Origin of the sequence: Mycolicibacterium fallax (genome assembly GCF_010726955.1) — a bacterium.
Lineage (GTDB): Bacteria > Actinomycetota > Actinomycetes > Mycobacteriales > Mycobacteriaceae > Mycobacterium > Mycobacterium fallax.
In genome coordinates, this window is record NZ_AP022603.1 from 740,924 (window position 1) to 798,280 (window position 57,357).

General features: G+C 71.3%; 53 protein-coding genes and 2 pseudogenes (2 of these 55 only partly in view). 37 read left to right on the plus strand and 18 right to left on the minus strand.

Features of this window, described 5'->3' with window-relative positions; translation table 11 throughout:
• On the plus strand, positions 1-466 hold the 3' portion of the coding sequence (locus G6N10_RS03480; RefSeq protein ID WP_085098402.1) for an amino acid ABC transporter ATP-binding protein. 302 nt of this gene lie to the left of the window's left edge; the window shows 466 of its 768 coding nt (coding positions 303-768); its start codon lies off the left edge, out of view; the stop codon is at positions 464-466.
• 65 nt (positions 467-531) lie between these two features.
• Positions 532-1,164, plus strand: coding sequence for a DUF2567 domain-containing protein (locus G6N10_RS03485; RefSeq protein WP_234810619.1), 633 nt, complete (start codon positions 532-534; stop codon positions 1,162-1,164).
• Here the strand turns inward: G6N10_RS03485 and G6N10_RS03490 are convergent, their stop codons facing one another.
• A complete protein-coding gene (locus tag G6N10_RS03490; RefSeq protein WP_085098399.1) occupies positions 1,165-2,514 on the minus strand; it encodes a lipase family protein in 1,350 nt (449 codons plus the stop codon). It abuts the gene before it with no gap.
• 70 nt (positions 2,515-2,584) lie between these two features.
• Positions 2,585-3,277, minus strand: coding sequence for an NUDIX hydrolase (locus tag G6N10_RS03495; RefSeq protein WP_085098396.1), 693 nt, complete (start codon positions 3,275-3,277; stop codon positions 2,585-2,587).
• Between the two features lie 46 nt (positions 3,278-3,323).
• Between G6N10_RS03495 and nadA the strand changes: the two genes are divergently transcribed.
• From nadA to G6N10_RS03555, 12 genes are all read left to right on the plus strand, one after another.
• On the plus strand, positions 3,324-4,370 hold the full coding sequence (gene nadA, locus G6N10_RS03500; RefSeq protein ID WP_085098393.1) for a quinolinate synthase NadA: 1,047 nt from the start codon (positions 3,324-3,326) through the stop codon (positions 4,368-4,370).
• The gene (locus G6N10_RS03505) at positions 4,367-5,896 is read left to right on the plus strand and encodes an L-aspartate oxidase (protein WP_085098390.1); all 1,530 of its coding nucleotides are present in this window, start codon (positions 4,367-4,369) and stop codon (positions 5,894-5,896) included. The genes nadA and G6N10_RS03505 overlap by 4 nt, the downstream gene beginning before the upstream one ends.
• Positions 5,893-6,750, plus strand: a complete 858-nt coding sequence (gene nadC / locus G6N10_RS03510) for a carboxylating nicotinate-nucleotide diphosphorylase (RefSeq protein WP_109750571.1) — start codon at positions 5,893-5,895, stop codon at positions 6,748-6,750. Before G6N10_RS03505 ends, nadC begins: the two co-directional genes overlap by 4 nt.
• 45 nt (positions 6,751-6,795) lie before the next feature.
• The gene (gene hisD, locus G6N10_RS03515; RefSeq protein WP_085098384.1) at positions 6,796-8,124 is read left to right on the plus strand and encodes a histidinol dehydrogenase; all 1,329 of its coding nucleotides are present in this window, start codon (positions 6,796-6,798) and stop codon (positions 8,122-8,124) included.
• Positions 8,121-9,254: a histidinol-phosphate transaminase gene (locus G6N10_RS03520; RefSeq protein ID WP_085098381.1), complete on the plus strand. Its 1,134-nt coding sequence runs from the start codon at positions 8,121-8,123 to the stop codon at positions 9,252-9,254. Before hisD ends, G6N10_RS03520 begins: the two co-directional genes overlap by 4 nt.
• Positions 9,251-9,862, plus strand: coding sequence for an imidazoleglycerol-phosphate dehydratase HisB (hisB, locus tag G6N10_RS03525; RefSeq protein WP_085098378.1), 612 nt, complete (start codon positions 9,251-9,253; stop codon positions 9,860-9,862). The genes G6N10_RS03520 and hisB overlap by 4 nt, the downstream gene beginning before the upstream one ends.
• Complete coding sequence (hisH, locus tag G6N10_RS03530) at positions 9,859-10,476, plus strand: imidazole glycerol phosphate synthase subunit HisH (RefSeq protein WP_085098375.1); 618 nt, start codon at positions 9,859-9,861, stop codon at positions 10,474-10,476. Before hisB ends, hisH begins: the two co-directional genes overlap by 4 nt.
• Before the next feature lie 4 nt (positions 10,477-10,480).
• Positions 10,481-11,215 (plus strand): bifunctional 1-(5-phosphoribosyl)-5-((5-phosphoribosylamino)methylideneamino)imidazole-4-carboxamide isomerase/phosphoribosylanthranilate isomerase PriA, encoded by a 735-nt coding sequence (gene priA, locus G6N10_RS03535; protein WP_085098372.1) that lies wholly within the window; start codon positions 10,481-10,483, stop codon positions 11,213-11,215.
• Positions 11,216-11,218: 3 nt separating this feature from the next.
• The gene (locus tag G6N10_RS03540) at positions 11,219-12,028 is read left to right on the plus strand and encodes an inositol monophosphatase family protein (protein ID WP_085098368.1); all 810 of its coding nucleotides are present in this window, start codon (positions 11,219-11,221) and stop codon (positions 12,026-12,028) included.
• Positions 12,025-12,804: an imidazole glycerol phosphate synthase subunit HisF gene (hisF, locus tag G6N10_RS03545; RefSeq protein ID WP_085098365.1), complete on the plus strand. Its 780-nt coding sequence runs from the start codon at positions 12,025-12,027 to the stop codon at positions 12,802-12,804. Before G6N10_RS03540 ends, hisF begins: the two co-directional genes overlap by 4 nt.
• 44 nt (positions 12,805-12,848) lie before the next feature.
• On the plus strand, positions 12,849-13,199 hold the full coding sequence (gene hisI / locus G6N10_RS03550; RefSeq protein ID WP_085098568.1) for a phosphoribosyl-AMP cyclohydrolase: 351 nt from the start codon (positions 12,849-12,851) through the stop codon (positions 13,197-13,199).
• A 257-nt stretch (positions 13,200-13,456) separates the two neighbouring features.
• Positions 13,457-15,283, plus strand: coding sequence for an HNH endonuclease signature motif containing protein (locus tag G6N10_RS03555; RefSeq protein WP_163742189.1), 1,827 nt, complete (start codon positions 13,457-13,459; stop codon positions 15,281-15,283).
• Here the strand turns inward: G6N10_RS03555 and G6N10_RS03560 are convergent.
• Positions 15,280-15,783, minus strand: coding sequence for a DinB family protein (locus G6N10_RS03560; protein WP_085098359.1), 504 nt, complete (start codon positions 15,781-15,783; stop codon positions 15,280-15,282). The genes G6N10_RS03555 and G6N10_RS03560 overlap by 4 nt on opposite strands.
• 127 nt (positions 15,784-15,910) lie before the next feature.
• On the minus strand, positions 15,911-16,366 hold the full coding sequence (locus G6N10_RS03565; protein ID WP_085098357.1) for a peroxiredoxin: 456 nt from the start codon (positions 16,364-16,366) through the stop codon (positions 15,911-15,913).
• Positions 16,367-16,409: 43 nt separating this feature from the next.
• Here G6N10_RS03565 and G6N10_RS03570 point away from each other — a divergent pair, with 43 nt between their 5' ends.
• The 9 genes from G6N10_RS03570 (at position 16,410) to G6N10_RS03610 (ending at position 25,952) form a co-directional block, all read left to right on the plus strand.
• Positions 16,410-17,963: an anthranilate synthase component I gene (locus G6N10_RS03570; RefSeq protein WP_109750570.1), complete on the plus strand. Its 1,554-nt coding sequence runs from the start codon at positions 16,410-16,412 to the stop codon at positions 17,961-17,963.
• The gene (locus G6N10_RS03575; protein ID WP_234810618.1) at positions 17,956-18,570 is read left to right on the plus strand and encodes a TIGR02234 family membrane protein; all 615 of its coding nucleotides are present in this window, start codon (positions 17,956-17,958) and stop codon (positions 18,568-18,570) included. The genes G6N10_RS03570 and G6N10_RS03575 overlap by 8 nt, the downstream gene beginning before the upstream one ends.
• 77 nt (positions 18,571-18,647) lie before the next feature.
• Positions 18,648-19,466: an indole-3-glycerol phosphate synthase TrpC gene (trpC, locus tag G6N10_RS03580; protein WP_085098354.1), complete on the plus strand. Its 819-nt coding sequence runs from the start codon at positions 18,648-18,650 to the stop codon at positions 19,464-19,466.
• Between the two features lie 5 nt (positions 19,467-19,471).
• Positions 19,472-20,731 (plus strand): tryptophan synthase subunit beta, encoded by a 1,260-nt coding sequence (gene trpB / locus G6N10_RS03585; protein ID WP_085098351.1) that lies wholly within the window; start codon positions 19,472-19,474, stop codon positions 20,729-20,731.
• Complete coding sequence (gene trpA, locus G6N10_RS03590; RefSeq protein WP_085098348.1) at positions 20,728-21,528, plus strand: tryptophan synthase subunit alpha; 801 nt, start codon at positions 20,728-20,730, stop codon at positions 21,526-21,528. Before trpB ends, trpA begins: the two co-directional genes overlap by 4 nt.
• 8 nt (positions 21,529-21,536) lie before the next feature.
• Entirely contained in the window at positions 21,537-23,189 is a 1,653-nt protein-coding gene (gene lgt, locus G6N10_RS03595) for a prolipoprotein diacylglyceryl transferase (protein ID WP_085098345.1), read from the plus strand.
• A gap of 26 nt (positions 23,190-23,215) precedes the next feature.
• Complete coding sequence (locus tag G6N10_RS03600; RefSeq protein WP_085098342.1) at positions 23,216-23,611, plus strand: DUF2752 domain-containing protein; 396 nt, start codon at positions 23,216-23,218, stop codon at positions 23,609-23,611.
• A gap of 35 nt (positions 23,612-23,646) precedes the next feature.
• The gene (gene pyk / locus G6N10_RS03605) at positions 23,647-25,065 is read left to right on the plus strand and encodes a pyruvate kinase (RefSeq protein ID WP_085098339.1); all 1,419 of its coding nucleotides are present in this window, start codon (positions 23,647-23,649) and stop codon (positions 25,063-25,065) included.
• A gap of 23 nt (positions 25,066-25,088) precedes the next feature.
• Entirely contained in the window at positions 25,089-25,952 is an 864-nt protein-coding gene (locus G6N10_RS03610; protein ID WP_085098336.1) for an acyl-CoA thioesterase II, read from the plus strand.
• Here the strand turns inward: G6N10_RS03610 and G6N10_RS03615 are convergent.
• The 6 genes from G6N10_RS03615 to G6N10_RS03640 all read right to left on the minus strand — a co-directional run bounded on the left by G6N10_RS03615 (position 25,949) and on the right by G6N10_RS03640 (position 32,899).
• A complete protein-coding gene (locus G6N10_RS03615) occupies positions 25,949-26,407 on the minus strand; it encodes a DUF4190 domain-containing protein (RefSeq protein ID WP_085098333.1) in 459 nt (152 codons plus the stop codon). The two genes, G6N10_RS03610 and G6N10_RS03615, sit on opposite strands and share 4 nt — an antisense overlap.
• Positions 26,404-28,035, minus strand: coding sequence for a thiol reductant ABC exporter subunit CydC (gene cydC / locus G6N10_RS03620; RefSeq protein WP_085098331.1), 1,632 nt, complete (start codon positions 28,033-28,035; stop codon positions 26,404-26,406). Before cydC ends, G6N10_RS03615 begins: the two co-directional genes overlap by 4 nt.
• Entirely contained in the window at positions 28,022-29,599 is a 1,578-nt protein-coding gene (gene cydD / locus G6N10_RS03625; RefSeq protein ID WP_234810622.1) for a thiol reductant ABC exporter subunit CydD, read from the minus strand. The genes cydC and cydD overlap by 14 nt, the downstream gene beginning before the upstream one ends.
• Before the next feature lie 79 nt (positions 29,600-29,678).
• On the minus strand, positions 29,679-30,722 hold the full coding sequence (cydB, locus tag G6N10_RS03630; RefSeq protein WP_085098325.1) for a cytochrome d ubiquinol oxidase subunit II: 1,044 nt from the start codon (positions 30,720-30,722) through the stop codon (positions 29,679-29,681).
• 38 nt (positions 30,723-30,760) lie between these two features.
• Positions 30,761-32,230, minus strand: coding sequence for a cytochrome ubiquinol oxidase subunit I (locus G6N10_RS03635; protein WP_085098322.1), 1,470 nt, complete (start codon positions 32,228-32,230; stop codon positions 30,761-30,763).
• 135 nt (positions 32,231-32,365) lie between these two features.
• Complete coding sequence (locus G6N10_RS03640) at positions 32,366-32,899, minus strand: HdeD family acid-resistance protein (protein WP_085098319.1); 534 nt, start codon at positions 32,897-32,899, stop codon at positions 32,366-32,368.
• Between the two features lie 143 nt (positions 32,900-33,042).
• On the opposite strand from G6N10_RS03640, the gene macS reads away from it, so the two are divergent.
• From macS to egtE, 10 genes are read left to right on the plus strand one after another with little or no spacing between them, the layout of a single operon-like run.
• Entirely contained in the window at positions 33,043-34,182 is a 1,140-nt protein-coding gene (gene macS / locus G6N10_RS03645) for a MacS family sensor histidine kinase (protein WP_085098316.1), read from the plus strand.
• The gene (locus G6N10_RS03650) at positions 34,146-34,820 is read left to right on the plus strand and encodes a response regulator (RefSeq protein WP_085098312.1); all 675 of its coding nucleotides are present in this window, start codon (positions 34,146-34,148) and stop codon (positions 34,818-34,820) included. The genes macS and G6N10_RS03650 overlap by 37 nt, the downstream gene beginning before the upstream one ends.
• Before the next feature lie 34 nt (positions 34,821-34,854).
• Entirely contained in the window at positions 34,855-36,621 is a 1,767-nt protein-coding gene (locus G6N10_RS03655; RefSeq protein WP_085098309.1) for a DUF2339 domain-containing protein, read from the plus strand.
• Positions 36,622-36,634: 13 nt separating this feature from the next.
• Complete coding sequence (locus G6N10_RS03660) at positions 36,635-37,168, plus strand: hypothetical protein (protein ID WP_109750575.1); 534 nt, start codon at positions 36,635-36,637, stop codon at positions 37,166-37,168.
• Positions 37,165-37,521, plus strand: a complete 357-nt coding sequence (locus tag G6N10_RS03665; protein ID WP_085098305.1) for a hypothetical protein — start codon at positions 37,165-37,167, stop codon at positions 37,519-37,521. The genes G6N10_RS03660 and G6N10_RS03665 overlap by 4 nt, the downstream gene beginning before the upstream one ends.
• A gap of 57 nt (positions 37,522-37,578) precedes the next feature.
• Positions 37,579-38,835: an ergothioneine biosynthesis glutamate--cysteine ligase EgtA gene (egtA, locus tag G6N10_RS03670; RefSeq protein ID WP_085098302.1), complete on the plus strand. Its 1,257-nt coding sequence runs from the start codon at positions 37,579-37,581 to the stop codon at positions 38,833-38,835.
• Positions 38,832-40,106: an ergothioneine biosynthesis protein EgtB gene (gene egtB, locus G6N10_RS03675; RefSeq protein ID WP_085098299.1), complete on the plus strand. Its 1,275-nt coding sequence runs from the start codon at positions 38,832-38,834 to the stop codon at positions 40,104-40,106. Before egtA ends, egtB begins: the two co-directional genes overlap by 4 nt.
• Complete coding sequence (gene egtC / locus G6N10_RS03680) at positions 40,106-40,798, plus strand: ergothioneine biosynthesis protein EgtC (protein WP_085098296.1); 693 nt, start codon at positions 40,106-40,108, stop codon at positions 40,796-40,798. The genes egtB and egtC overlap by 1 nt, the downstream gene beginning before the upstream one ends.
• Complete coding sequence (gene egtD, locus G6N10_RS03685) at positions 40,795-41,757, plus strand: L-histidine N(alpha)-methyltransferase (protein WP_085098293.1); 963 nt, start codon at positions 40,795-40,797, stop codon at positions 41,755-41,757. The genes egtC and egtD overlap by 4 nt, the downstream gene beginning before the upstream one ends.
• Positions 41,706-42,839 (plus strand): ergothioneine biosynthesis PLP-dependent enzyme EgtE, encoded by a 1,134-nt coding sequence (egtE, locus tag G6N10_RS03690; RefSeq protein WP_085098556.1) that lies wholly within the window; start codon positions 41,706-41,708, stop codon positions 42,837-42,839. Before egtD ends, egtE begins: the two co-directional genes overlap by 52 nt.
• On the opposite strand, the gene G6N10_RS03695 is transcribed toward egtE, so the two are convergent.
• Positions 42,831-44,318 (minus strand): glutamate-cysteine ligase family protein, encoded by a 1,488-nt coding sequence (locus tag G6N10_RS03695; RefSeq protein WP_085098291.1) that lies wholly within the window; start codon positions 44,316-44,318, stop codon positions 42,831-42,833. The genes egtE and G6N10_RS03695 overlap by 9 nt on opposite strands.
• A gap of 267 nt (positions 44,319-44,585) precedes the next feature.
• Here G6N10_RS03695 and G6N10_RS03700 point away from each other — a divergent pair, with 267 nt between their 5' ends.
• Together G6N10_RS03700 and fadD12 are read left to right on the plus strand one after the other, a co-directional pair.
• Positions 44,586-45,326, plus strand: coding sequence for a 1-acyl-sn-glycerol-3-phosphate acyltransferase (locus G6N10_RS03700; protein ID WP_085098553.1), 741 nt, complete (start codon positions 44,586-44,588; stop codon positions 45,324-45,326).
• Between the two features lie 2 nt (positions 45,327-45,328).
• Positions 45,329-46,942, plus strand: coding sequence for an acyl-CoA ligase FadD12 (fadD12, locus tag G6N10_RS03705; RefSeq protein WP_085098288.1), 1,614 nt, complete (start codon positions 45,329-45,331; stop codon positions 46,940-46,942).
• Here the strand turns inward: fadD12 and G6N10_RS03710 are convergent.
• The gene (locus G6N10_RS03710; protein WP_085098286.1) at positions 46,939-48,363 is read right to left on the minus strand and encodes a WS/DGAT/MGAT family O-acyltransferase; all 1,425 of its coding nucleotides are present in this window, start codon (positions 48,361-48,363) and stop codon (positions 46,939-46,941) included. The genes fadD12 and G6N10_RS03710 overlap by 4 nt on opposite strands.
• Positions 48,364-48,371: 8 nt before the next feature.
• The gene (locus G6N10_RS03715) at positions 48,372-49,598 is read right to left on the minus strand and encodes an alpha/beta hydrolase (RefSeq protein ID WP_085098283.1); all 1,227 of its coding nucleotides are present in this window, start codon (positions 49,596-49,598) and stop codon (positions 48,372-48,374) included.
• Positions 49,599-49,657: 59 nt separating this feature from the next.
• On the opposite strand from G6N10_RS03715, the gene G6N10_RS03720 reads away from it, so the two are divergent.
• Entirely contained in the window at positions 49,658-50,065 is a 408-nt protein-coding gene (locus tag G6N10_RS03720; RefSeq protein WP_133055173.1) for a hypothetical protein, read from the plus strand.
• 68 nt (positions 50,066-50,133) lie between these two features.
• Here G6N10_RS03720 and G6N10_RS03725 read toward each other — a convergent pair whose 3' ends face one another.
• The 5 genes and pseudogenes from G6N10_RS03725 to G6N10_RS03745 form a co-directional block, all read right to left on the minus strand.
• Complete coding sequence (locus G6N10_RS03725; RefSeq protein ID WP_085098281.1) at positions 50,134-50,910, minus strand: TatD family hydrolase; 777 nt, start codon at positions 50,908-50,910, stop codon at positions 50,134-50,136.
• The gene (locus G6N10_RS03730) at positions 50,907-52,109 is read right to left on the minus strand and encodes a hypothetical protein (protein ID WP_179962811.1); all 1,203 of its coding nucleotides are present in this window, start codon (positions 52,107-52,109) and stop codon (positions 50,907-50,909) included. Before G6N10_RS03730 ends, G6N10_RS03725 begins: the two co-directional genes overlap by 4 nt.
• A gap of 20 nt (positions 52,110-52,129) precedes the next feature.
• Positions 52,130-53,449: an IS256 family transposase gene (locus G6N10_RS03735; RefSeq protein WP_085100861.1), complete on the minus strand. Its 1,320-nt coding sequence runs from the start codon at positions 53,447-53,449 to the stop codon at positions 52,130-52,132.
• Positions 53,450-53,692: 243 nt separating this feature from the next.
• A complete protein-coding gene (locus G6N10_RS20255) occupies positions 53,693-54,103 on the minus strand; it encodes a hypothetical protein (protein WP_244960447.1) in 411 nt (136 codons plus the stop codon).
• Between the two features lie 701 nt (positions 54,104-54,804).
• Positions 54,805-56,073, minus strand: a pseudogene (locus G6N10_RS03745) (IS3 family transposase).
• A gap of 235 nt (positions 56,074-56,308) precedes the next feature.
• Here G6N10_RS03745 and G6N10_RS03750 point away from each other — a divergent pair.
• A pseudogene (locus G6N10_RS03750) lies at positions 56,309-57,357 on the plus strand (IS3 family transposase); it runs 89 nt beyond the window's last position.

Sequence of the window (57,357 nt, forward strand, 5' to 3'; positions counted from 1 at the left end):
CAACCTGTTCCCGCACCTGAGCGTGCTCGACAATGTCACGCTCGCGCCCCGGCTGACCAAGAAGATGGATCGGGCCGGTGCCGAGGCGCGGGCGATGGAGTTGCTCGGCCAGGTCGGGTTGGCGCAGAAGGCTCAGGTGAAGCCGGGGACGCTGTCGGGCGGGCAGAAGCAGCGGGTGGCGATCGCCCGGGCGCTGGCGATGAGCCCGTCGGTGATGCTGTTTGACGAGGCCACCAGCGCGCTGGACCCGGAGATGGTCGGCGACGTGCTGGAGGTGCTGAGGACCCTGGCCGACGGCGGCATGACGATGGTGGTGGTCACCCACGAGATGGGCTTCGCCCGGGAGGTCGCCACCCGGGTGATCTTCATGGCGGACGGACACATCGTCGAACAGGGCCCGCCGCAGGACATCTTCGAGCGCCCCCAGCACCCGCGACTGCGGGAGTTTCTCTCGAAGGTGCTCTGAGCCAGGACACGAACACCCCGGGCCATACCGGTGAGTATCTCCGGGTCACCGGTAGGCTCCTGACGGTGATTCATCCCCCCGTCGACCACGTCCCGCCGGCTCCCCGGTACCCGCTGTCCCGCGCGGTGCTGCTGGTGATCGGCGTGCAGGCTCTCGTTGGGGCGCTGATCGGCGCCAAGTGGGCGTGGCTGGCCCCGCCGATCCACGGGGTGATCGCGTTGACCAAGAGCGGGGAGCGGGTGCATGTGCCGCTGGGCACCGAGGGCGATCACTTCTTCGTCGCCGCGGTGCTGATGCTCGGCATGGTCACGGTGTCGGCGGTGGTCGCCGCCGCGGCGGCCTGGCAGTGGCGGGCGCACCGCGGACCGCAGATGGTGGTGGCGCTGACCCTCGGGTCGGTCGCCGCCGCAGGGGCGGCCGCCGGCGTCGGTGCCGCGCTGGTGCGGTTGCGCTACGGAGTCCTGGACATCGCCGGTGCTCCGGTCAGCCCGGAGCACAAGCTGCACTATGTGACGCAGGCGCCCGCGGTGTTCTTCGGGCACTCCCCGGCCCAGATCGCCGCCACCATCCTGCTGCCGTCGGCGGCCGCGGCGCTGGTGTACGCGGTGTGCGCGGCGGCCTGCGTGCGCGAGGACCTCGGCGGCTACCCGCCCCAGCAGCGGGAATTGGCGCCGCTGCTGCCGACCGTCGGGGGCTGACTACAGCGGGTTGCGCTTGACGATCTGCCCGCCGACCATCCGCGCCAGCACCCCGCCCAGGCGCCACATGCCCGCGTAGGTCATCGGGTTGAGCAGCGTCGGCCAGGCGGTGCGGACCATGTTGTCGGTGACCGGGCGATCGTCGAACCGGTCGATCAGCCAGCGCAGCGCCATCGGCGCGGCCAGCGGATGCAGCAGCAGGTGTTCGCAGAGCTGATCGCGGTGATAGGCGATCTGCGCACCGCCCGCGCTGTAGGTGGCGGTCAGGGTGTCGATGCCCTCGACGGCGATGATCTGGTCGTGCACGGCCTGAATCACCAGCAGCGGCATGGTCGGGATGTTGTGGCCGAGCCGGATGTCGTCGAAGATCTGCGTCATCACCGGGGTGTCGAGCATCTCCTCGAGCGGGCAGTCGACCAGATCGTCCATGTCCTTGCGGAACATTGAGAGCACGGCCTGCACGGTGGACAGCTTCTCGATTCCGGCCAGCATCGCCTTGCCTGCGGCGTTGGCGTGGGTGTCGATCAGTGCCCGCAGCTCGGGGTAGACGTGGGTCAGCGCGGCGACGACGGTCGCGGGCAGCCCGGAGAACATGGTGCCGTTGAGCCGGCGGAACGTCATGCCCAGGTCGCCGACCGGGGAACCCAGCGCCGCGCCGACGATGTTGAGCTCGGGGGCGTAGTAGCCGGCCAGCTCGGCGGCCCAGCCGCTGGCCAGCCCGCCCCCGGAGTAGCCCCACAAGCCGATGGGGGCGTCCGGCGGCACCGCGGTGCGCTCGATCGCCAGGGTGGCGCGCAGCCCGTCGAGGACCCGGTAGCCGGGCTCGTTGGGGGCGCCCCAGCGGCCCTCGGAGCCCTCGTGGTCGGGCACCGAGATGATCCAGCCCTCGGCCAGGGCGGCGGCGATCATCAGGAAGTCGATGTGCACGACCGAGCCGAGCGAGGTGGCGTCACGGCGCAGCGCGGAGCCCTGCCGCAGCGCGTAGGACGGGAAACAGCGGTCGGCGACGGCGTCGATGGCGCATTGATAGGACAGCACCGGGGTGGGGTAGCGGGGGGCGCGCTGGGCGGGGATCAGCACGGTGGTCACCGCGGCCTCCGGCGCGCCGTGGCAGTCCTGGGTGCGGTACAGCAGCTGCACGGCGGTGATGGCCTGCGGAATCATCCCGAACAGCCCCAACCCGACGTCGCGGAACCGCAGCACGGTGCCGGGGGAGGCCAGGTCCAGGCCCTCCGGGGCCAGATAGAACGGGTCCTCCGACGGCAGCAGGGGCTTTCCGGTCGGGCGATCCCAGTGTTCGGCAGCACCGAGCCAGGCCGGGCATGGAACAAATTCGGCGACCGTCGTCATGGGGCTCCCTCCGAGTTCCGTTCATCGTTCCTTAAGAATCCCTTAAACACAAGTATCCTTATGTCCCGTGTCAGGCCGGCGGGCGCAGCGCCGCGGCCTCGTCGGTGACCCGCAGCCGGTCGTCGGTGAACCGGAACAGCGCGGCCGGGCGGCCCCCGGCGCGGCCGGGGGCGGCGGTGGTGCCGGTCCGGCTGATCACCCCGCGGCGGGTCAGCACGCGTTGCAGGTTGGTGGCGTCCACCTGGTAGCCCAGCGCGGCCTCGTACACCTCGCGCAGCGTCGACACCGCGAATTCCTTTGGCGCCAAGGCGAACCCGATGTTGGTGTAGGACAGCTTCGCGATCAGCCGGGCGTGCGCGTGCAGCACCATCGGATGGTGGTCAAAGGCCATCGGGGGCAGCTGGTCGACCGGCTGCCAGTGGGTGTCCGGCGGCAGTTCGGGCTGGGCCGGGGCGGGCACCAGGCCCAGGTAGGTCGAGGCGATGGTGCGCACGCCGGGCACTCGATGCGGGTCGGAGAAGATCGCCAGCTGCTCCAAGTGGGCAACCTCACGCAGGTCGACCTTCTCGGCCAGCTGCCGGCGCGCCGAGCTGGTGAGATCCTCGTTGTCGCGCAGACGGCCGCCGGGCAGCGCCCACGCGCCCCGTTCGGGGTCGAGGGCTCGTTCCCACAGCAGGACGCTGAGCTGCGGATTTTCCGATTCCAGGCCGCGAACCTGAAACACCACGGTGAGTACCTCGTGGGCGGTGCTAAACTGAACCATGTTTTCGATTGTAAGTCGAAAACCGCCATCGCCGAAAGGAACGGCCATGACCGTCACCGACAACGTCGACATCGACAGCCCGTTGGCCGGCGCCATCACCGAGACTGCGAGCGGGTACGGCGGCGTCGTGGGCGACGCCGCCTGGGCCGCCGAGATCCGTCGACTGGCCGACCTGCGCGGTGCCACCCTGCTGGCGCACAACTACCAGCTGCCGGCCATCCAGGACGTCGCCGACCACGTCGGGGACTCGCTGGCGCTGTCCCGAATCGCCGCCGAGGCACCCGAGGACACCATCGTGTTCTGCGGCGTGCACTTCATGGCCGAGACCGCCAAGATCCTGTCCCCGGACAAGACCGTGCTGATCCCGGACCAGCGGGCCGGCTGCTCGCTGGCCGACTCGATCACCGCCGAACAGCTGCGGGACTGGAAGGCCGAGTTCCCCGACGCCGCGGTGGTGTCCTACGTGAACACCACCGCCGCGGTGAAGGCGCTCACCGACATCTGCTGCACCTCCTCCAACGCCGTCGACGTGGTGGCCTCCATCGACCCCGACCGTGAGGTGCTGTTCTGCCCCGACCAGTTCCTCGGCGCGCACGTGCGCCGGATCACCGGCCGGACCAACATGCAGATCTGGGCCGGGGAGTGCCACGTGCACGCCGGCATCAACGGTGACGAGCTGGCCGACCAGGCCCGCAGCCACCCCGGCGCCGACCTGTTCGTGCACCCCGAATGCGGCTGCGCGACCTCCGCGCTGTACCTGGCCGGGGAGGGCGCGGTGCCCGCCGAGCAGGTCAAGATCCTGTCCACCGGCGGCATGCTGGACGCCGCCCGGGAAACCGGGGCGCGCCAGGTGCTGGTCGCCACCGAGGTCGGGATGCTGCACCAGCTGCGCCGCGCCGCCCCCGAGGTGGAGTTCCTGGCCGTCAACGACCGGGCGTCCTGTCCGTACATGAAGATGATCACCCCCGCCGCGCTGCTGCGCTGCCTGATCGAGGGCGCCGACGAGGTGGACGTCGACCCGGACACCGCCGCCCGGGCGCGGGCCAGCGTCACCCGGATGATCGGCATCGGGCAGCCCGGCGGCGGGGAATGACCGCGACCCCGGCCTGCGGGGGCATCGGGCGCTGGCAGCAGCGCGCCGACGTGGTGGTGATCGGGGTGGGGGTGGCCGGGCTGACCGCCGGGCTGGCCGCGCACCGGGCCGGCCGCAAGGTCGTGGTGCTGGCCAAGACCCGGCACGCCCCCGGGACCACCGCCACCCACTACGCCCAGGGCGGCATCGCGGTGGTGCTGCCCGGCACCGAGGACAGCGTGGCCGCGCACGTCGCCGACACCGTCGCCGCGGGCGCGGGCCTGTGCGACGAGGCCGCGGTGACCTCGATCGTCGCCGACGGCTACCGCGCGGTGGCCGACCTGGTGGGCGCCGGGGCGCACTTCGACACCGGCGCCGACGGCCACTGGTCGCTGACCCGGGAGGGCGGCCACCACCGCCGCCGGATCATCCACGCCGGCGGCGACGCCACCGGCGTCGAGGTGCAGCGCGCCCTCGACGAGGCCGCCGGGATCCTGGACATCCGGCCCCAGCACACCGCGATCGCGCTGCTGCGCGACGACGAGAAGATCACCGGCGTGCTGGTGGCGACCCCGGACGGCCCCGGCATCCTGCACGCCCCGTCGGTCATCCTGGCCACCGGCGGGCTCGGGCACCTCTACCGCGCCACCACCAACCCCGACGGTGCCACCGGCGACGGCGTCGCGCTGGCGCTGTGGGCCGGCGCCGAGGTGGCCGACCTGGAGTTCATTCAGTTCCACCCGACCATGCTGTTCGACGGCAGCGCCGGCGGGCGGCGGCCGCTGATCACCGAGGCGCTGCGCGGTGAGGGCGCGATCCTGCGCGACGCGGCCGGCGAGGCGATCATGGCCGGGGTGCACCCGATGGCCGACCTGGCGCCCCGCGACGTCGTTGCGGCCGCCGTCGACGCCCGGCTGCGCGCCACCGGCGCGGACTGCGCCTACCTGGACGCCCGCCGGGTGCCCGGCCTGGCCCGCCGCTTCCCGACCGTCACCGCCGCCTGCCGCGCCGCCGGCATCGACCCGGTGCGCCAGCCCATCCCGATCGTGCCGGGCGCGCACTACAGCTGCGGCGGGGTGCGCACCGACCCGCACGGCCGGACCACCCTGGCCGGGCTGTTCGCCGCCGGCGAGGTGGGCCGCACCGGCATGCACGGCGCCAACCGGCTGGCCTCCAACAGCCTGCTGGAGGGCCTGGTGGTGGGCGGTCGCGCCGGCGTGGCGGCCGCCGAGCACGCGCTGGCCACCGGCCCGACCCGGGCCCGCGCCGACGAGCCGGTCGCGCCGGTCGCGGTGGACCGCGCCGCGCTGCAGCGGGCGATGTCCACCGGCGCCTCGGTGCTGCGCGACGGCGCCGGGCTGGCCGGCATCGCCGCGCTGCTGGCCGGGGCGCGCCCGCTGCCGGTGACCGGCCGGCGCCGGTTCGAGAGCGCCGCGCTGACCGCGGTCGCCGACGCCGTCGTCACCGCCGCCGCGCGCCGCACCGAGAGCCGGGGCTGCCACCACCGCTCCGATGACCCGTCGAACGCTGCCCGGGAGGTGGCCTGATGCTTGCCGATTTCGAACTGGCCGAGGCGCGCGCGGTGATCCTGCGCGGCCTGGACGAGGACCTGCGTCACGGGCCCGACGTCACCACCCTGGCCACCGTCGGCCCGGACGCCCGCAGCACCGCCGCCATGGTGACCCGCGCCGAGGGGGTGGTGGCCGGCATCGACGTCGCGCTGCTGGTGCTCGACGAGGTGCTCGGCGCCGACGGCTACCGGGTGCTGGGCCGGGCCGACGACGGCGACCGGCTGTGCCCCGGCGAGCCGCTGCTGACCCTGGAGGCCCAGACCCGCGGCCTGCTGACCGCCGAGCGCACCATGCTCAACCTGGTCTGCCACCTGTCCGGCATCGCCACCGCCACCGCGGCCTGGGTCGACGCGGTGGAGGGCACCCGGGCCAAGATCCGCGACACCCGCAAGACCCTGCCCGGCCTGCGGGCCCTGCAGAAGTACGCGGTGCGGATCGGCGGCGGCGTCAACCACCGGATGGGCCTGGGCGACGCCGCGCTGATCAAGGACAACCATGTCGCCGCGGCCGGCTCGGTGGTCGCCGCCCTGCACGCGGTCCGCGCCTTCGCCCCCGACGTGCCGTGCGAGGTCGAGGTCGACTCGCTCGACCAGCTCGACGAGGTGCTCGGCGAGGACGTCCAGCTGATCCTGCTGGACAACTTCGCGGTGTGGGAGACCCAGATCGCCGTGCAGCGCCGGGACACCCGGGCCCCGCAGGTGGCGCTGGAGTCCTCCGGCGGGCTGAGCCTCGACGTCGCGGCCGGCTACGCGGCCACCGGGGTGGACTACCTGGCCATCGGCGCGCTCACCCACTCGGTGGGTGTGCTCGACGTCGGCCTGGATATGTAGCTCCGGTTTTTAATCCGCTGGACCGATCAGGGACAATAAGAGGCGATGTCCACTTTTGCCATGCCCCGCGTCGACCTGCGTGACCGCAGCCTGTCGGCGGCCCAGCTGCGCGCCGCCCTGCCCCGCGGCGGGGTCGACGTCGACGCGGTGGTGCCCGCGGTGCGCCCGATCGTCGCCGACGTCGCCGACCGCGGCGCCGAGGCGGCCCTGGAATACGGCGCCCGCTTCGACGGGGTGCGCCCGGACGCCGTGCGGGTGCCGGCCGCCGCGCTGCGCGACGCGCTGGCGGCGCTGGACCCCGAGGTCCGGGCCGCCCTGGCGGTCGCCATCGACCGGACCCGCGCCGTGCACGCCGATCAGCGCCGCACCGACACCGTCACCGAGCTGGGCCCCGGCGCGGTGGTCACCGAACGCTGGGTGCCGGTCGAGCGGGTCGGGCTGTATGTGCCCGGCGGCAACGCCGTCTACCCGTCGTCGGTGGTGATGAACGTGGTCCCGGCCCAGACCGCCGGGGTCGATTCGCTGGTGATCGCCAGCCCGCCGCAGCGGGCCAACGCCGGGCTGCCGCACCCGACCATCCTGGCCGCGGCCGCCCTGCTCGGGGTCACCGAGGTGTGGGCGGTCGGCGGGGCGCAGGGCATCGCGCTGCTGGCGCACGGCGGCGTCGACACCGACGGCCTTGAGCTGGCCCCGGTCGACCTGATCACCGGGCCGGGCAACATCTACGTGACCGCCGCCAAGCGGATCTGCCGCGCCCAGGTCGGCATCGACGCCGAGGCCGGGCCCACCGAGATCGCCATCCTGGCCGACGACACCGCCGACCCGGCGCACCTGGCCGCCGATCTGATCAGCCAGGCCGAGCACGACGAGATGGCCGCCAGCGTGCTGGTCACCGCCAGCACCGAGCTGGCCGACGCCGTCGACGCCGCGCTGACCGAGCAGCTGGCCGGCACCGTGCACCGGGACCGGGTGCTCACCGCGCTGTCGGGCCCGCAGTCGGCGACCGTGCTGGTCGACGACCTGGACGGCGGGGTGCGGGTGGTCAACACCTACGCCGCCGAGCACCTGGAGATCCAGACCGCCGACGCGGCCGCGGTGGCGGCCCGGATCCGTTCGGCCGGAGCCATTTTCGTCGGTGCCTTCGCCCCGGTCAGCCTCGGCGACTACTGCGCCGGCTCCAACCATGTGCTGCCCACCGCGGGCAGCGCCCGGCACTCCAGCGGGCTGTCGGTACAGACCTTCCTGCGCGGCATCCACGTCGTCGAGCACACCGAGGCCGCGCTCAAGGACGTCGCCGGACACGTCATCGCGCTGGCGAAGGCCGAGGACCTGCCCGCCCACGGCGAGGCGGTCCGGCGCAGGTTCGAACGATGAGCGCCGTCCCCGGCGCGGCGATCGGGCTCGACGAGCTGCCGCTGCGCGCCGACCTGCGCGGGAAAAGCCCCTACGGCGCACCGCAGTTGAGTGTTCCGGTGCAGCTGAACACCAACGAGAACCCGCACCCGCCGAGCGCGGCCCTGGTCGCCGACGTCGCCGCGGCGGTCGCGGCCGCCGCCGCCGCGCTGCACCGCTACCCGGACCGCGACGCCGTCGCGCTGCGGACCGACCTGGCGGCCTACCTCAGCGCCCGCACCGGCGTGCCGCTGGCCACCGAAAACCTTTGGGCGGCAAACGGATCCAACGAGGTGCTGCAGCAGCTGCTGCAGGCGTTCGGTGGGCCGGGACGCAGCGCGCTGGGATTCGTGCCGTCCTACTCGATGCACCCGATCATCGCCGACGCCACCCAGACCCGCTGGGTCACCGCGCCCCGGGGCGCCGACTTCGGCCTGGACGTCGCGGTGGCCGTCGCCGCCATCGCCGAGCACCGGCCCGACGTCGTCTTCGTCACCAGCCCGAACAACCCGAGCGGTCAGAGCGTCAGCATCGCGGACCTGCGCGCCATCGCGGCCGCGATGACCGGCGGGGTGCTGATCGTCGACGAGGCCTACGGCGAGTTCTCCGGCCAGCCCAGCGCGGTGTGCCTGATCGACGAGTTCCCCGACCGGCTGGTGGTCAGCCGGACCATGAGCAAGGCGTTCGCCTTCGCCGGCGGGCGGCTGGGCTACCTGGCCGCCGCACCGGCCGTCATCGACGCCATGCTGCTGGTCCGGCTGCCCTATCACCTGTCGGTGCTCACCCAGGTCGCCGCGCGGGCGGCCCTGCGGCACGCCGGCGAAACCCTCGGCAGCGTGGCCACCCTGATCGCCGAGCGGGAGCGGGTGTCCGCGGCGCTGACCGCGCTGGGCTACCGGGTGATCCCCAGCGACGCCAATTTCATCCTGTTCGGCGACTTCACCGACGCCGCGGCGGCCTGGGCCCGCTACCTCGACGACGGGGTGCTGATCCGCGACGTCGGCATACCCCGGCATCTTCGGGTCACCGTCGGGCTGGCCACCGAAAACGACGCCTTCCTGGCCGCCAGCGCCGCGCTGGCCGGCACCGACCTCGTGCAGGAGTCCTCATGACCGATCGCATCGCGCGGGTGCAGCGCACCACCCGGGAGTCCGACATCACCGTCGAGCTCAACCTCGACGGCACCGGGATCACCCAGATCTCCACCGGCGTACCGTTTTTCGACCACATGCTGACCGCGCTGGGCAGCCACGCCAGCTTCGACCTGACGGTATCCGCCACCGGCGACATCGAGATCGAGGCCCACCACACCGTCGAGGACACCGCGATCGTGCTCGGTCAGGCGCTCGGGCAGGCGCTCGGCGACAAGAAGGGCATCCGCCGGTTCGGCGACGCGTTCATCCCGATGGACGAGACGCTGGCGCACGCCGCCGTCGACGTGTCCGGCCGGCCGTACTTCGTGCACACCGGCGAACCGGACTACCTGGTGGACTTCACCATCTCCGGCACCGGCGCGCCGTACCACACCGTGATCAACCGGCACGTGTTCGAATCGCTGGCGCTCAACGCCCGCATCGCGCTGCACGTACGCACGCTGTACGGCCGCGACCCGCACCACATCACCGAGGCCGAGTACAAGGCGGTCGCCCGGGCGCTGCGCCAGGCCGTCGAGCCGGACCCGCGGGTGGCGGGCGTGCCGTCCACCAAGGGCAGCCTGTGAGCAAGTCCGTCGTCATCCTCGATTACGGCTCGGGCAACCTGCGGTCGGCCCAGCGCGCGCTGGAGCGGGTCGGTGCCGTCGTCGAGGTGACCGCCGACCCGGCCGCCGCCGCGACCGCCGACGGCCTGGTGGTCCCGGGCGTCGGCGCGTTCGAGGCCTGCATGAGCGGGCTGCGCGGCATCGGCGGCGACCGGATCATCGCCGAGCGGGTGCGCGCCGCGGCGCCGGTGCTCGGGGTGTGCGTCGGGATGCAGATCCTGTTCGCGCACGGCGTGGAGTTCGGCATCGACACCCCCGGAGCCGCGCTGTGGCCCGGCGCCGTCACCCGGCTGGACGCGCCGATCATCCCGCACATGGGCTGGAACACCGTGACCGCCGACCCCGGCAGCCGGCTGTTCGCCGGTGCGGACCCGGCCACCCGCTACTACTTTGTGCATTCCTACGCCGCGCAGCGGTGGTCCGGGGCCGCCGATGCGGCGCTGAGCTGGTCGCACTACCACGTCCCGTTCCTGGCCGCGGTCGAGGACGGGCCGTTGGCGGCCACGCAGTTCCATCCGGAGAAGAGTGGCGACGCCGGTGCGGCGTTGCTGTCCAATTGGGTTGAAGGGTTGTAACCACGTGTCGTTGATTCTGTTGCCTGCCGTCGATGTCGTCGACGGCAAGGCGGTGCGGTTGGTGCAGGGCCAGGCCGGCAGCGAGACCGAGTACGGGTCGGCGATCGACGCCGCACTGGGCTGGCAGCGCGACGGCGCCGAGTGGATCCACCTGGTGGATCTGGACGCGGCGTTCGGGCGCGGCTCCAACCGCGAGCTGCTCGCCGAGGTGGTCGGCCGGCTCGACGTGCAGGTTGAGCTGTCCGGCGGCATCCGCGACGACGAGTCGCTGGCCGCCGCGCTGGCCACCGGCTGCACCCGGGTCAACCTGGGCACCGCCGCGCTGGAGAACCCCAAGTGGTGCGCCAAGGCGATCGCCGAGCACGGCGAGCGGGTCGCGGTCGGCCTGGACGTGCAGATCGTCGACGGCAAGCACCGGCTGCGCGGCCGGGGCTGGGAGACCGACGGCGGGGACCTGTGGCCGGTGCTGGAGCGCCTCGACGCCGAGGGCTGCTCACGGTTCGTCGTCACCGACGTCACCAAGGACGGCACCCTGACCGGGCCGAACCTGGACCTGCTGGAAACCGTTGCCGAGTGCACCGACGCCCCGGTGATCGCCTCCGGCGGGGTGTCCAGCCTGGACGATCTGCGCGCGATTGCCACCCTGGTCGATTCCGGCGTGGAGGGCGCGATCGTCGGAAAGGCGCTCTACGCCGAGCGTTTCACCCTGCCGCAGGCCCTGCAAGCCGTTCGCGGGTAGTCGATGACCGCGCCGTTCGCCGCCCTGGTGGAGGTCGCCGCCGGGATCCTCGACGGGGTGTCCGATGAGTTCATTGCCGGGCACCGGGCCGATTCCGCGGTGGCCAAGGGGGGCAACGACTTCGCCACCGAGGTCGACCTGGCCATCGAGCGCCGCGTTGTCGCCGAACTCACCCGCACCACCGGAATCGGTGTGCACGGCGAGGAATTCGGCGGCGCGGCAATCGATTCGGAGCTGGTCTGGGTGCTCGACCCGATCGACGGGACGTTCAACTATGCCGCCGGGTCCCCGATGGCGGCGATCCTGCTCGGGCTGCTGCGCCGCGGTGAACCGGTCGCCGGGCTGGCCTGGCTGCCGTTCGTCGGGCAGCGCTACCGGGGGCTGGCCGACGGGCCGGTGCGGTGCAACGAGCACGTGTTGGGGGCGCTGGAGCCGAGGACGCTGGCCGATTCGATCGTCGGGATCGGCACCTTCAACATCGATTCCCGCGGCCACTTTCCGGGCGGGTACCGGGCCACCGTGCTGGAGGGCCTGAGCCGTCGCTGCTCACGGATCCGGATGCACGGTGCCACCGGCATCGACCTGGCCTACGTGGCGGCCGGAATCCTCGGCGGCGCAATCAGTTTCGGCCACCACGTGTGGGATCATGCGGCCGGGGTGGCGCTGATCCGGGGCGTCGGTGGCATCGTCACCGACCTCGACGGGGCGCCGTGGACCCCGGCGTCGCGCTCGGCACTGGCCGCAGCGCCGGGGGTGCACGCCGAGATGCTGGAAATCGTTCGGGCGGCCGGAAACCGGGAGGACTACCGATGAACAATGAGCTGGCGATCCGGATCATTCCGTGCCTGGACGTCGACGGCGGCCGGGTGGTCAAGGGGGTGAACTTCGAGAACCTGCGCGACGCGGGCGATCCGGTGGAGTTGGCCGCCCGCTATGACGCCGAGGGCGCCGACGAGCTGACCTTCCTGGACGTCACCGCGTCCTCGTCGGGCCGGGCCACCATGCTGGAGGTGGTGCGCCGCACGGCTGAGCAGATCTTCATCCCGCTGACCGTCGGCGGCGGGGTCCGCTCGGTCGAGGACGTCGACGTGCTGCTGCGCGCCGGGGCGGACAAGGTGTCGGTCAACACCGCCGCGATCGACCGGCCCGAGCTGCTGGCCGAGCTGTCCCGCCAGTTCGGTTCGCAGTGCATCGTGCTGTCGGTGGATGCGCGCACCGTGCCCGCGGGTGGCGCCCCGACCGCCTCGGGCTGGGAGGTCACCACCCACGGCGGCCGCCGCGGCACCGGGATCGACGCCGTGCAGTGGGCGGCCCGCGGCGCGGAACTCGGGGTGGGGGAGATCCTGCTGAACTCCATGGACGCCGACGGCACCAAGGCCGGCTTCGACCTGACCATGCTGCGCGCGGTGCGCGCCGCGGTGAGCGTGCCGATCATCGCCAGCGGTGGTGCCGGCGCCGTCGAGCACTTCGCCCCCGCCGTCGAGGCGGGCGCCGATGCGGTGCTGGCCGCCAGCGTGTTTCACTTCGGCGAGCTGACCATTCCGCAGGTGAAGGCCGCGATGGCCGCGGCGGGGGTGACCGTCCGATGAGCGAGCCGGTAGGCGAGCGAATCGGCGACATCGGGCACCGTCCGATGAGCGAGCCGGTAGGCGAGCTCGACCCCGCGATCGCCGGGCGGCTCAAGCGCAACGCCGACGGCCTGTTCACCGCCGTCGTGCAGGAGCGCGGCACCGGTGCCGTGCTGATGGTGGCCTGGATGGACGACGCCGCGCTGGCCCGCACGCTGGCCAGCCGGGAGGCGACCTACTTCTCCCGGTCCCGCGGCGAGCAGTGGATCAAGGGCGCGACCTCCGGCCACACCCAGCGGGTGCACTCGGTGCGGCTGGACTGCGACGGGGATGCGGTGCTGCTGACCGTCGACCAGGTCGGCGGGGCCTGCCACACCGGTGATCACAGCTGTTTCGACGCCGACCGGCTGTTGTAATCGCCCCGGCGGCGCCGCGCGCCGGCCTGGGCGGTGCGGTCTCTCGGAGACGGACGTACCAATCGCGGCGAAACCCCCAAATGGGTGCCTCATCAGACCCTCTGGTCACGTTGGTCCCGAACGGTACGTCGGTCTACGGACCAGATAACCGCACCCATGGAGATCGCGGTAGCCGCCGAAATCGCGGCCAAAATTGGCGTTCCGGGGTGTGGCTTTCGTCACACCACGGGCGTAGGGTCGAATGTATGTTCGATTGGATGACGTCGGAGGCGGTCGGGTCCGCTGACGGTTCGGCGCTGGTCACCGCGCTGGCGGAGGCGCGCCGCGTCGAGGCGGTCGCGGCGGGGGCCCGGTTCATGGCGATCGCGGAGTTGTTGGTGCGCAACGAGGCGGCCGGCGACGAGGAGGCGGCGCTGGACGGCTGGGCGAACACCACCAGCGAGGTCGGCGCGGCGCTGGGGATCACCGCGCGGCGGGCGTCCTCGCTGGTGCACACCGCGCGGGCGTTGCGGAATCGGCTGCCCAGGATCGGCGCGTTGTTGCGGACCGGGACGATCTGCGAGCGGGTTGCGACGGTGATGTGCTGGCGCACCATGCTGTTGTCGCCGGAGGCCGCGGCGGCCGTCGATACGGATTTGGCGGAGGCGGTGGCCGATTGCGCCCGGCGGCTCGGCGACATCGGCCGGTTGCCGGACACCGGGTTGGAGATGCTGGTCGACACCGCGGTCTGCGCCCATGATCCCGACGCCCGGTATCGGGTGCATCGCAGCGCGCGGGGGCGGACCTTCGAGGTCGGCAAGGCCGATGACGAATTGGGTGTGGCCACGGTGTGGGGGGCGTTGCTGGCCTCGGACAAGCCGTTGGTGGAGCGGACCATTGATCGGGTGGTCGCCGGGGTGTGCAAGGAGGATCCGCGCGGGGCCGGCGAATTGCGTTCCGACGCCGCGGCGTTGCTGCTGACGATGGGCGGGGATCGGTTGGCGTGTCGGTGTAATCGCCCCGAGTGTCCGCAGAACGACGGCAGCGGCGTGGCGGATCGGTCCCGGGCCGGCAAGGTGATCGTGCATGTGCTGGCCGATCAGGCGGCGGTGGATGCGGCGGTGGCCGAGGTGGCCTCGGCGCCGAGCATCGGTCGGCCCTGGCTGGAGTCCCAGGATCACACCGTCGTGGTGCATGTCCCGCAGGACAGTTGGGAACATCGGTACAGCCCCGCGGAGATGGCGGCCCGGCTGGCCGCGGCCGCCGTCCATGACCCAGATGAGGGCCCAGACGAGGACCCCGTCGAGCTGCGCGCTCCGGCCGACCCGGGGCTGGATGCCGCGCTGGCTGAATTGCTGGCCGCCGAGACCCCAGCCCCGCGGGCGTGTACCCGCGCGCACGGTCTGCGGCCGCCCAAGCCGCCGCCCACGCCGACGTCGCCGGCAGCTGGCCGCGGTGTTGCGGTGATGGTCGGCGGGCCGGTGGTGCCGATCCCGCTGCTGGCGGAGCTGATTCGCACCGGGGCGACGCTCAAGGCACTGGCACCCCCGGGTGCCGAGCCGGAGCCGCATTACCGGCCGTCGGCGCGGTTGGCGTTGTGGGATCAGGCCCGGGACCTGCTGTGCCGGTTTCCCGGCTGCAGCAAGCCGGCCGACCGCTGCGATATCGACCATGTGACTCCGTATCCGCACGGGCCGACGCATCCGGGCAACAACGGCTGCGACTGCCGGACGCATCACCTGGCCAAGACCTTCGCCGGGTGGCGGTGCGTGCAGGCCGCCGACGGGACGCTGACCTGGACCAGTCCGAACGGGGCCCGCTATGCCACCGTGCCGCTGGGCGGATTGCTGTTCCCGCAGTGGGACATCGTGACGCCGCTGCCCGCGGCGGCGGCGGACGCCCAGGCGTCGAAGACCGCCGAGGGGCAGCGGGGATTGGCGATGCCGAAGCGGTGTCGCACCCGCGCCCAGGACCAGGCCGCCCGGATCGCGGCCGAACGCGCGGCCAACCACATCGAGAACAGTGCCTACGACGCCGAGATGGAGGCCGCCTTCGCCGCGGCGCAAGACGAACCGGACGAGGACGACGAACCGCCGCCGTTTTAGCCGGCCAGGATCCGGCGGATGTCCCACAGATGGTGGTGGCACTCGTGCACGGGCACCCGCAGGGCCCCGAGCGCCGTGAGGGTGCCCGCCTCGGGATGGTGGAACTCCATCCCCGCGGGCAGTGCGTTGACCGCGTGGGTGAAATCGCCGTGCGCCCGCCGCAACGAGCCCATCGCGGCCTCGTACGGGATCTCCGGATAGTGCCGCGCCGCGGCCAGCGCATTCTGGTCATACGGTGCAACCCGCGGCTCGGCCATTTTCGGCAGGGCGGCGAAGCGCTCCACCCAGATGTGCTCGTTGTCGGCGACGTGACAGACATACTCACCGACCGACCAGGCCAGCGCGTCGATGCGGGCGCGGTAGCTCTGCGCGGTGACCGCGTCGGCATAACCGTGGTGAATCCGGTCGTGCTCGGCCAGCACCTGCTCGTAGGGCTGCCGCCAGCCGAAACCACACTCTCGGCAGGGTTCTCCGTACTCTGCGACGCCGGGCTGGATCATCAATCGATACTCGCACGGGTTCGGGCGGTCCAGCGGCCCTCAACGTGACCGACCTCGATCGGGTGGGCGAACGCGGCCGTCACGCCACCCAGTGCTTGCCGTCCCGGCGGAAGGTGACCTCGGGCGGTCACCGCGCGCGCAACACCTGCAGGGCCTTGTCGGCGTGCACGTCCATCGACAGCTCGCTGGAGATCACCTCGAGCACCCGCCGGTCGGTGTCGATCACGAAGGTGGTCCGCTTGACCGGCATCAGCTTGCCCAGCAGCCCGCGCTTGACCCCGAACGCGGCCGCCACGGCGCCGTCGGCGTCCGACAGCAGGGGATAGTCGAAGTTCTCCTTCTCGGCGAACTTGGCCTGCTTGGCCACCGCATCGGTGCTGATCCCGACCCGCTGCCCGCCGGCGGCGGCGAACTCCGCGGCCAGGTCACGGAAGTGGCAGGCCTCCTTGGTGCAGCCCGGGGTCATCGCGGCCGGGTAGAAGAACAGCACCACGGGTCCGTCGGCCAACAGTTCCGACAGGCGACGCGGTGCGCCGCTCTGGTCCGCCAGGGTGAAGTCGTCGACGATATCTCCGGGTCGCATACCGGCCACGCTACTCGGAGCCGGCGACGCGGGGTCTGGGAAGATGGTCTGGGAAGATGGTGCGGTGCCCTCCCACCCCAACGTCGCCGTGACCACCACCCGGGCCGAGTTCACCGCGCTGGCCGCCGAACATCGGGTCGTCCCGGTGACCCGAAAGGTGCTCGCCGACAGTGAGACCCCGCTGTCGGCGTACCGCAAGCTCGCCGCCAACCGCCCCGGCACCTTCCTGCTGGAGTCAGCGGAGAACGGCCGGTCCTGGTCGCGGTGGTCGTTCATCGGCGCCGGGGCCCCGTCCGCGCTGACCGTCCGCGACGGGCAGGCCTGCTGGCTCGGGGCCACCCCCGAGGGGGCCCCGACCGGGGGCGACCCGCTGGCGGTGCTGCGCGACGCGCTGGCGCTGCTGGCCACCGAACCGCTGGGCGATCTGCCGCCGCTGTCCGGCGGCATGGTCGGTTTCATGGCCTACGACATGGTGCGCCGGCTGGAACGGCTGCCCGAGCTGGCCACCGATGACCTGGGCCTGCCCGACATGCTGATGCTGCTGGCCACCGACATCGCCGCCGTCGACCACCACGAGGGCACCATCACCCTGATCGCCAATGCGGTGAACTGGAACGGCACCGACGAGCACGTCGACGACGCCTACGACGACGCGATGGCCCGGCTGGACGTGATGACCGCCGCACTGGGTGAACCGTTGCCCTCCACGGTGGCGACCTTCTCCCGGCCCGCGCCCGAGCACCGCTCGCAGCGCACGCCGCAGGAATACTCCGCGATCGTCGACAAACTGATCGGCGACATCGAGGCCGGCGAGGCGTTCCAGGTGGTGCCCTCGCAGCGTTTCGAGATGACGACCGCGGCCGACCCCATCGACGTCTACCGGATGCTGCGGGTCACCAACCCGAGCCCGTACATGTATCTGATGCAGGTGCCCGACGGCGACGGCGGTACCGCGTTCTCCATCGTCGGCTCCAGCCCGGAGGCACTGGTCACCGTCGCCGACGGCCGCGCGACCACGCACCCGATCGCCGGCACCCGGTGGCGCGGGGAGACCGAGGAGGAGGACGTCCTGCTCGCCAAGGACCTGCTGGCCGACGAGAAGGAGCGCTCCGAGCACCTGATGCTCGTCGACCTCGGCCGCAACGACCTGGGGCGGGTGTGCGTGCCCGGCAGCGTGCGGGTCGAGGACTACAGCCACATCGAGCGGTACAGCCACGTCATGCACCTGGTGTCGACGGTGACCGGCGAGCTGGCCGAGGGCAAGACCGCCCTGGACGCGGTGGCCGCCTGCTTCCCGGCGGGCACCCTGACCGGCGCGCCGAAGGTGCGGGCGATGGAGCTGATCGAGGAGGTCGAACTGACCCGCCGCGGACTGTACGGCGGGGTGGTCGGCTACCTCGACTTCGCCGGCAACGCCGACTTCGCCATCGCCATCCGCACCGCCCTGATGCGCGACGGCACCGCGTTCGTGCAGGCCGGCGGCGGTGTGGTGGCCGACTCCAACGGGCCCTACGAGTACAACGAGTCGCACAACAAGGCCAAGGCCGTGCTCAACGCGGTGGCCGCCGCCGAGACGCTGGGCCCGCCCCGTGGCTGACCGCCGGCTGCGTGTTGCGCAGCTGCTGCTGCTGCTGGCCGCGCTCGGGCTGTGGGGCGCCTCCCGGCTGACCTGGGTGTCGCTGACCTCCGCCGACGGGCTGGGGCAGCCCCGGTCGGTCGCGCTGACCGGCGCGGACTGGTCCACCGGCCTGGTGCCGCTGGCGCTGCTGCTGGCCGCGGTCGCGGTCGCCGCCCTGGCGGTGCGCGGGGTGCTGCTGCGGGTGCTGGCGCTGCTGCTGGCCGCATCGGTGGCCGCGGTCGGTTACCTCGGGGTCAGCCAGTGGGTGATCCCCGACGTGCGCCCGCGTGCCGCCGAACTCAGCGAACTGCCGATGCACACCCTGGTCGCGGTCGACCGGCACTACCCCGGGGCGGTCCTCACCCTGGTCGCGGCGCTGCTCGGGCTGGCCGCCGCGGTGCTGTTGCTGCGTGCGGCGAGCGCCGCCTCGGCGGGCGACGGCCGGTACGCCAGCCCCGGTGCCCGGCGCGACGACGCGGCCCGCGCGGCCGACGCGCAGACCCCGATGTCGGAGCGGATGATGTGGGACGCCATCGACGAGGGCCACGACCCGACGGCGTCGGACCCGGGCAGCCAGGGCCGGTGAACCGCCGGGCGCCGGAGACGGCTACCCTTCATGCACACCCCTCCAGACCGGTTCCGCAGGAAAAGGAGACGTCAGCCATGACCTCGGCGAGCGTGCTCGACTCCATCATCGACGGAGTCCGCGCCGACGTTGCCGCCCGGCAATCCGTCATCGGCATGGCCGAGATCAAGGCCGCCGCGGAGGCCGCGGCACCGCCCCGGGATGTGCTGGCCGCGCTGCGCGAACCCGGCATCGGGGTCATCGCCGAGGTGAAGCGGGCCAGCCCGTCGCGCGGGGCGCTGGCGCACATCGCCGACCCGGCCGACCTGGCCCGCGCCTACCAGGACGGCGGCGCCCGGATCATCAGCGTGCTGACCGAGGAGCGTCGCTTCCACGGGTCGCTGGCCGACCTGGACGCGGTCCGCGCCGCGGTGTCGATTCCGGTGCTGCGCAAGGACTTCATCGTCGGGCCCTACCAGATCCACGAGGCCCGCGCGCACGGCGCCGACATGGTGCTGCTGATCGTCGCGGCGCTCGAGCAGCCGGCCCTGGAGTCGATGCTGGATCGCGCCGAATCGCTCGGGATGACCGCGCTGGTCGAGGTGCACACCGAGGAGGAGGCGGACCGGGCACTGCAGGCCGGAGCCACCGTCATCGGCGTCAACGCCCGCGACCTCAAGACCCTCACCGTGGACCGGGACTGCTTTGCAAGGATCGCCCCCGGGCTGCCCAGCACGGTGATCCGGGTGGCCGAATCGGGCGTTCGCGGCACCGCCGATCTGCTGGCCTACGCCGGCGCGGGCGCCGACGCCGTGCTGGTCGGCGAGGGCCTGGTCACCAGCGGTGATCCGCGCAGCGCGGTCGCCGACCTGGTCACCGCGGGCACCCACCCGTCCTGCCCGAAGCCGGCGCGCTGACCTCGATGGACAGCACCCCCGGGCTCCCGCGCGCCAGCGCCGGTGTAGCGGAGCCGAGCCACCACGATCCCGACGCCCGCGGCCACTTCGGTGTGTACGGCGGCCGATTCGTCGCCGAGGCGCTGATGGCGGTCATCGAAGAGGTCACCGCCGCCTACGAGAAGGCCCGCACCGACCGGACGTTCCTGGACGAACTCGACCGGCTGCAGGCCGACTACGCCGGCCGTCCGTCGCCGCTGTACGAGGCCACCCGGCTGTCCGAGCACGCCGGCGGGGCCCGAATCTTCCTCAAGCGCGAGGACCTCAACCACACCGGTTCGCACAAGATCAACAATGTGCTCGGGCAGGCGCTGCTGGCCCGCACCATGGGCAAGAGCCGGATCATCGCCGAGACCGGCGCCGGTCAGCACGGCGTCGCCACCGCGACCGCGTGCGCGCTGCTCGGGCTGCAGTGCGTCGTCTACATGGGCGCGGTCGACACCGCCCGGCAGGCGCTCAACGTGGCCCGGATGCGGCTGCTCGGCGCCGAGGTCGTCGCCGTCTCCACCGGCTCGGCGACCCTGAAGGACGCCATCAGCGAGGCGTTCCGGGACTGGGTGACCAACGCCGCCGACACCTACTACTGCTTCGGGACCGCCGCCGGCCCGCACCCGTTCCCGGTGATGGTGCGCGACTTCCAGCGGGTCATCGGGTTTGAGGCCCGCGCGCAGATCCAGTCCCGCACCGGCGCGCTGCCCGACGCCGTCGTCGCCTGCATCGGCGGGGGCTCCAACGCGATCGGCGCGTTCCACGCCTTCCTCGACGACCCGTCGGTGCGGCTGGTCGGGTTGGAGGCCGCCGGCGAGGGCATGCAGTCCGGCCGGCACGCCGCCACCTTCACCGGGGGAACCCCCGGGGCATTCCAGGGCTCGTACTCCTACCTGCTGCAGGACGAGGACGGCCAGACCGTCGAATCGCATTCCATCTCAGCCGGATTGGACTATCCGGGGGTCGGCCCCGAGCACGCGTACCTCAAGGACACCGGGCGTGCGCAGTACCGGCCGATCACCGACGCCGAGGCGATGGATGCGTTCGGCCTGCTGTGCCGCACCGAGGGCATCATCCCGGCGATCGAGTCCGCGCACGCGGTCGCCGGCGCACTGCAACTCGGTCGGGAACTGGGCCCCGGCGCGGTGATCATCTGCAACCTCAGCGGCCGTGGCGACAAGGACGTCGAGACCGCCGCCAAGTGGTTCGGCCTGTTCGACACCGAGGCCACCGAATGACCGTCGATCAGTCCGGCCGGCTGGGTCCGATCTTCGCCGCCTGCCGGGAGCAGAACCGCGGTGCACTCATCGGTTACCTGCCGACCGGCTATCCCGACGTCGACACCTCGATCGACGCGATGACCGCCCTGGTCGAATCCGGTTGCGACATCGTCGAAGTCGGCATCTCCTACTCCGATCCCGGAATGGACGGGCCGACCATCGCCTCGGCCACCGAGCTGGCGCTGCAGCGCGGGGTGCGGGTCCGGGACTCGCTGCGCGCGGTCGAGGCGATCAGCGCGTCGGGTGGCCATGCCGTGGTGATGACCTACTGGAACCTGGTGCTGCACTACGGGATCGACGCCTTCGCCCGCGATCTGGCCGCCGCAGGCGGACTGGGCATCATCACCCCCGACCTGATCCCCGAGGAGGCCGACGACTGGCTGGCCGCCGCGGCCACCCACCGGCTGGATCCGATCTTCCTGGTCGCGCCCTCCTCGACGCCCGAGCGACTGGCGATGACCGTGTCGCACTGCCGGGGGATGGTGTACGTCGCCTCCACCATGGGGGTGACCGGAGCCCGCGACACCGTCTCCAGCGCGGCGCCGGAACTGGTCGCCCGGGTGCGCGCGGTTTCGGACATCCCGTGCGGGGTCGGCCTGGGGGTGCGCTCCGGCGCCCAGGCCGCCGACATCGCCGGCTACGCAGACGGGGTGATCGTCGGATCGGCCCTGGTTTCGGCGTTGGGGGACAACGGTCTCCCGGCGCTGCGCACGTTGACCGCTGAACTTGCCGCTGGGGTGCGGCAGAGGGGCTAGGTAGCTGGGTGAGCACGACGTTGTTGGCGTATTTCCCCAGCCCGCCGCAGGGAGTCTGGTTCCTGGGCTCGGTCCCGCTGCGCGCCTATGCGATTTGCATCATCATCGGCATCATCGCCGCGCTGATGCTCGGCGACCGCCGCTGGGTGGCCCGCGGCGGCGAACCCGGGGTGATCTACGACGTCGCGCTGTGGGCGGTCCCGTTCGGCCTGGTCGGCGGCCGGCTGTACCACGTGTTGACCGACTGGAAAATCTATTTCGGCCCGCAGGGCCACGGCCTGCTTGCCGCGCTGCGGATCTGGGACGGCGGCCTGGGCATCTGGGGTGCGGTCGCACTCGGCGGCGTCGGCGCCTGGATCGCCTGCCGTCGACGCGGAATCCCGCTGCCCGCCTTCGGCGATGCCGTCGCGCCGGGAGTCATCCTCGCGCAGGCCATCGGCCGGCTCGGGAACTACTTCAACCAGGAGCTCTACGGCCGGGCCACCACCGTGCCGTGGGGCATGGAGATCTTCGATCGGGGCGCCGGCTGCGGGGCGCAGAGCCAGCCGCTGGACGGGGTCTCGACCGGCCAGGTGTGCGCCGTCGTGCACCCGACCTTCCTCTACGAACTGCTGTGGAACCTGCTGATTTTCGCGGCGCTGATCCTGATCGACCGACGCTACCGAATCGGGCACGGACGACTGTTCGCGCTCTATGTCGCCGGCTACTGCGTCGGACGATTCTGCATTGAGCTGATGCGGGATGACGTCGCAACGCACTTCGAAGGCATCCGGGTCAATTCCTTCACCTCCACCTTCGTGTTCATCGGTGCGGTGGTCTACTTCATCCTCGCGACCAAGGGCCGGGAGGATCCGGCAACGCTGAGCGGTGGGCAGCCCGCCGAGCCGCTGCGCGAGGAGCTGCAGGACCTGGCCGTGGAGCTCCGCAAGGATGTGGTCGCCGCTGCGGCCGGGACCGGGCTGGTGACCGCCGTTGCCCGCGGCAGCGTCGACGGGGCCGGCGACGGGGACAGGGCCGGGGAGATGCAGGCCGACGTGCTGGAGGCCGAGGAGCTCGAGCCCGAGGAGCCAGAGTCTGAGCCCGACACGGTGGCCGAGGACGCCGAACTGGGGGAGGCCGAGGTCGCGGCTCCCGAGGTGAGCGTGGAGTCCGCCGCCGATCTGGAGGACGCCGAGTTCGACGAGGACGTCGACGAGGTCAGCGAGGACGAGTTGGAGGGCCTGCTGGAGGCGCCGGCCGGCGGCGCCCCGCGATCCGAGCAGGCCGAGGACGCAGAGCTGGCTGAGGACGCGGAAGTCTCGGAGGACACCGAGGACACCGAGGACACCGACGCCGAGGACGCCGAGGCGCCGGTTGAGGATCCCGAGCCGGAGGGCGCGGAGCAGCCCGAGGTGCCCCCGCTCGAGTCTGACGCTGACGCTGCCGAGGACGTCGCCGAGGCGGAGGAGCCCGCACTCGAACCCGCTGCCGATGCCGTTGAGGAAGCCGAAGTCGCGGACGCCGTTCAGCCGGCCGAGGGCGCCGAAGTCTCGGAGGCCACCCCTGCGCCGGTTGAGGAGGCTGAGCCTGCGCCGGAGCGGGATGCCGACGCGGCCGAGGACGCCGCAGTCTCAGCGGCCACCCCCGCACCCCGGCGCCGCTGGTTGCGTCGGCGCCGCTGACCTCCGGCGCGGCTACCCTGTCAGGCATGACCGTTTCCCGAGCGACGCGCTACGGAGTGCTCGCCACGGGGGCGTTGCTGGCCGGGGGTCTCAGCTACGTCGGGCTGGTCGACCCGCACCGGCCGGGCGCGGTCTTCCCGCGCTGCCCGTTCCTGCTGCTCACCGGCTGGGACTGCCCGTTCTGCGGGGGCCTGCGAATGACCCATGACGTGCTGCACGGCGACCTCGCCGGCGCCGTCGCCGACAATGCGTTTCTGTTGCTGGGGCTGCCGCTGCTGGCCGCGTGGGGCCTGTCGCGCTGGTACCGCGGGCGGCCGGTGCTCACCGGCGCGATGGCCACGGTGCTGGTGATTGCCGCCCTCGGCTGGACCGTGCTGCGCAATCTTCCGGGCTTTCCGCTGGCGCCGTTCTTGATCGGTTGAGAAGGCTTCCGCGGCCACCGCTATGCTGGGTCGTCGTGACACGACGCGCCAAGATTGTATGTACGCTCGGACCCGCTGTCGGGACGCCCGAGATGGTGAAAGCCCTGGTCGAAGCCGGCATGGATGTGGCCCGGCTGAATTTCAGCCACGGTGACTACGCCGACCACCAGGCCGCCTACGAGCGGGTGCGCGCCGCCTCCGATGAAACCGGCCACGCGGTCGGCATCCTGGCCGACCTGCAGGGCCCCAAGATTCGGCTCGGCCGGTTCACCGACGGGTCCACCGTCTGGGCCACCGGCGAGACCGTCCGGATCACCATCGAGGACTGCGCCGGCACCCACGACCGGGTCTCCACCACCTACAAGCACCTGGCAGACGACGCGCAGGCCGGGGACCGGCTGCTGGTCGACGACGGCAAGGTGGCCCTGGTCGTCGAGGCGATCGAGGGACCCGATGTGGTGTGCACCGTCACCGAGGGCGGCCCGGTCAGCAACAACAAGGGCCTGTCACTGCCCGGCGTGAACGTCTCGGTGCCCGCGCTGTCGGAAAAGGACATCGAGGACCTGGAGTTCGCGCTGCGGCTGGGCGTCGACCTGGTGGCGCTGTCCTTCGTCCGCTCACCGGCGGACATCGAGCTGGTGCACGAGGTGATGGACCGGGTCGGTCGCCGGGTGCCGGTCATCGCCAAGCTGGAGAAGCCCGAGGCCATCGACAACCTGGAGGCCATCGTGCTGGCCTTCGACGCCATCATGGTCGCCCGCGGCGACCTCGGGGTCGAGCTGCCGCTCGAAGAGGTGCCGCTGGTGCAGAAGCGGGCCATCCAGATGGCCCGGGAGAACGCCAAGCCGGTCATCGTCGCCACCCAGATGCTGGAGTCGATGATCGAGAACTCCCGCCCAACCCGCGCCGAGGCCTCCGACGTGGCCAACGCCGTGCTCGATGGGGCGGACGCGGTGATGCTGTCGGGGGAGACCTCGGTGGGCAACTACCCGCTCGAGGTGGTGCGCACGATGGGCCGGATCATCACCGCCGTCGAGGACAACTCCACCAGCGTGCCCCGGCTGACCCACGTGCCGCGCACCAAGCGCGGCGTCATCTCCTATGCGGCCCGCGACATCGGCGAGCGGCTGGACGCCAAGGCGCTGGTGGCGTTCACCGAATCCGGTGACACCGTCAAGCGGCTGGCCCGGCTGCACAGCCGGCTGCCGCTGCTGGCCTTCACCGCGATCCCCGCGGTGCGCAGCCAGCTGGCGCTGACCTGGGGCACCGAAACCTTCATCGTCGACCGGATGCAGAGCACCGACGGGATGATCCACGACGTGGACAAGGCGCTGCTGGAGCTGGGCCGGTACCGTCGCGGCGACCTGGTCGTCATCGTGGCGGGGGCACCGCCGGGCACCATAGGCTCCACTAACATGATCCACGTGCATCGCATCGGCGAGGACGATCACTGACGACAACGCGGGAGGACCGGGCTGTGCCGCAGCGCGACTTCGAAGAGCTGATGGCGGTCCTGGACCTGCGCAACGGTGGCGACGATGTGTTCTACGGAGCCCATCCCAGCAGGAACCCGGTCCGCACCTTCGGCGGGCAGATGATGGCGCAGGCGTTCGTCGCCGGCTCCCGCACCCTGGAGCGGTACCTGCCGCCCAGCGCCCTGTCGATACATTTCATCGCCGGCGGCGACCCGGAGCATGACCTGGAGCTGCAGGTGGTGCGGCTGCGTGACGAGCGGCGCTTCGCCAACCGTCGGGTCGACGTCGTGCAGGACGGCAACCTGCTGGCCACCGCGCTGATCGCGTACCTGTCCGGCGGCGCGGGCCTGGAACACGGGATGGCTGCCCCGGACGTCGCGCCGCCGCACGAACTGCCGACCATCGAGGAACTGCTGGTCGGCTACGAGGAGACCGTGCCGCTGTTCGTCAGTGCCCTCAAGCCGATCGAGTGGCGCTACACCAACGATCCGGCCTGGGTGATGCGGGACAAGGGCGAGAAGCTGGGGCACAACCGGGTCTGGCTCAAGGCCCGGGGCGAGCTGCCCGAGGACCCGGTGCTGCACAACGCCGCGCTGGTGTACGCCTCGGACACCACCGTGCTCGACTCGATCATCACCACCCACGGGCTGTCCTGGGGCCATGACCGGATCTTCGCGGCGACGATCAACCACTCGGTGTGGTTTCACCGCCCGGTGCGGTTCGACGACTGGGTGTTGTACTCGACGGCGTCCCCGGTGGCGGCCGAATCCCGCGGCATGGGCAGCGGACATTTCTTCGGGCTCGACGGCCAGCTGCTGGCCACCGTCGTGCAGGAGGGCCTGGTCAAGTACTTCCCGGCGCGCTAGGGGGTCGGGGTCACCGTCAGGGAGAACCGGTTCTCCAGGCTGGTCGCGAACTCGTCCTGGCAGGCCTGCTGGGCCTCGACGTTGCTGCCGGCATTCTGCAGGCAGCTGACCAGGTCCCGGCCGCCGATGTCGTCGAGGAACCAGGACGTCAGGGTGAGGTAGCCGACGAGTGCCGCCGCGCCGACGAGGATGCCGAGCACGCCGGTGACGATGCCGGCGGTGGCCGCCCCGCGGTTGGTTGCCAGGCCGGCGGCGGCGCGACGGCGCCCCACCACGCCCAGTGCGATACCGGCCAGCCCCAGAATCACCCCGCCGAACACCGTCACCGCCGTGATGATCGACAGCACACCGCAGACCAGCGCCCCGGTGCCCGCGCCGTTGCGCGGCGGCGGATAGCCCGGATAACCGCCCGGCGGATCGGAATACGGCTGCGGCGGGGGCGGCGGGTAGCTCACAGGGCAACGATACCCGCGGTGGCGTCGAGGTGATGGGTTGCCACGATCACCGTCCGGCCCTCGTCGAACAGCTCCCCGGGGGTCATGATGGCCCGCAGCAGCGCAGCGGCGTCACCGATGTCCAGGTGCTCGGTCGGCTCGTCGAGCAGCAGCACCGGGGCCGGCGAACACAGCACCCGCGCCAGCAGCAGCCGGCGGCGCTGCCCGGCCGACAACGCCGCCGCGCCGCCGGTCAGTACGGTGCCCAGCCCGTCGGGCAGCCCGGCCAGCCAGTCGCCAAGGCCGACCCGGTCCAGCGCCGCCAGCAGCTCGTCGTCGGTGCAGTCCCCGCGCACCGCAAGCAGGTTGTCCCGCACCGTCGTCTCGAAGATGTGCGCGTCCTCGGCGAAGTAGCCGATCCGGGCGCGCAGCTGCGGCTCGGACAGCTCGCTCAGCGGCACCCCGCCGAGCCGGACCTGCCCGGCGCGCGGCGGAATCAGGCCGGCCAGCGTCAGCAGCAGGGCGGTCTTCCCGGATCCGCTTGGCCCGGTCACCGCGTGCCGGGTGCCGGCGGGCAGCGCCAGGTTGCCGGTGAATCCGGTTGCGCCGCCGGGGAACCCGGCGCGCAGCTGATCGGCGGTCAGGTCCCAGCCGGCGGGCTCGGGGCCCGGGGTCGGTTCGGGCAGCGGTACCCGCGGGTCCCCGGTCAGCTCGATCAGCCGGCGGGCGGCGATCCGCGAACGGGTCAGCGCGGTGGCTGCGGCGGGCAGCGCGGTGGTCGCCTCGAACGCCGACAGCGGCACCAGCATCAAGATGACCAGGGTCGGTGTGGCCAGCTGGTCGGCCAGCCCGATCCCGGCGACCGCGGCGGCCAGCACCGCCGCGCCGATCGCCAACGTCGGGACCGCGGCGCCGATGGCGGCCGGGGCGGCGGCCCGGTCCAGGGCTGCTCCCCAATCCCGTTGCCGGCGTCGGGTTTCGGCGATCACCGCGGGCAGCCGGCCGGCCACCCGCAACTCGGCGGCGTGCTGCAACGCGAGCATCGCCGCGACGTCGCGGCCGTCGTGCTCGGCGCGGGCGGCGGACTCCGCGGCGGCCGCCCCCCGGGCCGACAGCCACGGCGCCAGCACCCCGGCCACCAGCAGGCACACCGCCAGCACCGCTGCCACACCGAGTGAGACGACGCCGATCAGCAGCACCGCCGCCACCGACAGCACCGCGGCGACGGTGATCGGCAACAGCGCGCGCACCAGCACCTCGGCCAGCTGATCGACGTCGGCGCCGACCCGGCCGGCCAGCTCGCCGCCGGGCAGCCGCGCCGCGGCGTCCCCGGGCCGGCGGGCCAGCCGGCGGTAGGTCTGCACCCGCGCCGAAGCGGCGGCGCCCAGCGCCGCATCGTGGGAGACGAGCCGTTCGCAGTAGTGCAGCACGCCCCGGGAGATGCCGAACGCGCGCACCGCCACCACCGCGACCGACAGGTCCAGAATCGGCGGCATCTGCCAGGCCCGGCCGATCAGCCACGCCGACACCGCGGCCAGCGCCAGCGCGCTGCCCAGCGACAACACCCCGAGCGTCACCGCGAGCACCAGCCGAGGCAGCCGGGGGCGCAGCAGCGGCAGTGCCCGGCGCAGCGGGTCAGACCCGGACATGGTCGACCTCGATGACGGTGTCGGCGTGCTCGAGCACGCTGTGCCGGTGGCCGACCACCAGCACGGTGTCCCCGGCCCGGGCCCGACGCACCAGCGCGGCCAGCACCCGGGCCTCGGCCGCGACGTCCAGGTGCGCGGTGGGCTCGTCGAGCAGCAGCACCGGTGCGGGGGAGCCCAGCGCGCGGGCCAGCCCCAGGCGCTGACGCTGGCCCAGCGACAGGCCGACCCCGCCGCGGCCCAGCAGGGTCGCCGCACCGCGGGGCAGTTCGCCCAGCACCGCGTCGAAATCGGCGGCCGCGCAGGCGGCGTCGGGGTCGTTCAGCGGGCCGAAGAGCTCCAGGTTTTCGGTGACGGTGCCGGGCACCAGCACCGGGCGCTGCGGCAGCCAGGCCAGCTGCGCCCACCAGGCCCGCAGCTCCAGCTCGCCGACCGGTACCCCGGCCACCGTGACGGTGCCCGCGTCCGGCGCGATCAGGCCGGCCAGCACCTGCAGCGTGGTCGACTTGCCCGCGCCGTTGGGGCCGGTGAGCACGGTCAGCCGGCCCGGTTCGATGGTGCCGGACAGCCCGGCGGGGGCGGGGCCGTCGCGGCCGTCCACCCACAGCCCGGTCAGCCGGATCGGCGCGCCCGCCGCCGCCACCCGCGCCGCGCCGCCGGCCGGGGCGTGCCGGGTGTCGTCGTCGATCAGCGCGAAGGCGGCGTCCGCGGCGGTCTTGCCGTCGGCGGCGGCGTGGAACTCGACGCCGACCCGGCGCAGCGGCCAGAACACGTCGGGCGCCAGCAGCAGGGCGGTCAGCCCGGGCAGCAGCTCGACGTGCCCGTAAACCAGCCGCAGGCCGACACTGACCGCCACCAGCGCCACCCCCAGGGTGGCCAGCAGCTCCAGGACCAGGGTGGACAGGAAGGCGATCCGCAGGGTGGCCATCGCCGAGCGCCGGTGCGCCGCGCCCAGCTCGGCGACCCGCTCGGTGGGCCCGTCGGCGCGGCCGAGGGCGCGCAGCGTGGGAATGCCGGCGATCAGGTCGAGCATCCGGGCCCGCAGCGTCGTCATCGCCGCCAGCGCGGCCGCCGACCGGTCCCGGGTCGCCAGCCCGATCAGCACCATGAAGATCGGGATCAGCGGCAGCGCGACCAGCACGATCGCCGCCGCCGACCAGTCGTACCAGGCCATCACCGCCAGCGCGGCCGGGGTCAGGATCGCGGCCTGCAGCAGCGCGGGCAGGTAGGCGGTGAAGTACGGTCGCAGCCCGTCGAGACCGTCGAGCACCACCGTTGTGGCGGCGTCCCGGTCGGCGGCCACCCGGCGCGGATCGCGGGCGGTCACCGCCTCCAGCACCTGCCCGGCCAGGTCGGCGATCGCCGCCGACGCCTCGCGCTGGGACAGTCGGGCCTGCAGCCAGGTCGCGCCGGCGCGCAGCCCCCACACCGCGGCCAGCCCGGCCAGCACCGGCCACCAGTGCGCCGGCGAGCGACTCCCCGGGTCGGTGACCAGCCCGGCGACCAGCGCCGACAGCAACACCGCCGCGGCGATCGCGGAGCCGCTGACCACCACCCCGGCGGCCACCGAGGCGACCAGGAACCGTCGCACCGCGGGGCAGGCCCGGATCAGTCGGGGGTCGAGTGGGCCGCGGCTGGACAACGAGCTACCTCGGCAGGCCGATCGGCGCCGGGATCCGGTCGGCGGAGATCCGCTGGCGGAACACCCAGTAGGTCCAGCCCTGGTAGCCGATCACCAGCGGCGTGATGATCAGCGCCACCCAGCTCATGATCCGCAGCGTGTACGGGTTGGACGACGCGTTGTGGATGGTCAGGCTCCACTCCGGGTTCAGCGTGGAGGGCACCAGGTTCGGGTACAGGTTGCCGAACAGCACGGCGATCACGAACAGCACCGTCGCCGTGGTGCAGATGAAGGCCCAGCCGTCCCGGGTGCCGTTGCGCAGCAACAGCATCGAGATCACCAGCGAGGCCGCGGCGGCGGCGAAGACGACCCAGGTCCAGGACTTGCCGTGCGCCAGCTGGGTCCACAGCCCGAACGCGGCGACGATGACCAGCGCCGGAACCGAGATCCAGCCGGCAATGCTCAGCGCGTTCTCACGCACCGAACCGGAACTCTTCAGCGCCAGGAACGCCGCGCCGTGCAGGGCGAACAGCGCGCAGGTGGCCAGCCCGCCGAGCAGCGTGTAGGCGTTGATCACGTCGAAGAACGACAGGTCCCAGACCTGCTGGTCGGCGGCCACCGGCAGCCCGCGGACCAGGATCGCGAACGCCGCGCCCCACAGGATGGCCGGCAGCCACGACCCGGCGGCGATGCCGAAGTCGGCGTACCGCCGCCACTGCGGGTCGTCGACCTTGCCGCGCCATTCGATGGCCACCACCCGCAGGATCATGCCGAACAGGATCACCAGCAGCGGCAGGTACAGCGCCGAGAATACCGTGGCGTACCAGCCGGGGAACGCCGCGAACATCGCGCCGCCCGCGGTGATCAGCCACACCTCGTTGCCGTCCCACACCGGGCCGATGGTGTTGAGCACCGCGCGGCGGTGCTGTTCGGGATCCTCGCCGCGGCGCGCGGCGAGCCGGCCCAGCGGTGCCATCAGCATGCCGACGCCGAAGTCGAAGCCCTCCAGGATGAAGAAACCCACGAAGAGCACCGCGACCACGATGAACCAGAACTCTTGAAGTCCCATCGTCGATCAGCTCCTATCTGCCGGTAGGCGAATGTCCGCTAGTAGGCGAATGACAGCGGCGCGACGTCGTCGTCGTCCGGGGTGCGCGCCGGCGCCGGTTCGCAGTCGTGTTCCTGCGGTCCGGCGACGACGTAGCGGCGCAGCAGGTTGAACCAGAACACCGCGAGCACCCCGTAGGTCAGGGTGAACAGGGTCAGCGACGTCCACACCATGGCCGCCGAGTGGTTGGAGACGCCGTCGAGCACGGTCAGCCGGACCATCGGGTCGCCGGTCGGGTTCGGCGCCACCACCCAGGGCTGGCGGCCCATCTCGGTGAACACCCAGCCGGCCGCGCTGGCCAGGAACGGGGTGGGCAGCGTGATCAGCGCGAAATGCGACAGCCAGCGCTGCCGCGGCACCCGCCCGCCGCGGGTCAGCCACAGCGCGGCCAGGGCGAACAGCCCCGGGAAGGCCATCAGGCCGATCATCACCCGGAACGACCAGTAGGTGACGAACAGGTTCGGCCGGTAGTTGCCGGGGCCGAAGCTCGCCTCGGCGGCCAGCTGCAGATCCTCCACGCCTGCCAGGGTGACGTCGGAGAACCTGCCCTCGGCCAGGAACGGCAGCACGAACGGCACCTCGAGAACCCGGCTGATGCCGTCGCAGTTGTTGTGCGTCCCGACGGTCAGCACGGAGAAGTTGGGGTCGGTCTCGGTGTGGCACAGCGATTCCGCCGAGGCCATCTTCATCGGCTGCTGCTCGAACATCAGCTTGGCCTGGACGTCGCCGGTGAAGATCAGCCCGACCGAGGCGACCAGCGCGATCCAGCAGCCGAGGATGGTCGCCGGCCGGTACAGCCGCACGGCGTCGGACTGCGGGTCGGGCGTGGCCTGGGCGCGTCGGTCGCGGACCATCCACCAGGCGCTGACCGCGGCGACGAAAGTGGCCGCGGTCAGGAAGGACGCGGCGACGGCATGCAGGAACGCCCAGATGGCGGTGTTGTTGGTGAACAGCTCGACGATGCTGTACAGCTCGGCGCGACCGGTCTCCGGGTTGTACTTCGCGCCGACCGGGTGCTGCATGAACGAGTTGGCGGCGATGATGAAGAACGCCGACATGTTCACCGCGATCGCGACGATCCAGATGCAGGCCAGGTGCAGCGCGCGGGGCAGCCGGGTCCAGCCGAAGATCCACAGGCCGATGAAGGTCGATTCGAAGAAGAAGGCGGCCAGGCCCTCCATCGCCAGCGGCGCGCCGAAGATGTCGCCGACGAAGCGCGAGTATTCGCTCCAGTTCATCCCGAACTGGAATTCCTGGACGATGCCGGTGGCCACGCCGATGGCGAAGTTGATCAGAAACAGCTTCCCGAAGAATCGGGTCAGCCGGTACCACTCGTTGCGGCCGGTGACGAACCAGATGGTCTGCATGACCGCGATCAGCGGGGCCAGGCCGATCGTCAGCGGCACGAAGATGAAGTGGTACACGGTGGTGATACCGAATTGCCACCGTGAAACGTCGAGAGCGTTCATGTGCGGACCATCTCCCGGTCGAAGGGGTGAATGCCTACGACGGAGTGTAGTAGAGATTGGCGCCGGTCGGCGACCGGAACGCAACGAAAAAGCCGCCGCCCACCTTGGGTGGACGACGGCTCCTCGCGGGGGCGATCAGCCCTTGGCGTCCTTGCGCATGCCGATTGCGCTGCCGATTTCGAACGCGCCGATGACCACCAGCCAGACACCGACGACGTAGGTCAGCGTCACGATCGACAGGATGGGTGAGGCGAGCATCACGATGCCGGCGAGCAGCGTGACGATGCCGAAGAAGATGTTCCAGCCGCGGCCGGGCAGCTCCGGGTCCCCGATCGCGGTGCCGGTGGTGGCCACCCCGCGGAAGATGAAGCCGACGCCGATCCAGATGGCCAGCAGCAGGATCGCGTAGCCCTCGCCGAAGTGCCGGAACGCCAGGAAGGCCAGCACGATGCTGGCCGCGCCGCTGATGAACATCAGCACCCGAGAGCCCGTCGACACGTGCAGGGCGAACGCGAACGCCACCTGCGCGATACCGCTGACCAGCAGGTAGGCGCCGAAGATGATCGCGGTGACGAGCAGCGTCTTGCCCGGCCAGACCAGCGCGGCCACGCCAAGCGCCACCGACAGCAGGCCGGAGATCAGGGTCGCTTTCCACAGCGCGGCGACCATCTGGGGAATGACGGTCGAACGCTCATTCGCAGTTGTTTGCATGGCCGCAGTGTGACACAGCCCGGCGAACACCCCCGGCGTGCCGCCGCGATCGTTAGCCTTCGGTGACCCAATCGCAGGCCGAACCCCGAGGAACCAGGCCGATGAGCCAGCAGCATCCGGATCCGGCGACGCCGCTGTGGCGCGCCGCGCAGGTCTTCCGGCTGCTCAGCGTCCTGTACGCGCTGGGCTTTCAGATCGCGGTCAACGGGGACCTGGCCCGGCCCGGGCCGGCCTGGGCGCTGTTCGCGGTGCTGGTCGGCTGGAGCCTGGCCGCCGCGGTGGCCTACCTGCGCGGCTTCGGCCGGCGCACCGGCTGGGTGCTGGCCGAGTTCGCGGTGTCCATCGCGCTGCTGTTCTCCACCCGCTGGGTGGCCGGCCCGGCCTGGGTCGCCGACAACCAGTCCTGGCCGACCACGCTGTGGCTGGCCAACGCGGTGGTCTCGGCCGCCATCCTGCGGGGTCCGTACGCGGGGATGGGTGCCGGGCTGGCGATGATGGGCTGCTACGCGCTGGAGAAGGGCGTGCTGGAGATCAACCTGGGCCGCAGCGCGGGCCTGGTGATCGTGCTCGCGGTCGGGCTGGCCGTCGGACTGGCCGCGCGCACCGCGCGCCGGGTGCAGGCCGAGCTGGACCGGGCCGCCAAGCTGACCGCGGTGGCCGCCGAACGGGAACGGCTGGCCCGGCAGATGCACGACGGCGTCATCCAGGTGCTGGCGCTGGTGGCCCGGCGCGGCCGCGAGATCGGCGGCCCGACCGCTGAACTCGCCGAGCTGGCCGCCGGGCAGGAACGCGCGCTGCGCCGATTCGCCGGCACCGGCCAGTTCGGCGACCCGGCACCGGCCGGCGCGGAGCTGGACCTGCGCGCGCTGCTGGACCCCAGCGCCGGGGACCGGGTGCTGCTGAGCATGCCCGCCACCGCGGTGCCGCTGCCCGCCGAGGTGGCCACCGAGCTGGCCGCCGCCGTGCGCAACGCGCTGGACAACGTGGTCCGGCACGCCGGCCCGGACGCCACCGCGTATGTATTGGTGGAGGACCTGGAAGACGAGGTGACGGTGAGCATTCGTGACGACGGGGTCGGCATCGCGCCGGGCCGACTGCAGACCGCCCGCGCCGAGGGCCGGCTGGGCGTCGAGAAATCCATCGTGGGCCGGCTGGCGGCACTGTCGGGCAGCGCCCGGCTGCACAGCGACGACGACGGCACCGAATGGGAGCTGACCGTGCCGCGGGTGGGCCGCCGGTGACCACCGTGATGGTCGTCGACGATCACCCGATCTGGCGCGACGCGGTGGCCCGCGACCTCGCCGACGACGGGTTCACCGTGGTGGCCACCGCCGACGGGGTGGCCACCGCCCGCGGCCGCGCCGCGCTGGTCCACCCCGACGTGGTGGTGATGGACATGTCGCTGTCCGACGGCGACGGGGTGCGCGCCACCGCCGCGGTCCTGGAGGTCTCCCCGGGCAGCCGGATCCTGGTGCTCTCGGCGTCCGGGGAACGCGAGGACGTCCTGCAGGCGGTGAAGGCCGGGGCCACCGGCTACCTGGTCAAGAGCGCCTCGAAGACCGAGCTGGCCGACGCGGTGCGGGCGACCGCGGCCGGGCGCGCGGTGTTCACCCCGAGCCTGGCCGGGCTGGTGCTGGGGGAGTACCGACGGCTGGCCCGCCGGTCCAAATCCGGCCAGCCGGCGCTGACCGAGCGGGAGACCGAGGTGCTGCGGCACGTCGCCAAGGGCCTGACCGCCAAGCAGATCGCGGCCCGGCTGTCGGTCAGCCACCGCACCGTGGAGAACCACGTGCAGGCCACCTTCAAGAAGCTGCAGCTGTCCAACCGGGTCGAACTCACCCGCTACGCCATCGAGCACGGCCTGGACCGAGACGGGTAGGACTACTCACCGCCGCGCGCACCAGGATGGACCAATGGCCGAAGACTCGCACGCCGTGCTGTCCCGACTGACCGCCGAGTTCGCCGAGCTGTCCAGCCGGCTGGCGTCGGTGTCCGCCCAGCTCGGTGCCCTGGACCGGATCCTCGCCGAGGCCCGCGGGCCGGCTCCCGCGCCGCCGCAGCCGTACTACCCGCAGCCGTACTACCCGCAGCCGTACTACCCGCCCGCGCCGATGCCGGCCCCGGTGCGCCCGGTCCGGCCGCCGAAACCGGCCACCGACCGCGGCGCCAACTGGGTCGGCAAGCTGCTCGCCGTCGCCGGCGTCGGCGTCACCCTGATCGGGGTGGTGCTGCTGCTGGTGCTGGCCGCCCAGGCCGGCGTGCTGCGCCCGGAGCTGCGGGTCGGGGCCGGCGCGGTGTTCGCCGCCGCCCTGGTCGGTGTCGCGGTCCGCTGGAACCGCCGCCCCGGCGGCCGCACCGGTGCCATCGCGCTGGCCGCCACCGGCATCGCCGCCGGCTACCTCGACGTCATCGCCGTCACCACCATCTACCCGTGGATCCCGGCGGCCGCCGGGCTGCCGCTGGCCTTCGCGATCGCCGCGGGCGGGCTGACCCTGACCCGGCGCTGGGACTCCGAGGCGCTGGGCCTGCTGGTGCTGGTGCCGCTGGCGGTGCTGGCGCCGATCGTCACCGACGGGGTCGGACTGCTGCTGATTGGATTCCTGCTGATCGCCTCGGCGGCCAGCCTGCCGGTACAGCTCGGTAAGAACTGGACCGCGCTGTTCGCCGTGCGCACCGCGGCGGTGACGCTGCCGCTGCTGGTGGCGCTGGCCTCGGTGCCCGCCACCGGCGAGAATCCCTGGTACCTCGGCGCGGCCGCCCTGGTGGCCGCCGCGCTGGCGATCGCCGGGGCGCTGCTGGTGCTGCCGGGCACCGCCAACCGGACCCAGCTCGGCTGCTGGGCGGTCGTCGGCGCGCTGCCGGTGCTGGTCGCCCCGATCGCGGTGGACCGGCTGCTCGCCGTGCTGATGCTGGCGGTGGTCTCGGTGGCGCTGCTGGGCATCGTCGCCGCCGCCGACCGGCTGCCCGGGGTCCGCGGGCCGGTCGCGCGGATCTGGGCCGGGCTGTCGGCGGCCGCCGCGCTGATCGCGGTGGCCGTCGCCTTCGACGGCGCGGTGCGGGTCGCGGTGCTGCTGGCGCTGGCCCTGACCCTCGGTATCGCCGGGCGCGGCGACGCGCTGGCCCGCGGCGTCGCCGCGGTATTCCTCGGGTTCGGGGCGCTGGCCTACCTGGCCGGCGCGCCGCCGTGGTACCTGATCGAGGCGCACAGCCGCGCCGCCGGCAGCGCCGTCGCCACCCTGGTGGCCAGCGTGCTGCTGGTGGCCGGCGTGGCGGTGGCCGCCCGCGCGGTGCCAGGCCGGGCGCTGCAGATCGCCGGCGGCGCGGTGCTGCTGTACGCGGTGACGACCTTCACGGTGACCGCCGGTGTGATGATCGGCGGGACCGGCGGAGGTTTCCTGGCCGGGCACGTGCTGGCCACCATCTGCTGGGTGGCACTGGCCACCGCGATGTTCGTCGCGGCGCTGCGGATCCCGGCCGGCCCGCAGCGGGCAACCCTGATCACCGGCGGGCTGACGCTGACCGCGGTCGCGATGGTCAAGCTGTTCCTGTTCGACCTGGGCACCCTCGACGGCATCTTCCGGGTGGTGGTCTTCATCGTCGCCGGGCTGATCCTGCTCGGCACCGGTGCCGGCTACGCCCGCAGTCTGGCCCAGCAGGGTGACGCAGCCGGTCGGCGCTGATTACCATGATCGGGTGGCACCATCAACCGACCTCCTGCACCATCCCGTCGTGACCGCGGCCGTCGGGACCGGGGCATACGCGTGGGACGGCGCCGCCGTCGCCTACCGGCTGGCGACCAAGCTGCCGATCTTCGGCGCCCAGCTGGACCGGGGTTCCAACGCGCTGTCCCAGCGCGGTGAGGAGGCGCTGGCCGCCGGGATCGGCTCGATCCGCCCGCTGCTCACCGCGGTCGCCCTGCAGGTGCTGCAGCAGACGCTGGCCGAGATGGACCTGACCAAGGTGGTGCGCGACCAACTCGACATCGACGCGCTGCTCAGGACCGTCAACATCGACGCCATCATCGACCGGGTCGACCTGGTCGGACTGGCCAACTCGGTGATCGAGGGCGTCGACCTGCCGCGCATCATCCGGGACTCCACCATGTCGGTGACCACCGGCGCGATCGGCAACGTGCGCGCCACCGGCGAACTCGCCGACGCGATGGTCTCCGGCATCGTCAACCGGGTGCTCGGCCGCACCGGCGACGACCCGGTCGAGGAGCCGTGACCGGCGCGGACTGGCGCACCCTGCAGCTGATCGCGGCCCCGAAATACGGCCACGCCGAGGTGTTCGAGCGGATCGGTGACCTGCCCGGGCAGTACACCTCCTCGCCGCTGCTGCGGCTGTTCGGGGTGATGCTGCAGGAACACCGCAAGACCGGGGAGACCCGGGTGGTGCTGGCCGTCGCCGACGACCACGGCCGGTTCACCGAGGTGCTCCCGGGGGTGTCGAAGAAGCGGTTCGTCGCGGTGATGTGGGACGGCGGCACCATGGACCCCGATTCCCGGCTGTCCAAACACCTGGAGGCCTGGGCGGAGTGGGGGATCGTGCCCGAGGAGGACCGCAGCGGCGGGGTGTGACGGCCAGCCGCAGTGGGTACCCGCCGGAGCTATGGACGCATCGTCGATGATGGCTGTATGACGTTCGCGGTCACCTCCGTGCGCGAGCTCAGCGATTCGGCGGCCGCCGCACGGCACATCGTCGGCACCGCGCTGGCCGACGGGCCGATCGGCCGGGTCGGCCTGGAGCTGGAGGCGCACTGCATCGACCTCGCCGAACCGCGCCGCCGGCCCGACTGGGCCCGGTTGCGCGCGGTCATCGACGCGCTGCCCGCGCTGCCCGGCCGGGCCACCGTCACCGTCGAACCCGGCGGCGCCGTCGAACTGTCCGGCCCGCCGGCCGACGGGCCGAGTGCGGCGATCACCGCCCTGCTGACCGACCACGCGGCGGTGCGGGCGGCATTCGCCCGGGCCGGCCTTGGCCTGCTGCTGCTGGGCGCCGACCCGCTGCGACCGCCGCACCGGGTGCACCCCGGCGGCCGGTACCGGGCGATGGCCCGGCACTTCGAGGCGCTCGGCGCCGGCGCGGCCGGGGCGACCATGATGACCGGCACCGCCTCGATCCAGCTGAACCTCGACGCCGGGCCCCGGCAGCGCTGGGCCGACCGGTTCGCGCTGGCCCACGCGCTGGGCCCCACCATGATCGCGATGACCGCCAACTCGCCGCTGCTGGCCGGCCGGCGCACCGGCTGGCGGTCGACCCGGCAGCGGGCGTGGGGCCGGCTGGACCCGGCGCGCTGCGGCCCGGTGCTGGGCGCCGGCGACGGGGCCGACCCGGCCGCCGACTGGGCCCGCTACGCGCTGGCCGCCCCGGTGATGCTGGTGCGCGCGCCGGACCCGCGGCCGGTGTGCCGGCGGGTCTCGTTCGCCGACTGGGCCGACGCGGTGGTGCCGCTGGCCGGGCGCCGGCCCACCGTCGCCGACCTGGACTACCACCTGAGCACGCTGTTCCCGCCGGTGCGCCCGCGCCGCTGGCTGGAGATCCGCTACCTCGACGCGGTGCCCGAGGACCTCTGGCCCGCGGTGGTGTTCACCCTGGCCACCCTGCTCGACGACGACGCCACCGCGGCCGCCGCCGGGCAGATCGTCGAACCCGTCGCGGCGGCCTGGCAGACCGCCGCCCGGGCCGGGCTGGCCGACCCGAGACTGCACGGCAGTGCCCGGCGCTGCCTGGAGCTGGTGGCGCCGCTGGCCCCGCCGGCACTGGCCCCCGCGCTGGACCGGCTCAGCGCGCTGGTCGAAGGCGGCCGGTGCCCCGGTGACGAGTTCGCCGAACACGCCGACCGCCGCGGGCTGGCCGCCGCGGTCACCGACTGGGCCGGGGGCCGGCGATGACCGACCGCAGCGCGCTGACCGCCGCGCTGACCCGGGCCCGGGACCGCACCCTGAGGCTGGTCGACCTCGACGACGCCGAACTGTGCCGGCAACCCGATCCGCTGATGAGCCCGCTGGTCTGGGACCTCGCGCACATCGGCCAGCAGGAGGAATTCTGGCTGCTGCGCGGCGGGGACCCGCAGACCCCGGGGCTGCTGCCGCCGGCCGTCGACGGCCTCTATGACGCCTTCGCCCATCCCCGGGCCGACCGCGGCGCGCTGCCGCTGCTGGCCCCGGGTAGGGCCCGCCGCTACCTGCAGGTGGTGCGCGAGCGGGCCGTCGACGCCCTGGCGGCGTTGCCGGCCGACGACGACGGGTTCGTCTTCGCGATGGTGCTCAGCCACGAGCATCAGCACGACGAGACCATGCTGGTGGCGCTGAACCTGCGGGCCGGCCCGCCGCTGGTTGGCCCCGGCGCGCCGCCCCCGCCCGGCCGCCCGGGGGTGGCCGGCACCGCGGTGACGGTGCCCGCCGGGCCGTTCGTGCTCGGCGTCGACGCCGCCGACGAGCCGCACGCACTGGACAACGAGCGCCCCGCGCACGTGGTGGAGGTGCCCGGCTTCCGGATCGGCCGGGTCCCGGTGACCAACGGGCAGTGGCGGGCGTTCATCGACGACGACGGCTATCGGCGCCGGGAGTTCTGGTCCCCGGCCGGCTGGGCGCACCGGTGCCGGGCCGGGCTGACCGCACCGCAGTTCTGGCAGCCCGGCGGCACCCGCACCCGATTCGGCCACCGCGAACCGATCCCCGACGACGAACCCGTCATGCACGTGAGCTTCTTCGAGGCGCAGGCGTACGCGGCGTGGGCGGGGGCGCGGCTGCCCACCGAGATCGAATGGGAGAAGGCCTGCGCCTGGGACCCGGGCAGCGGAACCCGCAGGCGCTACCCCTGGGGTGAGCTGCCGCCGACCGCCGAGCACGCCAACCTCGGCGGCACCGCGCTGGCGCCCGCGCCGGTCGGCAGCTACCCGGCCGGGGCGTCGGCCTACGGCGCCGAGCAGCTGCTCGGCGATGTCTGGGAGTGGACCACCTCGCCGCTGCGGCCGTGGCCCGGCTTCACCCCGATGATCTACCAGCGGTACAGCGCGCCGTTCTTCGGCGGCGACTACCGGGTGCTGCGCGGCGGCTCCTGGGCGGTGCACCCCGACATCCTGCGGCCCAGCTTCCGGAACTGGGACCACCCGATCCGCCGGCAGATCTTCGCCGGCCTGCGGCTGGCCTGGGACCTGTGATGTGCCGGCACCTGGGCTGGCTCGGCGCACCGGTGACGCTGAGTTCACTGATCCTGGATCCACCGAACGGCCTTGGCGTGCAATCCTATTCGCCGCGCCGGCAGCGGCACGGCCGGCTCAACGCGGACGGCTGGGGGGCCGGGTTCTTCGACGGCGACACCCCGCGGCGGTGGCGCAGCGCGGCACCGCTGTGGGGCGACGCCTCGTTCGCCTCGGTGGCCCCGGCGCTGTCCAGCGGCTGCGTGGTCGCCGCGGTGCGCTCGGCCACCGTCGGGATGCCGATCGAGTCCACCGCGGTGGCCCCGTTCACCGACGGGCGCTGGCTGCTCTCGCACAACGGGGTCATCGACACCGCGGTGCTGCCGCCGACCCGGCACGCCGAGTCGGTGGTGGACAGCGCCGTGCTGGCCGCGGCGATCTTCGACCGCGGCGTCGAGGCGCTCGGCGAGCTGGTCGCCGAGTTCGGCGCCGCCGACCCCGGCGCGCGGCTGAACATCCTGGCCGCCGACGGCACCCGGCTGCTGGCCACCAGCTGGGGCGACACCCTGTCGGTGCTGCGCCGCCCGGACGGTGTGCTGCTGGCCAGCGAACCCTACGACGACGACCCGCGGTGGCGCGACGTGCCCGACCGGCACCTCGTCGAGGTGCGCGACGGCACCGTCACGCTGACCGCGCTGAGAGGAGCCCGGTGACCCTGCTGGCCAACCACCTGCCCGCCGACCACGCCGCCCGGGCGCTGCGCGCCGACGTCGACGCGGGGCTGCGCGGCACCCCGAAGTCGTTGCCGCCCAAATGGTTCTACGACGAGACCGGCAGCGCACTGTTCGACCGGATCACCCGGCTGCCGGAGTACTACCCGACCCGCACCGAGGCCGCGATCCTGGCCGAGCGGGCCGGCGAGATCGCCGCGGGCTGCCCGGCGGACACCCTGATCGAGCTCGGCAGTGGCACCTCGGCCAAGACCCGGATGCTCATCGACGCGCTGCGCGAGCGCGGCACCCTGGACCGGTTCGTGCCGGTCGACGTCGATGCCACCGTGCTGGCCCAGGCCCAGCGCCGGCTCGGCGCCGGGTACCCCGGGCTGCGCATCGACGCGGTGTGCGGCGACTTCGAACGGCACCTGCACCGGCTGCCGCGCGGCGGCCGGCGGCTGATGGCGTTCCTGGGCTCGACCATCGGCAACCTGACCCCGGGCCCCCGGGCGGAATTCCTGGCCACCGTGGCCGCCGTGCTGGCCCCCGGGGACGCGCTGCTGCTCGGCGTGGACCTGGTCAAGGACACCGGCCGGCTGATCCGGGCCTACGACGACGCCGCCGGGGTGACCGCCGCGTTCAACCGCAACGTGCTCACGGTGATCAACCGGGAACTGCGCGGCGACTTCGATCCGGGCGCCTTCGCGCACGTGGCCCGCTGGAACGCCGAGCAGTCCCGGATGGAGATGTGGCTGCGCGCCGACACCGCCCAGCACGTGCGGATCGCCGACCTGGACCTGGGCGTCGACTTCGCCGCCGGGGAGGGGCTGCTCACCGAGGTGTCCGGCAAGTTCACCCGGGCCGGGATCGAGGCCGAGCTCGCCGAGGCCGGGCTGCGCGGCACGCACTGGTGGACCGATCCGGCCGGCGACTTCGCCCTGACGCTGGCGCACCGGTGATCGGCGACGACGCGCTGGCCGCGGCCTGGCGGGCGGCCCGTCCGCCGGTCGCCGGCGTGCACCTGGACTCGGCGGCCTGCGCGCGGCAGTCGCTGGCGGCGATCGACGCCGCGGCCCGGCACGCCCGCCGCGAGTCGGAGGTCGGCGGCTACCTCGCCGAGCGGGCGGCCGCCCCGGCGCTGGCCGCCGGCCGCGCCGCGATCGCCGCCCTGACCGGGCTGGCCGCCGCCGACGTGGTGTTCACCACCGGCTCCGGGCACGCGCTGGACCTGCTGGCCACCGGCTGGCCCGAGCGCGGGACGGTGGCCTGCGTGCCCGGCGAGTTCGGCCCGAACCTGGCGATCCTGGCCGCCGCCGGGTTCACCGTCCGGCCGCTGCCGGTCGACGGCCTGGGCCGGGTCCGGCCCGAGGAGCTGGCCGCCGACCTGGACGCCGACCGTCCCGCGCTGGTGCACCTGACGGTGATCGGCAGCCACCGCGGCATCGTGCAGCCGGCGGCGCAGATCGCCCGGATCTGCGCGGCGGCCGCGGTCCCGCTGGTGCTCGACGCCGCCCAGGGGCTCGGCCAGGTCGACTGCGCCGTCGGCGCCGACGCGGTGTACTCCTCGTCGCGCAAGTGGCTGGCCGGGCCGCGCGGGGTCGGGTTCCTGGCGGTGCGCCCGGAGACCGCCGCCCGGCTGCGGCCCCGGTTGCCGGCCACCGCGGCCGCCGAGGCCAACATCGCCGCCCGGCTGGGGTACGCGGTGGCGCTGGGGGAGTACCTGGCGGCCGGGCCGGCGCGGATGCGGGCCGCGCTGGCCGCGGTCGGCGCGGCCAGCCGCCGCCGGCTGGCCGGGCTGGCGGGCTGGACGGTGGTCGAACCGGTGGACGAACCCTGCGCCATCGCCACGCTGATCCCGCCGGACGGCGTCGACCCGGTGGCGGTGCGGGACCGGCTGCTCGCCGAGCACCGCATCGTGTGCACCGCCGCCGAAACCGCCCGCGCCCCTTTCGAATTGACCCGGCCGGTGCTGCGGATCTCCCCGCACGTCGAGGTCACCGGCGAGGAGCTCGACGCGCTGGCCGAGGCGCTGTCAGGGTAGTTCCCAGGTGTGCACGGGGGCGTTGGAGTGCATGCCCCGGCAGTAGTGCCGCAGCATCTCGGCCAGCGCCCGCGGCCGGTTCAGGCCCCGATCGGTCAGCGCCCGCACCGCTTCGACCTGCCAGGTGGCGCCGGTGCGGCCGGTCGCGGCCCGGTCCTCGATCACCCCGAGGAACATCTCCCGCACCTCGGTCGCCACACCCCAGCGGCGCAGCCCCTCGTGGGCCATCGGCAGCAGCTCGCGCAGCACCAGCTGGTCGGGCCGCAGCTGCCCCAGCCCGGGCCAGTACAGCTCGGCGGCCATGCCGGACCGGGCGGCGGCGACGAAGTTCGACTCGGCGGCGGCGAAGTCCATCTCGGTCCACAGCGGCCGGTCCGCTTCGCTGAGGGTGCGCAGCGCGCCGTAGTAGAACGCCGCGTTGGCCAGGGTGTCGATGACCGTCGGGCCGGCCGGCAGCACCCGGTTCTCCACCCGCAGGTGCGGCCGGGCCACCCCGTCGCGCTCGACCACGTCGTAGACCGGCCGGTTCCACCGGTACACGGTGCCGTTGTGCAGCCGCAGCTCCGGCAGCCGGGGGATCCGCCCGGCCGCCAACTCCGCGGCCGGGTCCTCCTCGGACAGCTCCGGCAGCAGCGCCGGGAAGTACCGGAGGTTCTCCTCGAACAGGTCGACGATCGAGCTGATCCAGCGTTCGCCGAACCACACCCGCGGCCGCACGCCCTGGGCCTTGAACTCCTCCGGGCGGGTGTCGGTGGCCTGCCCGAACAGCTCGATGCGGGTCTCCGCCCACAGCTGGTGGCCGAAGAAGAACGGCGAGTTGGCCCCGACCGCGAGCTGCGGGCCGGCCAGCAGCTGCGCGGCGTTCCAGTTGTTGGCGAAGTCGGCGGGGGCGACCTGCAGGTGCAGCTGCACGCTGGTGCAGGCGGACTCCGGGGCGATGGTGGCGGTCTGGATGCGCAGCGGCTCCGGGCCGTCGATGTCGATTTCGATGTCCTCACCGCGGGCGGCGAAGATGGACTCGTTGAGTGCCCGGTAGCGGGCCGATTCGCTCATCCAGTCCCCGGCCAGGTGCTCGGGCATCAGGGTGGGCAGGATGCCGATCATCACGATGTGCGCGCCTGCGGCGCCGGCCTTGGCTTCGGCGGCGTTGAGGCTGGCGCGGATGTTGTTGGCCAGGTCCAGCGCGGCGTGCCCGGCCAGCGGGCGCGGCGGCACGTTGAACTCGATGTTGTAGGCGCCGAGTTCGGTCTGATAGGCCGGGTCGGCGATCGAGGCCAGCACCTCGACGTTGCGCATGGTGGGCTGGTAGTCGGCGTCGACCAGGTTGCACTCGATCTCCATGCCGGTGCGCGGGCGGGCGGAGTCGAAACCGGTGCTGGCGAGCATGGTCTGGAAAACCTCGAGGCAGCGCTGCACCTTGCGCCGGTACTGTGCCCGCTGGGCCCGGCTGAACACGGTGTCGCTGACCTCGTCGCCCACGCCTTCCGATGCAACCGGGTCGGCGGGCCGCGCGCAACGGTATCGGCGGAATCTGCCCCGCGCGCACCGGTGCGGTAACAGGTACGGTAAGGCCGTCGGCGTGCGGGTGTGCCGGGCGGGTGTTCCGACCGGTCGCCGCGGGTTACGATAAAACTAGAACACGTTGCAATTAATCGGCAGGGAGTGCCCGTGACCTCGAAGAATGATGACGACGCCCAGGTGCCCGGTGAGATTGCCAAGTGGGATCCGTCGCTCACCGAGTCGGTGATGGGCTGGTTGCGGCCGCTGACCAAGCTCTGGCACCGCTCCGAGGTGCGCGGCCTGGACGACTTCCCGGACGGCGGCGCGCTGGTGGTGTCCAACCACTCCGGCGGCATCTTCGCGATGGACGTCCCGGTGTTCGCCACCGGCTTCTACGAGCGCTTCGGGTTCGTCCGGCCGGTCTTCACCCTGACCTTCGACCTGGTGTTCACCGGGCCGACCGGCGACTTCTTCCGCAAGACCGGCTTCATCAAGGCCAACCACGACAACGCCGATGAGGCGCTGCGCTCCGGCGGGGTGGTGGTGGTCTTCCCGGGCGGCGACTACGACGTCTACCGGCCGGTGACCGAGCGCAACAAGATCGACTTCGGCGGCCGCCAGGGCTACATCCGGGCGGCGCTGAACGCCGGCGTGCCGATCGTGCCGCTGGTCGGGATCGGCGGCCAGGAGAGCCAGCTGTACCTGAGCCGGGGCACCGACCTGGCCAAGCTGCTGCGGCTGGACAAGATGTTCCGGGCGAAGATCCTGCCGGTGTCCTTCGGCTTCCCGTTCGGGCTGTCGGTGGTGGTGCCGCCGAATCTGCCGCTGCCCACCAAGATCGTCCAGCAGGTGCTCGAACCGATCGACATCGTCGCCCAGTTCGGCGAGGACCCCGACATCGATGAGGTCGACGCGCACATCCAGTCCGTCATGCAGGACGCGCTGGACAAGCTGGCCGCCGAGCGTCGGCTCCCGGTGATCGGCTGACCATGGTGCAGATTCCCGGAAGTGACGTGATCGGGCTGGTCGCCGCCATGGTGCGGGCCGGGGTCATCGCCCCGATGCGCCCGGACAAGTACCTGCGGGTGATGGTCGCCGGCGCCCGCGAGGGCCGCTCGGTGACCAGCGGCTTTGCCATGAGCGCGCAGCGGGCGCCCGACCGGGTCGGGCTGATCGACGAGATCGGCGAGCTGACCTTCGCCGAGATCGATTCGCGGGCAAACGCTTTCGCCGCCGCGCTGCAGGACCTCGGGGTCGAGACGGTCGGCATCATGTGCCGCAACCACCGCGGGTTCGTCGACGCGCTGATCGCCGGCAACCGGATCGGCGCCAACGTGCTGCTGCTCAACACCTCCTTCGCCGGCCCGGCCCTGGCCGAGGTCGTCGACCGCGAGGGCGTCGACGTGCTGATCTACGACGAGGAATTCACCGCGACGGTCGACCGGGCCGCCCAGGATCGCCCGCAGGCCCGGCGCATCGTGGCCTGGACCGATGACCCGGCGGCGCACGCGGTCACCGTCGAGGCGCTCATCGACGCCAACGCCGGGCGGCGGCCGCAGGCCGCCGAGGGCACCGGCCGGCTGATCCTGCTGACCTCGGGAACCACCGGAACCCCCAAGGGCGCCAAGCATTCCGGCGGTGGCCTCGGGGAACTGCGGGCGATCCTGGAGCGGGTGCCGTGGCACACCGACGAGACCGTCGTGGTGGCGGCGCCGATGTTCCACGCCTGGGGTTTTTCCCAGCTGGTGTTCGCCGCGTCGATGGCCTGCACGGTGGTGACCCGGCGACGGTTCGACCCCGAGGCCACCCTGGAACTCGTCGACCGGCACGCCGCCCGCGGGCTGTGCGTGGTGCCGGTGATGTTCGACCGCATCATGGACCTGCCCGAGCAGGTGCTGGCCCGCTACAGCGGCCGGTCGCTGCGGTTTGCCACCGCCTCGGGGTCCCGGATGCGCCCCGATGTGGTGATCCGGTTCATGGACAAGTTCGGCGACATCATCTACAACAACTACAACGCCACCGAGGCCGGCATGATCGCCACCGCCACCCCGGCCGACCTGCGGGTCGCGCCGGACACCGCGGGCAAGCCCGCGGTCGGCACCGAGGTGCGCATCCTGGACGCCGAGCACCGGCCGGTGCCGCTCGGGCAGGTCGGGCAGATCTTCGTCCGCAACGGCTCGCGCTTCGACGGGTACACCGGCGGGGGCGGCAAGGAATTCCACGACGGCTTCATGGCCTCGGGCGACCTGGGCCGGATGGACGCCGACGGCCGGCTGTTCGTGATCGGCCGCGACGACGAGATGATCGTCTCCGGCGGCGAGAACGTCTACCCGATCGAGGTGGAGAAGGTGCTGGTCACCCATCCCGAGGTGGCCGAGGCCGGCGTCATCGGGGTGGACGACGAGCAGTACGGCCAGCGGCTGGTGGCGTTCGTGGTGCCGGCCGAGGGCGGATCGGTGACCCCGGACGAGCTGAAGGCCTACGTTCGGGAGAACCTGGCCAACTACAAGGTGCCGCGCGCGGTGATCGTGCTCGATGAGCTGCCCCGCAACAGCACCGGCAAGATCGTTCGCCGCGAGCTGCAGCAGCTGGCCGAGGGTTAGTCGACCGGCGGCAGCGCCGTGGGGATCGGGGTCAGCGCGGCCGTGATCCCCGCGGCGCGGCGGATGTCCTCCAGCTCGGCGACCATCGCCGAGGTGACCTCGTGCGCGTCGCGCACCGACGCCAGGTCGGTGATCACCGAGATGTTCAGCTGATCGACGTAGCTCCACACGGTGATGTTGATGCCGCTGCCCGCGGTCAGCGGGCCCACGCTGTAGATCTCGGTGACCAGCGCCTGCCCGACCCGGCCGGGCTCACGCGGCCCGGGCACATTGGAGATGTTGAGGTTGAGCACCTTGTTCTGGCCGTCCTGGTTGGACAGCTTCTTGAACAGCGCCTCGATCCCGGCCGGCGGCAGGTAGTTCGACCACCGGCTGACCAGCTCGGGGCCGATCAGGTGGTTGGTCTCCTTGGCCAGGATGGCGTCGTCGTGGGCCTGACGCACCCGCTCCAGCGGGTCGGCCAGATCGATCGGGATCGGCATCATCACCCCGGTGAACCGGTTGCCGGAGATCCGCTCGGAGGAGAAGTCGAAGCTCACCGGCACCGAGGCCAGCAGCCGGTTGTCGGCGTGCCCGTCGTAGCGCAGCGCGAGGGTGCGCAGCGCCCCGGCGGACATCGCCAGCACCAGGTCGTTGATCGACACCCCCAGTGCGGCCTTGGTCTCCTTGGCGTCGGCCAGCGACAGCGACGCGGTGGCGAACCGGCGCTCCGGGGTCAGCACGTGGTTCATGAAGCTCGGCGGCGGGGTGAACGGCCGGGTCAGGTCCGGGGCCAGCCGGCGGGTGCTGCGCCGCACCCGGTTGATGCCCGCCGCGGTGTAGCCGATGGTCGCCGGGATCTCGGCGATGTGCCGCATGTGATCACGCCAGGCCGCCCGGGCCAGCTCGCCCTTGGTCGGCGGGGGATCGGTGACCGGGTGCTGCTCGTCGTCAAGCGACTGCTCGCCCAGGCTCATGCCGAGGGCCAGCAGGTTGGCCGCGGCCACCCCGTCGGCCAGCGCGTGGTGGATCTTGTTGACGACGGCGAACCGGCCGTCGGCCAGCCCGTCGACGAAGTACATCTCCCACAGCGGCCTGCGGCGGTCCAGCGGGGTGCCGGCGATCTCACCGATCGCGTCGTCGAGTTCCCGGCGCCCGCCCGGGGCGGGCAGGGTCAGCGGCCGGACGTGGTAGTCCAGGTCCACCTCGACGTGCTCGCGCCACATCGGGTGGTGGAACTTCAGCGGAATGTCCACCAGCTGGTAGCGCAGCGGGTCCAGCTTGTGCAACCGGCTGCCGATGACTCGGCGGAAGTCCTCGATGCCGAACTTTCTGCCGCCCTCCCCGGGGATCTCCACGATCGCGATCTTGAGGGTGTGCATGTGCACATTGGGGGTCTCGGTGTAGAGCAGGAAGGCATCCCACCCGGTGAGTCTCTTCACGAGCTCACTCAGATCGCCCGTTCGGTGGGCATGGTGCCGCGCTGGCGGTGAATCTCGTTGAGGAACAACCGGATTGCCGTCGCGGCGATGCCGGTGCGGGCGCCGTCGGTCAGGTCGAAACCGTGCCCGGCGCCGGGCATCTCCAGATAGCCGACCACCGAGCGCGACACCGCGCGCAGCCGATCGGCGAAGTCGCGGGCCTGGGCCACCGGGATGATCGAGTCCCCGGAGCCGTGCACCACCAAAAACGGCGGCGCGTCCGGGCGGATCTGGGCGATCGGCGAGGCCCGGCGGAACAGCTCGGGCTGGCGCACCTGGCGGCCCTTGACCACCACCCGCTCCAGGAAGTCCAGGAACTGGTCGCGCTCGACGGTCGAGCGGTCCTCCCAGTCGTAGCGGCCGTAGATGCCGACGACGGCGTCCACCGAGGTGTCCGAGCCGGCCGGCAGATGCTCCTGATAGCTGGGATCGTCGTGGGTCAGCCCGGCCAGCGCGGCCAGGTGCCCGCCCGCCGACGCGCCGGCGATGGTGACGAAATTGCGGTCCCCGCCGAACCGGTCGACGTTGGCCCGGGCCCAGGCGATCGCCGCCTTCACATCGGCGATGTGCTGGGGCCAGCGGTGCCCGGGGGACACCCGGTACTCCACCGACAGGCACACCCAGCCCTGCTCGGCCAGGTGCGACATCAGCGCGTAGCCCTGCAGCATCCGGCCGCCGTGCACCCAGGCGCCACCGGGCAAGAAGATCAGCACCGGGGCCCGATGTGATTCGGGCACATCGCGGTGCCGCCACACGTCCAGCAGCTGGCCCGGATCCGGGCCGTACTGCACGGCGGTGCGGTGCAGATGGCGGCGATGCTCAAACGCCTTGAGCAGCGGCGGGGTGCGCTCGGGCTCGGGCCAGGGCGCGTCGAGCTCGGCGTCCGGGATCAGTCCGCGCAGCGCGGTCTTGGACACCGCACGGGTCTGGTCACGCTCGGCCTTGCGGATCTCCCCGGCGCCGGGGGTGAACCAGGAACTGGTCGCCGAGCCGACGATGTGCGGCAGGTTGCGACTGGCCCACATCCCGATCGCGGTGTAGCCGTTGAGCTGGCGAAAGTGGTTGCCCACCACGGGCAGCGATTCGGCGATGTTGCCTGCGGCAAGCAGGTAGTCCGCGGGGCGGGCCTGCAGACACCAGGCCGCCCGGGACCGCCACGTCGCGCGGTCGTCACTGGCGTCCGGTCGAACGATCATGGCGTGACACTACCCCGTGCCGGTGGCGGACAGTGCCAAACCGTAACCGTGTTTCTGCAGTGGTGCACACGCTGGGACGGTATTCGAAAACCCGGGAGGCGCCGGCACTCCTCGAGAGGTGCCTTGCCTTACGGGACCGTGAACCGGCGGCGAAGGCGACCCGGCCGAAGGCGCGCCGACTCAAGGACAAGCTCAGTGATGCCGACCGGGAGGTCATCGCCGCGACGTACGTATCGGGAAGCGCGACGCTCGCCCAACTCGCCGAGCAATACGGCGTCAGTGACTACTCGATCCGCATAGTGCTGCGAAAGGCTGGCATCCCGCCGCAGCGACGTAAGGTGACAGCCGAGCAACATACTCGGGTTTGTGAGCTGTGGGCGAAGGGACTGAAGCCGGATGCTATTGCAGCGGAGGTCGGCATGGGGCATGCGAACGTTCGGTTAATTGTCGCGGGAATTATTGACTAGCTGGTGCGAACCACGACTTTGTCGATGGATTGTCAGTGACGGCGCCATACGATCCGAGTTCAGTGTCGTCAATTCGTCTGAGCAAAGCGAACCATCCTCTGGACTGCAGGCGGTAGTAACGTGAGTACACCCTTCGCGTTAACCTGCGTGGAGAACGTCTTCCAGAAGATGTTGCGCACCTCGGCTGGGTCAACTCCATATACTCGCCCAACAGCCCGCTCAACATCGAGGGTCTGCCCCGGTTGCCTCGGCGAGGTGCCTCGACGATTCCCACTCGGGTGATCGGTTTCAGGCAGGAGCGACGTAATTGGGACACCCGCCGCCCGCAGTTTGGTTGGGTCCATGCTTTGGTTGACCGAGAATAGACAGCCGAGTTCAAGTGCTCTCTTTGTCTGCGATTCGGACCCGAGCCACCAGTGCAGGATGACGCTTTCAGCACGGGTTTGCTCGATCAGGTCGAGAACGAGCTTGGTCGCCCTGTAGCTATGGACAGAGATCAGGCGTGAGGTGGCCGCAGCGGTCGAGAGTATCGACTCAAGTACCTCCATCTGACGTTCGAGTGGAACGCGGGAACCTCCGTCGAGCCCGACCTCCCCAACGAAGGCTGTTTCCTTTAGCAGCGCCACGAATCGGCCCACGTCGTAGCCCTGTTGCGCCGTCACCAGTCCAGGATGACAGCCCAGACCCCACACCGTGACTGTGTCGGATCGAAGGCTGATCTCAGCGTACTCGTCGAGTGATCTTGTCACGGCAAACACAACAGCGCCAAGCCCTTCCAGCGTGCCTGGTGCGATGTCGGCGGCGATGTGGGCGTGCAGGTCAAGAGGTGGGAGCGTGCGACTCATGCCAGGAATGCCCTCAACTCCCTTACCCCTGCTCGACAGAGGGTAAGAGCTTCTTCCGGCGGATAGTCCTCAGGAAGAGACATCTTCATGACCATACGGGGCTTCGGATCTTCGGCGGCGAAGTCGTACATCGCCTCAACGATAGATTTCTGGCTGACGAAGTCCGCGTATCGGTTGGCCGCGTCGTTTGAGAGGTACTCAGTCGCATCGATGATGCTGGCTGCATGGAAGGAGGCGCGACGCACCAGACATCCAAAGCAGACACCACATGATGATCCAGGGGCCACGCCGCTATAGCGGGCGTCGGTATGTGAACAGGAGTTGGTGGCGCTCAGGTATTTGGACGCTTCGTTCGCACCGATCTCCTCGGCGACCTGGGCGAACATCTGCCCCTTGGTGAGGGCCTGGAAGGGGTTCTGGATGATGCCGTGAGCTCCAACCTTCGTGAGCACTTCCTGCAGTTCGGCGAGGAAACGTGGGTGGGTGGTGTGGGTTGACAGCGAGCCTCGACGCTCGGGGCCGAGCGGTGGGTTCAGCGATGCAAACCCATTCTCCGGGATCAGAAGTGGTTGGCCGGAACGCTGGGCTGCAGCAAGACCAAGCGCTAGGAACAGAAGCGACCGGGAGCGGCTCGACGGTTCGCTCTTGAAGTCGGTGCCGTCCAGTCGCTTTGCTGTCCGGTTGAGGTTCGTCTGTCGATGGATGAGCGTGATGTCCGGAGCGGCCTTCTTGATCCGCTTCACCAGATCCTTCTGGAACGGTGAAATTGACATGGCGCTGAAATGCGAGACGAGCTGGAGGGTCGAACCCCTGTCGAGACTTAGCGCCGTGAGGAGTGCGCCCGCTGCCGAATCCGCACCGCCACTCAGTAGTACAGTTGCTGCAGGCGTCGCCTCCTCCAGTTCAAGCTCCACAGTCGCGCTGTCGGTCGCTTGAGTAAAAGTAAAGCTCCAGTGATCCCCGGTAAGGAAGCCTACAGTTTGGGCAAGCTCGGCGGCGTGGGCCTGCCATGCCGCCGGATTACTAACTTCTACGGTCAACTCCAAGTTGCGGTCATTCCAGTCGGAACCTCGAGCCTTGCGCCGTACCGATCGATCCGCAGAGAAGACGGCGAGCGCGATCCTGACGAAATCGACGTTCTCTTGACGTACTGGGCCGAAGGTAGTCAGGTATGGATCAAGTGTTCGAGGAATTGTCAATACCTGTGGATCGGCGTGTTTCAGGCGACCTCCGTTCCGGCTTGCTGATCGCCGTCTGAGGGCGGTGTCGGTGGGGTGATTTCGGTGGGGCGTTCGAGCAGTTTGCCCTTGTGGAAGACCGCGCCGGCGCGGACCAGGGCGACCAGGTGTGGTGCGTTGACGGCACGCCAGCGGGCCGCGGCGGCGTCGATGAGCTTGTAGGCCATGGCCAGACCAGCCGCACGTGATCCCGGCCCCTTGGTGACCTTGGTTCTCAAACGTACTGTGGCAAAGGCGCTTTCGATCGGATTTGTCGTGCGTAGGTGGATCCAGTGCTCGGCGGGATAGTGGTAGAACTCCAGTAGGGTGTCCAGATCGTCGGTGATCTTGGCGACCGCCTTGGGGTACTTGGCCCCGAAGTCGACCGTGAAGGCCTTGACCGCGACCTGGGCCTTGTCGATATCCTCGGCGTTGTAGATCTCCTTGAGCGCCGACAACGCCGACGCGTGCGCTGATTTTGGCAGGGCGGCAAGCACATTGGCTTGCTTATGAAACCAGCACCGCTGTTCTTTGGTGGCCGGGAACACCTCGCGTACCGCTTTCCAGAAGCCGAGTGCGCCATCGCCGACGGCGAGCACGGGTGCGGTCATGCCGCGTCGTTTACAGTCGCGCAGCAGATCAGCCCACGACTCGGTCGATTCCCGGTAGCCGTCGGTGATCGCCACGAGCTCTTTGCGGCCGTCCGCGCGCACGCCGAGCATCACCAGCAGACACAGCTTTTCCTGGTCCAGGCGGACCTTGAGGTGGATGCCGTCGACCCACAGGTAGACGTAGTCGGTGCCCGACAGGTCCCGGGCGGCAAACGCGCGGGCCTCGTCCTGCCACTGGCTGGTCAGCCGGGTGATCGTGGTGGCCGAGAGCCCGGCACCCGAGCCCAGGAACTGCTCCAGAGCGGGGGTGAAGTCGCTGGTGGACAGCCCGTGCAGGTACAGCAGCGGCAGCACTTCGCTCATCTGCGGTGACTTGCGTGCCCAGGCCGGCAGGATCGCCGAGGAGAACCGTTTCCGGTCACCGGTGTCGGGGTCGACGCGTTTGTCGTTGACTCGCGGTGCTTTCACCTCAACTGCCCCGGCTGCCGTCAGCACCTCGCGGGCCTGGTGATAGCCGTTGCGGACCACCAGCCGATGCCCCTTCTCATCGAGCTGATCGGCGAACTGGGCCACGTAGGCGGCGACCTCAGCCTTCAACGCGGCGGCCAGCATCTGACGGGCGCCGTCGCGGACGATCTCGTCCAACAACGACCGACCAGCACCGCCAGTGCTTTCGTTGGCCTCGATGGCATCGTGAACTACGGTGAGCATGGGCGTACCTTCCCGAACCAGCGCGCCAACGCCGGCTCATGATCGGACCTTCGGATATTCAGATCATCCTCGGGAAGGTGCGCCCACTTTCACGCCCCCTCACCGAGGCTCATCCACAGGTTCTGATCATTGCTCCAAGTGTTCCCGTGTAGGTCGACTTGGTTGAGCGCGTCCACAAGAAGACCTCATCGAATGTGGCTGCGGCACCTGCTGTCTGTTCGTCGACGGTCAGGAGAAAGCTGGTCATTTGCCGCCTCCGAAGATCTGCCCGAGTTCTCTTATGCCAGCTTCGATGGCACCGGATATTTCCTGCCCAGATGCGCCCGTATTGGTTAGGGAGACCTGGCTGGCATAAACCTCGGCGGCGTCTCGGATCTCCTGCTCGGCCGCCCGCCGCTTCTCGCGGGAAGACTCCGCCCGGATGCGCTCTCCGACCTCTGTGAGCGTCACGTTGGTGATGATGAGCTCGATGGATCGTCGCACGATGTCGTCTGGCGCCGGGGTTTGATCAGCCGGCGCTTCAAGTATCCATTCGACGATCTCGGCCACCGTCTCCCTAGACTCGTCGTCGGCGAGAGTACTGTCTGCCTGACTCTCGAAGGCCACTTCAACGATGCGGGTTCCAACGGCGACCATGTCACCCAGCGAGAGCAATTCGTCATAGTTCAGTCCGGCATGCTCAAGCGCTGCCCGATCACCGGACACAAACGCCCGCGCCAACGCTCCGGCGCGACCGGCTGCACGAGAAGTGGAACGGACCGATCGTTGTGCGCCGCCGCTGGAGCGGCCACCGGATCCACTTCCACTCGACGATGCACCGCCACCTCCGCCACCCGGACCATCACCACTACCTCGCCCGGTGAGAATCCGGATCGTCGGGCGCAGGTCGACATTCGGTACCGGTCCAGCCGAAACACCCGGGACGCCTTCACCATTCGGCGCAGCTTCTCTATCGCCACCCGGCATGGGCATTGGCTCGTCAGTCAGCCAGTCCGCGATAGTGTCGCGCAGATCCTTGGCATCCTTACCGCCGCTGCCGCCAAATGCTCCACTAGTTCCCATTTGCACTGCTCCAAGACTGGCGGACGGTCGTGATCGTCTGCCGTACCTGCTCTGAGGCGGCATCCGTATTCCACGCTGCAAGTACCGGCTCATAGGTGGCGCCGTTTTCAGGCTTAAGGAGCATGACCGTGGCAACCTGGACGACTGATGCAGGAAGTAGCCTTAATGCTGCAGTCACGGCGTCATCGACACCTTTGTGAGTCTTGGCGAGCCGCAGCATACCGGCGACTGAATATTTCTGGATGCTCGGCTGGTCGCGTGTCTGAACCACCCCGGGTTTGATGCACACTTGGTTACTGGTGTGCAGCCGCGGATTGGGCTGTGTTTTGAGCGTAGTGGATCTGCTCGTATTCGATGGGTGGGATCCGGCCGAGGCGGTGCATGATCCGGTCGGTGTTGTACCAGCTGACCCAGTCGGCGGTGAGCAGTTCCACGTCGGCCAGTCGGCGCAGCGGGCCGCGGCGGAACGGGGAGTCCGCTCGGACGGCCTCGTGCTTGTACAAGCCGATGGTGGTCTCGGCCAGTGCGTTGTCGTAGGCGTCGCCGACCGAGCCGATCGACGGGATCAGCCCGGACAGGGCCAAGGTCTCCCCGCAGCACACAGAGGTGTACTGCGAGCCCGCATCCGAGTGGTGAATCACCTTGCCCTGCAATGGTTTACCCTCACGTTCGCGGAGTTGTGCCGCGTGCCGGATCGCTCGACGCACCAACAGGTCGCTCTTGCTCGTCGAACATGCCCAGCCCACGATCCGCCCGGCGTAGGCGTCGATGACGAACGCGGTATAGACGAACATCCCGCACGCCAGGCGCACGTAGGTGAAATCGGCCACCAGCAGCACGCTGGGCGCGGGCGCCCGAACTGGCGATCGACCAGGTCAGCCGCGCGCTCGGCGGCGGGATCGGCGATCGTGGTGCGGACCTTGCGCCGGCGGGTGACCCGCGCCAGCCGTTGGCCCGCATCAACCGCTCCACCGTGCAGCGGGCCACCTCGATGCCCTGACGCCGCAGGGTCGCCCACATCTTCACCGCCCCGTACAACGACTCCGGGGCGCGTCGGCCCGCCTGATCAGGCTCGTAGTAGCCGGCCAGCACCCCGGTCAGGGCGATATCGGACAACGCACGCTTCGACGGCGGCCGTTTCAGCCAGGCGTGGAACGTTCTCGGGGCAATCTGGCAGCCGTGCTCGGTGAGCACGCGGCAGATCGGAGCGACCCCGAACCGAGCGCGATGCTCGGCGATGAACGCACAGATCAACGGTGTCGCGGGTCGCTCTCCCGCACGAAGAAACTTGTCGCCGCCTTCAAGATCTCGATGGTCTCCTCAAGCTCACGGTTCTTGCGTTTGAGCTCGCGCAACTCCCGTACGGCATCGGAGGACACCCCGTCACGCTGGCCGGTGTCGACCTCGGCCTGGTTGACCCACCGACGCAGCGATTCATACGACACCCCCAACCGCTTGGCCACCGCGCTGATACACGCCGTGCGGGTGTCGTACTCCTCGGCATGGTCGATGACCAACCGCACCGCCCGGGCCCTGAACTCGTCGTCGTACTTCTTCGGCATGATGCGCCTTACCTTCCCTCGAAAGAAGGTGTGCATCAAACCCGGGGTGGTTCAGTCTGCCTACCGAGGTGAGTGATGAGCGTTCGGGCATCCTGCACATCGAGCGCACGCAGGGCATCACCGTTGATGGCAGATCGTTCAGTCTTCAGCGATGATGAGGTGAGCCCGCTGTAGTGGTCCAGTCGTTGTGGGACTCTGTTGCCCGAGTGTTTGGGCAGGAAGAATCGACGACGACATGGCATCGAACAAGCGCCGGCGGCATACGCCGGATCAGATTATCCGCAAGCTCGCTGAGGGCAACAAGCTGCTGGCGACCGGCCAGGAGTTGGCCGAGGTGTGTCGGCATGTGGAGGTCGCGGAATCGACGTGGCATCGCTGGGTGGCCCAGTACGGCGGCATGAAGGCCAACGACGCCAAGCGGCTCAAGGAGCTCGAGGCCGAGAACGCCCGGCTCAAGAAGCTGGTCGCCAACCAGGCCCTCGACATCGACATGCTCAAGGAGATTTCGGCGGGAAACTTCTGACCCCGAACCGCAAGCGCCGCGCAGCAGCGATGCTGCGTGAGCGGTTCGGGGTCTCTGAGCGCCGCGCGTGCACCGTGGTGGGTCTGCACCGCTCCACGATGCGCCTGGCCCCGCCGTCGATCAGCACCGAGGAGGCCCAGCTGAGGGGGTGGCTGCGCCGGTTCTCCACCGACCGGCCGCGTTGGGGTGGCGTCGCGCTGCCAAGATGGCCCGCCGCGCCGGTTGGCAGGTCAACAACAAGCGGATCCGCCGGCTGTGGCGCGAGGAGGGGCTTCGGGTGCCGCAGCGGCGCCGCAAGAAGCGGCTGACTGGTATCGGCGTGGCCGTGGGCGCGATGTCGCCTATCCGTCCGAATGTCATCTGGGCGATGGACTTTCAGTTCGACACCACCGCCGACGGTCGCACGCTGAAGTTGTTGAACGTCATCGACGAGTTCACCCGCGAGGCCCTGGCGATCGAGGTCGACCGCAGCATCGACGCCGACGGCGTGGTCGCCGTGCTGGACCGCCTCGCCCTGGTACACGGTGCACCGCACTACGTGCGCTTCGACAACGGCCCGGAGTTCGTCGCGCACGCCGTCGCCGATTGGTGCCGGTTCAACAGTGCTGGTTCACTTTTCATCGATCCCGGCTCGCCGTGGCAAAACGCTTTCATCGAGTCGTTCAACGGCCGGCTTCGTGATGAACTGCTCAACTCGTGGCGGTTCGACTCCCTGCTGGAAGCCAGGGTGCTCATCGAGGACTGGCGTCGTGACTACAACG

Excerpts from the sequence above, each read along its gene's own strand:
- hisB (WP_085098378.1), top strand. The coding sequence starts at position 9,251 with ATGACCGATCGCATCGCGCGGGTGCAGCGCACCACCCGGGAGTCCGAC.
- G6N10_RS03635 (WP_085098322.1), bottom strand. The coding sequence starts at position 32,230 with ATGAACGCTCTCGACGTTTCACGGTGGCAATTCGGTATCACCACCGTG.
- G6N10_RS03540 (WP_085098368.1), top strand. The coding sequence starts at position 11,219 with ATGACCGCGCCGTTCGCCGCCCTGGTGGAGGTCGCCGCCGGGATCCTC.
- G6N10_RS03490 (WP_085098399.1), bottom strand. The coding sequence starts at position 2,514 with ATGACGACGGTCGCCGAATTTGTTCCATGCCCGGCCTGGCTCGGTGCT.
- egtA (WP_085098302.1), top strand. The coding sequence starts at position 37,579 with ATGACGTTCGCGGTCACCTCCGTGCGCGAGCTCAGCGATTCGGCGGCC.
- G6N10_RS03560 (WP_085098359.1), bottom strand. The coding sequence starts at position 15,783 with ATGATCCAGCCCGGCGTCGCAGAGTACGGAGAACCCTGCCGAGAGTGT.
- nadA (WP_085098393.1), top strand. The coding sequence starts at position 3,324 with ATGACCGTCACCGACAACGTCGACATCGACAGCCCGTTGGCCGGCGCC.
- G6N10_RS03565 (WP_085098357.1), bottom strand. The coding sequence starts at position 16,366 with ATGCGACCCGGAGATATCGTCGACGACTTCACCCTGGCGGACCAGAGC.
- trpC (WP_085098354.1), top strand. The coding sequence starts at position 18,648 with ATGACCTCGGCGAGCGTGCTCGACTCCATCATCGACGGAGTCCGCGCC.
- egtB (WP_085098299.1), top strand. The coding sequence starts at position 38,832 with ATGACCGACCGCAGCGCGCTGACCGCCGCGCTGACCCGGGCCCGGGAC.
- G6N10_RS03555 (WP_163742189.1), top strand. The coding sequence starts at position 13,457 with ATGACGTCGGAGGCGGTCGGGTCCGCTGACGGTTCGGCGCTGGTCACC.
- macS (WP_085098316.1), top strand. The coding sequence starts at position 33,043 with ATGAGCCAGCAGCATCCGGATCCGGCGACGCCGCTGTGGCGCGCCGCG.
- fadD12 (WP_085098288.1), top strand. The coding sequence starts at position 45,329 with ATGGTGCAGATTCCCGGAAGTGACGTGATCGGGCTGGTCGCCGCCATG.
- G6N10_RS03655 (WP_085098309.1), top strand. The coding sequence starts at position 34,855 with ATGGCCGAAGACTCGCACGCCGTGCTGTCCCGACTGACCGCCGAGTTC.
- G6N10_RS03715 (WP_085098283.1), bottom strand. The coding sequence starts at position 49,598 with ATGATCGTTCGACCGGACGCCAGTGACGACCGCGCGACGTGGCGGTCC.
- cydB (WP_085098325.1), bottom strand. The coding sequence starts at position 30,722 with ATGGGACTTCAAGAGTTCTGGTTCATCGTGGTCGCGGTGCTCTTCGTG.
- G6N10_RS03505 (WP_085098390.1), top strand. The coding sequence starts at position 4,367 with ATGACCGCGACCCCGGCCTGCGGGGGCATCGGGCGCTGGCAGCAGCGC.
- G6N10_RS03570 (WP_109750570.1), top strand. The coding sequence starts at position 16,410 with ATGGTCTGGGAAGATGGTGCGGTGCCCTCCCACCCCAACGTCGCCGTG.
- G6N10_RS03735 (WP_085100861.1), bottom strand. The coding sequence starts at position 53,449 with ATGCTCACCGTAGTTCACGATGCCATCGAGGCCAACGAAAGCACTGGC.
- hisF (WP_085098365.1), top strand. The coding sequence starts at position 12,025 with ATGAACAATGAGCTGGCGATCCGGATCATTCCGTGCCTGGACGTCGAC.
- trpA (WP_085098348.1), top strand. The coding sequence starts at position 20,728 with ATGACCGTCGATCAGTCCGGCCGGCTGGGTCCGATCTTCGCCGCCTGC.
- G6N10_RS03725 (WP_085098281.1), bottom strand. The coding sequence starts at position 50,910 with ATGAGTCGCACGCTCCCACCTCTTGACCTGCACGCCCACATCGCCGCC.
- cydC (WP_085098331.1), bottom strand. The coding sequence starts at position 28,035 with ATGTCCGGGTCTGACCCGCTGCGCCGGGCACTGCCGCTGCTGCGCCCC.
- G6N10_RS03650 (WP_085098312.1), top strand. The coding sequence starts at position 34,146 with ATGGGAGCTGACCGTGCCGCGGGTGGGCCGCCGGTGACCACCGTGATG.
- G6N10_RS03600 (WP_085098342.1), top strand. The coding sequence starts at position 23,216 with ATGACCGTTTCCCGAGCGACGCGCTACGGAGTGCTCGCCACGGGGGCG.
- hisI (WP_085098568.1), top strand. The coding sequence starts at position 12,849 with ATGAGCGAGCCGGTAGGCGAGCTCGACCCCGCGATCGCCGGGCGGCTC.
- egtC (WP_085098296.1), top strand. The coding sequence starts at position 40,106 with ATGTGCCGGCACCTGGGCTGGCTCGGCGCACCGGTGACGCTGAGTTCA.
- hisD (WP_085098384.1), top strand. The coding sequence starts at position 6,796 with ATGTCCACTTTTGCCATGCCCCGCGTCGACCTGCGTGACCGCAGCCTG.
- G6N10_RS03520 (WP_085098381.1), top strand. The coding sequence starts at position 8,121 with ATGAGCGCCGTCCCCGGCGCGGCGATCGGGCTCGACGAGCTGCCGCTG.
- trpB (WP_085098351.1), top strand. The coding sequence starts at position 19,472 with ATGGACAGCACCCCCGGGCTCCCGCGCGCCAGCGCCGGTGTAGCGGAG.
- G6N10_RS03495 (WP_085098396.1), bottom strand. The coding sequence starts at position 3,277 with ATGGTTCAGTTTAGCACCGCCCACGAGGTACTCACCGTGGTGTTTCAG.
- G6N10_RS03640 (WP_085098319.1), bottom strand. The coding sequence starts at position 32,899 with ATGGTCGCCGCGCTGTGGAAAGCGACCCTGATCTCCGGCCTGCTGTCG.
- G6N10_RS03700 (WP_085098553.1), top strand. The coding sequence starts at position 44,586 with ATGGGCTGGTTGCGGCCGCTGACCAAGCTCTGGCACCGCTCCGAGGTG.